The organism is Shewanella sp. S23-S33 (assembly GCF_043359565.1).
Taxonomy (GTDB): Bacteria; Pseudomonadota; Gammaproteobacteria; order Enterobacterales; family Shewanellaceae; genus Shewanella; species Shewanella oncorhynchi.
The window spans coordinates 57,672-114,258 of sequence record NZ_JBHFFD010000076.1 but is presented as its reverse complement, the minus strand read 5'-3'; the positions used below and the strand labels follow the sequence as shown (position 1 = coordinate 114,258).

Genomic DNA, 56,587 nt, shown 5'->3' with positions numbered 1-56,587 from the left:
CTGATGAAGCAATTACCGGAGTCGGAACTCTTTTTATTGAAAAATGAGCGAATAGTTGGTCTCTCTAAAGTTGGTACCCGTGAAGGCGAATCTGCCCAACTGTCAGATTTTGCCCCTGAGAATACCCTGCCCAGTTAACGTTTTTTCTCGCGCCTGTTACTGGCGCTAATTACGACCATTATCTGGATACAGGCTAACAGACCTTTAGCGGCGAGGTCGTCAAGGGTGAGAAGACATTAAGTACGAGCTGTGTGGGTAGGTTAACGATGACCGTGCAGTCCGTGGGCACAGCAAAGGAATAGCTATATGAATAAGAGAGCAGCGCCGCAGCAGTTGGCGTCGACAGAGCAAGAGACACAACTGTTGGACGACAGTCGGTATGAAGACCTGCCGCGCAGTGAGTTCCTGCAATTACCCCAAGAGGAGCAAAGCCGGCTCAATAAGCTACGTCAGCAGCGGGTGCGTGAGGCACCGACCCTCTATGAGTGGGATATTCGGGTGGCGACTGTCTATGGTCTATTTTGGTTAACCTTCCTGATCCCGTGTGGTTGCTTAGCACTTATAGGGTGCTATTTGCTATCTGGCGATACTAGCTTGGGTATAGGGTTAATCATCATGGCTTTAATTATGTGCTTATCTGCTCGTTACCTCTGGTTTGCAGACAAACAGTACCATTATCGGCTCACCACCGAGGGGTTAGTTACCACCTATCATGATGCTATTCCGGATGCTGCCTACGCGGTAGTACGGGGGCTGGCTTGGTTTGGGGTGGTGGTTTGTATTGTCGGGGTGGCCTTTTTAGGCCCAGCCGTCTTAGTCGGCGCGGGTGGTTTTGCCGTGATGGCATTTTTCTTCACAGGTTTTAAAAATGTAGAGACAACTTATGAGAGCCCTATAAAAAATGGGCATCGTCATTTGATTAAGGTAACGCGGAATCGTCCATTTATTGCCTGCCAATCGGATGTACGAACAATGGGCTTACGCGCAAGCATTCGTCTTCATTGCCCATTGGATAAGATGCACACTATCTTGTCATTACAGATGACGCAGTTACCTGATTCTGAAATCCGTGTATTTAAAAATGAGCGCGTGTTAGATGGCGTACCATTTGCGTCATTTGAGTCAGGCGAACCTGCCCAACTGGCAGATTTTGCCCCTGAGAATACCCATGCCGTCTAACGCTTTCTTTCGCGCCTGTTATTGGCGCGAGATTCGGTGTCATCAGTGGCAGCTTTGCCACTAAGATGCTGGCAGGCCTTATAGCGGCAAGATCGTCAAGGGCGAGAAGACATTAAGTACGAGCTGTGTGGGTAGGTTAACGATGACCGTGCAGTCCGTGGGCACAGCAAAGGAATAGCTATATGAATAAGAGAGCAGCGCCGCAGTTGGCGTCGACAGAGCAAGAGACACAACTGTTGGACGACAGTCGGTATGAAGACCTGCCGCGCAGTGAGTACCTGCAATTACCCCAAGAGGAGCAAGACCGGCTCTACAAGCTGCGTCAGCAGCGGGTGCGTGAGGCGCCCACCCTCTATGAGTGGGATATTCGGGTGGCGACTGTGTATGGCATTGGGTGGATCATGGTCCTTATTCCGTGCGGGATTACGGCTCTAGTTGGGTTGGTGACATACTGGTATGGATTTGAGCAATGGTATTATTTTCTCATCATAGTGATGATTTTTGGGCCATTTATGCGCTACCTCTGGTTGGCCGACAAACAGTACCATTATCGGCTCACCACCGAGGGGTTAGTTACCACCTATCATGATGCTATTCCGGATGCCGCCTACGCGGTAGTGCGGGGGCTGGCTTGGTTTGGGGTGGTGGTTTGTATTGTCGGGGTGGCGGTGTTAGGCCCAGCCGCCTTGGTCGGCGCGGGTGGTTTTGCTGTGATGGCATTTTTCTTCACAGGTTTTAAAAATGTAGAGACAACTTACGAGAGCCCTATAAAAAATGGGCATCGTCATTTGATTAAGGTAACGCGGAATCGTCCATTTATTGCCTGCCAATCGGATGTACGAACAATGGGCTTACGTGCAAGTATTCGTCTTCATTGCCCATTGGATAAGATGCACACTATCTTGTCATTACTGATGACGCAGTTACCTGATTCTGAAATCCGTGTATTTAAAAATGAGCGCGTGTTAGATGGTGTACCATTTGCGTCATTTGAGTCAGGCGAACCAGTCCAATTGTCAGATTTTACCCCTGACAATACCCAGCCTAGTTGAATAAAGCGTGGACACTTAACAATAATGGCGCGGTAGTTAACTTCCGACTATATAGGTGGTTTTATGCCGCACCCTTGTTTAATTTAGATCGGTTTTTAACCATCTATCTCTATTGTTGCTGTTGTCGCGGTGTCTGGCGTGCCTTCTCTGAATGATAAAAGAGTGGTTGGCGATGATGCCTATTTAGAGAACAACGCGACGATTGAATCTGAATAAAAGTTGTATATACCTTCAAAATACAAAAAGCCCCGATAGCGTTGCTATCGAGGCTTTTATATTTTCTGTATCAATTACATAAAGCGAGCCGGTTGTATAGCGATAGCCATTACAGGCTGTAGTACATTTCAAACTCAAGTGGGTGAGTTGTACGTGCTACGCGCTCAGCTTCTGCTGTTTTCAGTACGATATAAGATTGGATGAAATCTTCACTGAACACGCCGCCTTTAGTCAGGAACTCATGGTCAGCTTGCAGATTTTCAAGGGCGTTTTCTAATGACGTTGCCACTTGTGGGATTTCAGCCGCTTCTTCTGGAGGCAGATCGTACAGATCTTTGTCCATCGCTTCACCTGGGTGGATCTTGTTTTGGATACCGTCAAGACCCGCCATCAGCAGCGCTGCGAAACCTAAGTATGGGTTTGCATGTGGATCAGGGAAACGTGCTTCGATACGACGGCCTTTAGGGCTTGGTACCACTGGAATACGGATTGATGCAGAGCGGTTACGGGCAGAGTAGGCCAACATAACAGGTGCTTCAAAGTGTGGCACTAAACGCTTGTAAGAGTTAGTGCTTGGGTTAGTGAAAGCGTTCAGCGCGCGAGCGTGCTTGATGATACCACCAATGTAGTACAGCGCCGTTTCACTTAAACCTGCGTATTTGTCGCCAGCGAACAAGTTAACACCGTCTTTCGCCAGAGATTGGTGAACGTGCATGCCGCTACCGTTGTCACCAACGATGGGTTTAGGCATGAAAGTCGCCGTCTTGCCGTAAGCGTGTGCCATGTTGTGCACTACGTACTTCAGAATTTGGATTTCATCCGCTTTCTTAGTCAAGGTGTTGAAGCGAGTGGCGATTTCGTTTTGACCTGCAGTCGCCACTTCGTGGTGATGCGCTTCAACCACTTGGCCCATTTCTTCGAGCACTAAACACATAGCGCTACGTAGGTCTTGTGATGAGTCAACCGGTGCAACTGGGAAGTAACCGCCTTTAACAAATGGACGGTGACCTGTGTTGCCGCCTTCGTAGCTAGTGCCTGAGTTCCAAGCCGCTTCTTTAGCGTCGATCTTAACGAAACAACCTGACATGTCAGTACCGAAACGGACATCGTCAAATAGGAAGAATTCTGGTTCTGGTCCAATCAATACAGTATCAGCGATACCAGTAGAGATCAGGTAAGCTTCTGCTTTTTTAGCAATTGAGCGTGGGTCACGGTCGTAACCTGTCATAGTACCGGGTTCAAGAATGTCACAACGGATCAGCGCTGTAGTTTCTTCGGTGAAAGGATCCAGTACAAATGTCGTTGGATCTGGCATCAGTACCATGTCTGATTCGTTAATGCCCTTCCAACCAGCGATAGAAGAACCGTCAAACATTTTGCCGTCTTCGAAGAAATCAGCATCTACCTGATGAGAAGGAATAGATACGTGCTGCTCTTTACCTTTAGTGTCGGTAAAACGTAAATCAACGAACTTAACTTCTAATTCTTCAAGTTGCTTTAAAACTGATTCAACTGACATTCTCAAGCCTCCGGTAGGGTAAAGGGATGCCCCTTCTATAATCTTTTAACTCAAGTGATTTATCTTGAGCCAAACTTACGAGCTATAAAGCGATATCCATGCCAATAATTTAACTTACTGATTAACATGATTTAAAATCTTTGTTGCACTTAATTGGATTCGCGCGTGCACCATAATGGTGCTTTTGTCTGTGGCATTTTGGTGCATTACTCCATTTTGGTGCGCACTGAATTGATTCATGCAAACCTTAAGCTGGGATGCACAGCGATAACATGCACCGCTTATATGGCACTGAGATGGCAATGACGCTTTGGCTTTCACTATCTCAGTAAGTACCGCCTCTGTGAAGCTCGCACATACTTGCAGCACTGCACGGGACTATTTATCACCGCATAACCGCCGCATAATTGTCATAAAACCACGCTAGTCTGTCCAACTATGCCACGCATTATCAATCCAATAGTGGTTTATTATCATATTATTAGGAAAGAGTTCGTTCTCATGTGCGAAATGTCTTTGCTGTTCACAGGCCAAGTGAAATCAGTGATGCGTAAAAAGGTATCCCGTGACAATGGAGTGAGTCTTCATGCCATCGGGTGTAAACGCCAACATGAACGTTAGATTAAGTGTGCCGCAGAATTTATTGCAGTGTGTTCACGTGGTAATTTCTCTGTGTCTAAGTCGATTTTGCTGATGCTTAAATCGACATTAGCAGTGCTAACATTGAATACGAAAAATAGCAAATTCAGCTGCTTAACTCAGATTTTTCCTATGAATATGGCAATTAAACAGAGCGTTAACTCTGGCTACAGAGGATTTCATTCAGTGGATGATTGGCGGAAATTACCCAAGGATTGGCGGATTGTTTTATAAGTGTTCAAAAATAATCCTGTGCGCCAAGGCCGCTCTGGAGTAGAATGGCACGCTTTTTATTGTGGTAGATCGAGCTCGATCACCATAACGAATTACTGAAATATCCCTATTTTTGTTTGATGGTAAGAGGTTTATCCGTGCTAGAGAATTTACGTAACATCGCCATTATTGCACACGTTGACCATGGCAAAACGACCCTGGTAGACAAGTTGCTGTCACAGTCAGGCACCCTTGCAACCCGAGGAGAAGCCACTGAGCGGGTGATGGACTCCAACGATCTTGAAAAGGAACGTGGGATCACGATTCTGGCAAAGAATACTGCCATCAAGTGGAACGACTACCGTATTAATATCGTTGATACCCCAGGCCACGCCGATTTCGGTGGTGAGGTTGAGCGTGTTCTGTCTATGGTTGACTCAGTATTATTGCTAGTTGATGCCGTTGACGGTCCAATGCCACAAACTCGCTTCGTAACGAAGAAAGCGTTTGCTCAAGGCCTAAAGCCAATCGTTGTTATCAACAAAATTGACCGTCCAGGTGCACGCCCAGATTGGGTTATTGACCAAGTATTCGACCTGTTCGATAACTTAGGTGCAACTGACGAGCAGTTAGATTTCCCAATCGTCTACGCTTCTGCGTTAAACGGTTTTGCAACTTTAGATCCGGATGTAGCGAGCGATGATATGACGCCGCTGTTCCAAACTATCGTTGAAAAAGTATCTTTCCCAGATGCTGACGCCGAAGGCGCGTTCCAGATGCAAATTTCGCAAATCGACTACAACTCATACGTGGGTGTTATCGGTATCGGCCGCATCAAGCGTGGTAGCGTGAAAACGAACCAACAAGTGACTATTATTGGCGCTGATGGCAAAACTCGTAACGGTAAAATGGGCCAAGTATTAGGTTACATGGGTCTAGACCGTACTGAAGTTGAAATTGCTAACGCTGGCGACATCGTTGCTATCACTGGTTTAGGCGAGCTGAAAATTTCTGACACTATCTGTGCCGTTGGTGCAGTAGAAGCTATGCCACCTTTGACTGTTGATGAACCTACTCTGACCATGACTTTCCAAGTTAATACTTCACCTTTTGCAGGTAAAGAAGGTAAGTATGTGACTTCACGTAACATTCTGGAGCGTCTGCAAACAGAATTAGTCCACAACGTGGCACTGCGTGTTGAAGAAACAGAAAGTCCAGATCGCTTCCGTGTATCTGGCCGTGGTGAATTGCATTTATCAATCTTGATTGAAAACATGCGTCGTGAAGGTTACGAGTTAGCCGTATCACGTCCAGAAGTTATTCTGAAAACTATCGACGGTGAACTGTGTGAGCCATTTGAAACCTTGACTGTTGACGTTGAAGAAGAAGATCAAGGCACAGTAATCGAGAAATTAGGTACCCGTAAAGCTGAAATGAAAGACATGCAGCTTGATGGTAAAGGTCGTGTACGTATCGACTTCATCATCCCAAGCCGTGGTTTAATCGGTTTCCAAACTGAGTTTATGACAGCGACTTCTGGTACTGGTCTAATTTATCACTCATTCGACCATTATGGTCCGCACAAAGGTGGCGATATCGGTCAACGCGCTAACGGCGTATTGATCTCTAACGCAACGGGTAAGGCTCTGACCTTCGCACTGTTCGGTCTGCAAGATCGCGGTCGTCTCTTTATCGGCCACGCCGCTGAAGTATACGAAGGCCAAGTGGTTGGTATTCACGCTCGCTCAAACGATCTGACAGTTAACTGTTTGAAAGGTAAGCAGCTGACCAACATGCGTGCTTCTGGTACTGACGAAGCCCAAGTGTTGACTACGCCAATCACAATGACACTTGAGCAAGCGCTTGAGTTCATCGATGATGATGAATTAGTTGAAGTAACGCCTAAGAACATTCGTGTTCGTAAGAGACACTTGACTGAAAACGATCGTAAGCGCTTTAACCGCGGTTAATGCCAGCCTGTTAATTTAGGTGACACGCCCTTAAGGTGAGTCAATCGGTTTAAAAAGCCCTGCATAGGAAACTGTGCGGGGCTTTTTGTTGGGATAAATTGAGTAATATGTATTATTAGTCCTCATCCATCACCCGTATGCAATTGCGACCAGCGGATTTTGCGCGGTAGAGGGCGGCGTCCGCTTGGCGAACGAGTTCTAAAGCATTTTGTTTGTTAGAGGGTTGCAGATAGGCGACGCCTGCGCTCACTGTCACAATCCCAAGGTCGGTATTTGCATGCGGAATGGCAATGGCTTGGATCAGCTGATGTATATGCTGCGCTGTCTCAAGTACGGTTTGATTATCGACATTTGGTAATAGAATGACAAATTCTTCGCCCCCGTAGCGAGCGACTAATTCGCCCGCTCTGCGACCGGACTGGGACAGTGTACTCGCTAATTGTTTAAGGCAATCGTCTCCGGCGAGGTGGCCATAGTGATCGTTAAATTGTTTAAAGTGGTCAATATCGAGCATGATGAGGGCCAGTGAGGAATTACTCCTTTGTCCTCGACTCCACTCTGTTTGTAACATCATGTCAAATAGGCGGCGATTGCCTATATTGGTTAAACCGTCGGTATTGCTGAGTATTTCAAGTTGCCTATTGGCTTCTGCCAGTTCACTGGTTCGAGCTGTGATCATGGATTCAAGTTCGACGTTACGTTCCTCTAATCGCGCGATCGGGTAAATTTCCCCTTTGTGGGCTAAGCCGTAGGGGATGGATATGCCACTGTGGACAATCATCCAGTCGTTGTTTTCTCGGTGAAATATCAACACTAGCCGTGCTGTCTCGCGGGAAAGCATAGGATTAGGGATAGGTAAGTGGATATGGAAAAAGGCAGTCACAACCACGAGGTTGTCGGCAAGATCTTGTAAAGAAAGATCTAACATTTCGATGTGGATTCGCTCAGGCACTTGTGCAAAGTCCTGACGAGTGATTCGCACCCATTCTTCCCTGCTGGTGACAAGCTGGTCACTGCTCCCTGCATAGCCGCTAAAGTTATCACTAAAGCGACGAGTTAGCCTGTCATCACGGGAGGCATACATCTCAATATATTCGTCAAATAACGAATGGATCAATTGCTGTCGGTCGGGTCGCATAGGTTAGCTCCGTTGGGGAACATAAAACCATTTTCCTAATATCCGTATAGGAATATTATCTGCGATAAAGTCTAGCTGTTGCCTGATTGTAATCAATTTTATGACGTATATATTAAAAATACTGCAGAGAGTGATGTAAGCCATTATCTGCAGTATGGTCTGTGAGACAAAATTGTTTTGCATTCACTTAATGTATCATTTAGCCCAAGTATTATTTAACACAGCCTGTTGGGATAGTTGGAATTCAAGTTTTAGTTGTTCTGCATACTTAGGAGCATCATTTTGAGTAAAATCTGCACTATCACTCTCTGATATGATTTTATCTCCCGCAATTAAAAACGAACCTGAGTTAGTAAATGCGCCTAGTAAGTCCCCTTTTACGACTATGCTGTAGGGTTTTCGGTCTCTATAAAGTGATCGTCCAACAGATGCGAACTCGTTATTAAAACCGAGTAAATCAAAAGCTGTAGGTAAAATATCTAGTTGGCTTGCAAGTATTTTATGCCGTTTAGGGGCTATGTTTTGCCCTGGACGGTAAATCCATAACGGAATATGGAATGCACTTTTTAAGCCCGGCGTTTTCGTATTGAACAAGGTATGATCTGCTAAAATCATGAAAGTCGTATTTTCGTACCAGTCCTGCTTTGAAGCTTCTGTAAAAAATGCTTTAAGAGCTTCATCTGTATATCTAACAGTGTTCAAAAAATCTGTAAATGTATCTTGGCCATACGGATAAACCTGTAAGTGCTTCGGTGTTTCTACGTATGGCATGTGGGTGGTGCCTGTAAATGAAAAACTGATAAAAGGTTTGTCACTTTTATTGGCCAGTTCGAGTGTTTTCATTAGCATTTCATAGTCCCAACCAAATTGAGCACCATCGGGATCGGGATAATCTGTGCGGGTAATGGGGATATCACTGCGACCTAAATATTGCTGAAAACCCGTATAGTTAGCGATGGAATCTAGGCGAATGGAATCGCGTTTTGAGCTTTGCAGCATTTGGGTTTGGTAGCCGTGTGACTGGGCGATATTACCGATTTTTGTGAGGCGTGATAATTCGAGACCACCACCAATATAGCCCACACTTTCTAGGGGCGGTAGGCCGAATAAGCTGGCTTGAACCCCTAAATTACTGCGCTGACCGACGGCGTAAAAATTGTCATATACTTCGGCTTTTTTAGATAATTCATCTAAAAATGGTGTGACTCTATAATCTGATCCGGATAGGCCATCGACATAGGCGTAGCTCAATGCTTCAACTAAAATAATGACTAAGTTACGGCCATTGGGGCTATTTTCAGGGAATTGACTGAGAAATGGATATTGATATGCTTCATCTTCAGTTTTGTTCAGACGGGCTGCAAGCTGTTCTGCGTTGAAATATTTGTAATCTGTGCGTTGGTAGCTCTGTGCTGTTCCTTTGGCCCCCGTGTAAATGCCATTTAATATCAAATTAGCTTGCTGCTCATTCTGGCTATCATAGGCATCGATAATCCCTAATGGCTTACCGTGTAAGTCTAATCCGCGCATGCACAGGATCAATAAGGGTAATGCGAGTAAAAATGTACCACATTGAGCTAGAAATGATTTATGCGGTTTGGTGACATAGAAAAGGGTACGCCATTTTTTTAGCCAAAAAAGGATGGCTGAAATAACTAACACTAAGCTAAATATGGTCAGAGCAAGATGATCTTTGACTAGAAACGGAATAATAAATGATGTCTCTGTCATGAGTAGAGGCAGATCATTAAATGTGTGTCTGTTTACTACCCCAAAATAGATGAAATCACCCATCAGTGCGATGGTCGATAGCATCAGCATAACTAGACCTAGTTGCAGTCCAGTTCCTTTTATCATTGAGGCAATTCGTCCCTTTGCTGGGGTTAATATGAGTAAGGTCGGCAATAGCAGCACATAGCTTGCTGTCATTAGATCAAATCTAACTGAAGTGAACAGTATCGTCATGACATCGATACTTCCCGCAAAATAATCGTGATACGCAATGTAATTGGCTAAGCGGAAACAGGCGAGAATGAATAACATTGAGACATAAAGAAACAACACACTGCGAAATTGACTTAACTTCATACGATTAATTTGATCATCAGACATTGAGAAATGGCGCATAATAGCACAGCAGTCGTCACGAGTTCAAAATCAGGCAAAGCTCGTTGGTATTGCTTAGCGGGGGTTGCTGATGAGAGGTTACTGGATTGCGTTAGCTGAGTGTGTCACTAGGCGGCACGTGAGGTCTTTTCTGGATAGCATTACTTGGCAGTGGCTTTATTGCTGACGCTTATCATCGTTGTGGTGCGGCCGAGGACGTCGGGATACTCGATAGGACTTAGAGCCCTATCGAGTGAGCGTCAAGCTTATGACTTAGCTTTATCTGCCAATTTTACCGCATTGACACTTTCACCTTTGAAGCTGATAGTCACATTTTTCTGAGCGACTTCATTATCTTTCAGCAAAGTCTTAGTGGTTTCTGCCAGCATTGGAGAAGCTGCATTTAACGCACTAAGATCATAGGCCCAAACTTCTAGATCCGCTTCATTATAAGTGCTAGCAGGCGCACCTAATTTTTCAGTGATTGTTTGCTTGGTTGAGCCTTCTTTAATGCCGAATGTATTTTTAATCGCTTCATTCGTTGCGCTGTCTAACGCATTGGTTGCCGTATCATTCACTGTGTCAGTGACAGATTGAGTTGCTGATTTAACGATTGAATCGAATGGGCCAGCATAAGCAAATAATGGTAGAGCAGTAAGAGCGATCAATAATGATTTTTTCACACAATAATTCCTTTGGTTAATACATTCCTTTATTAAATGCGCGCGAATTAGACCAGTAATTAGATTTTGTGTCAATTAAGCATCTGTTCTATATGATTTTATTTTAATCCTTTCAGATTATTCCTACTAAGTTGGTCAACCTTTAGTTGTACCTAAAGGTTTCCATTTTGAGGTTTGCTAGTCTTATCTGCTGCTGTTTTCCAATTTCGTTAGTGTTTTATTCCATCGCAATTGGATCCCATTATATGTGTCATTTTAGGTGTTCTAGTGATGTCGCGCGTTCTAGTGCCCAATTCTATTAATCACTTGGATCAATTCCATGCGGATGTTGTCTGGTGTTTGGCTATGCCAGAACCCCGCTAAGTAAGCGCCCAGCGGTAGGATGAATAATGCGATGAGCACTAATGCGAGCAATCCCTTATGACCGAGTCTGTGGCCAGATTTTAGTCCAAGGCCGAGGGCGGCGGATTTAGGGCAAGCCGCGACACAGCGCATGCAGGCTTGGCACTCGTCACTGCGAACCGTTGTTTTAGTGTGCACTATGATGTTTGCTGGGCAAGCGCGGGTGCACTTGTCGCATTTCATCCCTTTTGCTTCGATAAGGCAGTGCTGGGTATTGCGGCGAATTTTTAATGGGCTCGCAAAGCTTAAGATCCCAAGCATAGCACCATAGGGACACAAGTAACGGCAGAATCCCTGACGACGCCATGCCGCTAAAGCGAGGATCAGCGTAAATACCAGTAGCGTGATTAGGCTGGGTGTTAGGAAGAACAATGCCATCTTCAAGTCGGCAATCTTATGATAATTACCTTCAAGATAATGGGGGATGGATTGTGCTGGCATACCAATGACTATGTAGCAAAGTGCTAGGAGTAATAGATATTTCAACATTCGCAGTGGCCAATCTAGCCAAGCGGGTGGTGTAAGCTCTGATTTAATAAAGCGTTTTCTAAAGGAATACAGATATTCCCCTGCCAGACCTAATGGGCAAGCCCAACCGCAAAATGCCCGCTTGCAGAGTAAACCTGTGAGTAATACCGCCGCTAGCATGACTGCTGCCGCAGGATGGGTTTGATCCCACAAATTGAGGCTGATAATGGCTTTAAGCTCAATGCCACCCGCAATCGGTAAAAAGGCATCGACTACGTCTGGGCGCATTAGCCAAGGTGTGATTCCTTGCTTAAGCAGTACGGTATTGATTGTGTATTGTATGGCAACCAGCAAGAGCGATAGCGCTAAAACATGTTGAGTCCCTTCACGAAGGGTATTGATTTTAATTTCACCCTTGAGTGCATCAGGCGCAAATTTATGCCCAAGTAGCATCAGTGGTAGTGCAATAAGAAGCCCGAGAGCCAGTGGCCAATAAAGACTCATTGCCACCGCACCGATACTGAGCAACAGAGTGGCGACAGCGCCCCATTTCTGGCCGCTCCAATAGCTGAGGGAGGCGAGATACATGAGTGCCAACATCAGCGTGAGTGATTCGATAAAAGTCATAGTGATGAATACAGCTAATAAGTTACAAGTACAGGCTCTGAGTGGTGAACTGAGGATAAGTTTTTGAGTAATAAGTGAAATTGTGCGTCAGATCTAAGATTCGCGCTATCAATCAATTAAAGCGCGCCATAGCTCACAAAGCTAAGTGTTTTAGTCTTGCACAAATAAAGTATGGCTTGCAGGGACAGCGTGCGAGGTCACACAAAGAATAAAAAGCCCCAGCAATTTATTTTGCTAAGGCTTAGGCGTTCAGTGGGGCATTTGGATTAATTTTTTGATTTTTCGAGTGCTTCGATAAATTTGCTCGATTCGTTAATCGAGGTGTTCATCTCTTTAATCAGGCCAGAAATATCGGTCTGCAGACTCGCAAATTCGCTTTTAATCGCACCAATGGCTTGGGCGTTCAAGTTATGCTTGAGATACAGCATATTATCTTTCATGGCGGTGAGTATCGGCGGCATTTTTGACTCGGCACGGCGCATACTTTTAATCAATTGTTCATAGGCGCGGCGCGTTTCTTTGAGTTTAGTTTCACTGTTGCGGCGTAGGTTGGCTTTACTGATCTCGCTAATTTCATTTTGCCACTCATCGAACAGTGCTTCGGCTACATCTTCGACTTTATTGATGCGGTTGCTGACGTTGTCGGCGGCACTTTGAGCCGATTCGTATTCATCTTTGGCTCTGCTATAGGCTTTTTCTAAGTTGCCATCACTGTAATTGAGCAGCGCTTGCATTTCTTCTAGGGCTGAGCTGAACTCTTTTTGAGCATCCTGTTGGGATTTTTTCGCATCTTTAACTCTGTCGACCATAATATCGCGTTTATGGTAACCGACCTTTTCCATTGCGCCGTAGTAGGCACTCTGGCAACCACTAAGCAGGAGACTTGTGGCAATCAGCCCTGAAGCTATCAGTCTTTTCATTGGGTGTTCCGTCGCTGAATGAAATTAATTAATCGGCTTTAAATCGAGCCGCATCGATAATGCTCCACAGATGAAAGATAGCACCTATTACCGCGGGCACAATCAGCCACCAGAGGGCATAACCCACCACTGTGATAATGAAAAATAACAGTGCGGCCATTATTCTGCCTTGCAATAATTGGCCTAGCCCAGGAAAAAATAGGCTAGCAATAGCAGAAATAACGTTACCTGCAGATCCTTGTTGAGACATCAATTCACTCCTTAGACTTGTAAATTAAGTGTTTATTGTACGAAGATAACGAGTCTATACCAACAGAATCAAGAGAAACCCGTGACTAAGAAGATAGAACTGGCACAAATTCGCGCCTTATTCCTCGGGATCTGGCACTTCCTGCTGCATTTGAGACGGCGTTTAGTTGAAGATCAAATCAATATTCGCGCCGGACATTTAGCCTATGTCACACTGTTGTCACTCGTGCCTATGGTGGCGGTGACTATGTCTATGCTGTCAGCTTTTCCGGTATTTAAGGGGATACGTGGACAGATAGAAGGTTTCGTTTATCAGAATTTTTTACCTGCCGCTGGCGATACTGTGCAAGTGTATATCAATGAGTTTGTGGCCAATGCCTCTAAGGGGACTGCGGTCGGGATTGCGGCCTTAGTCGTGGTTGCCATTTTGCTAATTTCCGCCATTGATAAATCGCTCAATAACATTTGGCGTACTAAAGAGAAGCGTTCAGTGGTGGTGGCTTTTTCTATGTATTGGATGGTCATCACTTTGGGCCCGGTATTGGTGGGGGCCAGTTTGGTCGCCACTTCCTACGTGGTGTCATTGAAGGTCTTTGACGGTCAGTTGTCGGGTGTGGTGCCCGTGTTTCTTGAGCGTTTACCTATGCTTTTCTCTGTGGCGGCATTTTTGTTGTTGTATATGGTGGTGCCTAATCAAAAAGTGAAGTTTCTACATGCACTATTAGGGGCGATTGTTGCCGCAATCTTGTTTGAGTTAGGTAAAAAAGCCTTTGCTTTGTATGTCACTCAGTTTCCGAGTTATGAAGCGATTTATGGTGCTTTAGCCGTGATCCCCATTATCTTTGTCTGGGTGTATTTATCGTGGATGATAGTATTACTCGGCGCGGAAATTACCGCCGCTATGCCTGAGTATTTAGATTATGAGTCGAGCTCAGATGATGACGAAACCGTTCTGAATGCTAAGCCCCTAGAAAATGCCTCCCAAGAAAATTCCGCTGCGGTGTTAACTTCGGCTGAGGTGACGGCACTCAAGGCGGTGGCTAAATCTGAATGACGCCATTAGAGGATTATTAATGGCGATGACACTGAATGCCTGAATCCTTCCCATCTTTTATCCGTCGCGACTGGTTTAACGTTGGCAATGGTCAGCAATTGCATCTGGCGCAATACGGTAATCCACAAGGTATCCCACTGCTGTATTTGCACGGCGGTCCAGGAGCGGGTTGTGATATCGGTGATTTAGCTTTATTTAATGGCGATCAATATTGGATTTTGCTTTTAGATCAACGCGGTTCTGGACAATCTTTACCCTTTGGCGATTTAGCCAACAACCATCTCACTGGTTTGATTAGCGATATTGAGGCGATTCGCCTCGCATTGGGTATTGAGCGTTGGTGTTTAGCAGGTGGCTCTTTTGGGGCCACATTAGGCTTAATTTACAGCGGATTATTCCCTGAGCGGGTGATTGCACAGGTACTGTGGGCGTTATTTATTCCATCCAAAGAAGGTCTCGACTGGCTCTATGGCGTTGACGGCGCGGCAAAATTGCAACCTGCGGCTTATCGACTCTTCAATGACATTTTTCCGGTTCAGTTATCGCTGACTGAATTACTGGATTCATATCATCTAGGTTTGGCATCAGCCGATGAAAATGTGCGATACCATTTTGCGCGGCGTTGGGTGCAGTGGGAGTTGCAGCTTGCGGGGGCGAGGTTAGTGCTACCAAGGCTGTTACCCGAATCCGTATTAGCATTAGCCAATATCGAGTTACACTTTGCTCGACATAATTACTTCAATGCCATGAATGTGTTACAGCGCGTGACGCCTAGAGTGAAGGCGCGTAGTGTGTTATTGCAAGGAATGCAGGATGCGATTTGCCCAGCGACGCTATTACGCGATTTTTTGGCTGGGTTGGAGCATGCTATTACAATTCAATCTGTTGTCGATGGCGGACATATGCTCAATAGTGAGTCTTTGTTTTTGGCGGTTACAGCAGAAATCCATGCCATGTGGTCGTGGATACATCAAAGGGAAATACAATGAAAACATTGCTCATCAGTGCCAGTTTATTCGGATTAACCGCGTGTGCTACCACGGCTCCTTCTCAAACAAGCGCTATTGATCCAGTGGCGACTCAGGAGGTCGTGAGTGCCCCTGTCGCGCCCAAAGTTGTTGAACTCGGTGGGGTGACCAATGAAACTGCCGCTGATCGCTTGTATCAAGCGTTGATTGACGCAAATTATCTCGCCACCCAAGTTGCGCCGACTAAAGTGGCTGTGCAGTTTGGTAATAACCAATTCTTGCTTGAGCCGAGTATCAATTCGGCGGGCATTGACCGTATTTTAATGAATCGCTTCTATGCTGTGCACCCGCAATTGCAGGCTAGCCAAGAGTTGCCTGCCGTGATTGGCACCTTGAATCAGAAGCTTAATTTTGCCAAGTTTGTGTTGCTGGACCAAGGCGCGGTGATCCAAGTGCAAGGTACAGTGACCTTTGCCGACCGTATTGAAATAGAAGAGTTACGTCGTTTTATGCTGTGGACGAATGGCGGCTTGGCGCAAGTCGTACAATCTTTGCCTGATGGCGTAGAGCAATATATCCGCCCGCTACCGCTAATGCCGCAAATGGTTCCCGTTAAGCCTTAATCTAAAAGGAAAAGTTGTGATTGCGTTAATTCAAAGAGTGAGTCGCGCCAGTGTGGCGGTCGATAACCAAACCTTAGGTGAAATCAATAAAGGCTTGTTGGTTCTGCTCGGTGTCGAGCAAGAAGATACCCGCGAGAAGATGGAAAAGTTGGCGACTAAAGTCATGAGTTATCGCGTTTTTTCCGATGAAAATGGCAAGATGAATCTCAATCTAGAACAAGTCGGTGGGTCTTTGTTAGTCGTGTCACAATTTACCTTGGCTGCCGATACGGGTCGTGGCTTGAGGCCGAGTTTTTCAGGGGCGGGTACGCCGGAACAAGCTTTAGGCTTGTATGAAGAGTTTGTCGCATTCTGCCGCGCTAAGGGCGTTCACACAGAAACTGGACAGTTCGGCGCCGATATGCAAGTGTCCTTAGTCAATGATGGCCCAGTGACCTTTAATCTGCAGGTGTAGCTTCTATCGTGATGTTTATCTAGGGGTCTAGGTGATGGGGTACTCGGCATAATCAATGTCGCTTGTACCAAGGGAGTATTAAGGGAATGCACATGGATCAATTACTCATTAAATTACGCCAGACTTGGCACAGTACGATCCCTGTTAGCGAGTTTATGCAGATAGTGCCACTCGATTACAGCGAGGGAGAATTTCGAGTCACAGCGCCGATGATGCCCAATATTAATCTGCATCAGACCATGTTTGCGGGCAGCATTTATACCTTGATGACCTTAACAGGCTGGGGTGCCGTGTGGCTAAATCAGCAGTTAGTGGGCGTGGCGGGTGATATTGTGCTCGCCGATGCCCATATTCGTTATCTTGCTCCTGTGACTTGTGAGCCTGTGGTAAAAGTACAATGGCCAGATGTGGATCTCAGCCCGTTACAAAGGGGGCGCAGAGTTAAGGTGAAGCTGGAAGTGCAATTGTATTGTATGGATTCATTGTGTGCGGTTTTTGAAGGCCTGTATGTTAGTACGTCGAAAGTATGAATGCGTCGAAAGCAATTTAGTGTATCTGTACGTCGAAGGTGATGTATAACCTTTCTAAAAAATCGAAGCTAATCTCAGATTTTATCCGCTTTATTTCTTTTTTATGGGCTAATACACTAGCGTCATAGAGTTGAGATATTCCATCTGACTCTGAGTCATTTACCTATTTTCGGAGCAGATTATGTCTAAAGTCTTAATTTTAAAATCAAGCATTCTTGGCGGTTATTCACAATCTGCCGTGTTAATTGACCACTTAGCGAGTCACTGGGAAACCCAAGGCGCCGTTATTACAGTGCGTGATTTAGGCGGTAAAGACGTACTGCCTATGGTAGACGGTGAAATCGCTTCTGGGTTACGCGGTGGTGCAGAATTATCGGCACGTCAGCAAGAAATGCTCGCCTTATCAGATACCTTAGTCGCTGAATTAAAAGCGAACGATACGATTGTTATCGCTGCACCTATGTACAACTTTACGATTCCGGTTCAACTTAAAAACTGGATCGATTTTGTCGCCCGTGCTGGTGTGACTTTTACTTATACTGAAACGGGTCCAAAAGGATTAGTGGAAGGTAAACGCGCTGTGTTAGTGACGACCCGTGGCGGCGCTCACAAAGATGGCCCAACGGATCACGTTGTACCTTACTTGAAAACGGTTTTAGGCTTTATGGGTATCACCAATGTTGAAGTGGTTTACGCCGAAGCACTGAATATGGGTCCTGAAGCACACGATAAAGGCATGGGCGAAGCGAAACACAGCATAGATCTGCTGAAAGCTTAATTGTTCCGTTGATTAGCTGAGTTATTTGATTTAGCTGAATAAAAAATGCCAGCCCTTAATAGGCTGGCATTTTTGTATGTCCATTTAAGCTAAGCACGCTTTGCTTAAGTGGCTAGGTTTGAGCAACTAGACTCGAGCGGCTAGGTTTAAGTGGCACGCTAAGCTGTTTATTCGCAAAGGCTGCAGCCTTTGGCTAGGGTGCTTGTCTCAACATAACGCACCTTAGTGCTGGCTTGGTCGCGATTACGACTGATGCTAAAGCGTGCATGGCGCTCAGTTTCAAGCGGCTTTTCAGCAGTGTTACCCTGTGTGGCTTCAAACTGTAACGCTTTGGCATGATTTGTTTTATGCATACACCACCTCGCAGATATTTAAGTCATCACAATGTACAGACTGGCCTGATTAGCGCCGCACAACCAAGGCTTAAATTAGCTCGGCTGGCAGCAGACTAAATCTTTAAGCGAGCCACCATTTACCACGCAGCTAAAGCCATTGGCCTTGAGAATGTCGCAGCCTTTTTGCGCTCGAATACCCGCGCCACAATAGAGCACGAAGGGATGTTGCTTATTGTCGACTTGGTGTAACCATTGGTCGAGTGTTGGCAGCGGCACATTAATGGCTTGGGGCAAATGACCTGAGGCAAATTCCTCCGGCGAACGCACATCAATCACCCGTGCGCCTTGTTCAATCAATTGCCAACATTTTTCGCCCGAGTGGCTGCCGGATAACTTAGCCAGTAAAGATTGAAACATAGCATTGTCCCTACCATTAGAAAATTTTCAATAAGTTTATTCTAATGAATTGACGAGTGCAAGCGCTGCAAATTATCGGTAGTAATGGTTTGGTCTTTGGCGTTGTTGGTACTCGAACTCTGCATTACTGGCGTTAGATAAGCTGCTACAAGCTAGATTCACTGCCTCGTTGATAGTGAATGATGTCGTGGAAAACCACGGCTTGGTCGTTGAGATTGCGATAGCCATGGGGTTTGTCGGCCGCAAATCGTACCGCTTCACCTTGTTTGAGCGTTTGCCACTGTCCATCGACTAACACTTCCATAGTGCCACTTAAAACAATGACATGTTCAGTGACGCCAGCTTCATGAGGCTCAGAAAGCCGCTCATAGTTTGGCAGCAGGGTGAGTTCAAACATCTCAAAACCGAAGCGCTCTTCAAAGGGGAAGAGTGAGGCGACTAACATGCCGTCGGTGGCGGGTTGTTGGCGTAACTCGTCGGGCTTACGGAATACAGCGCCTTGGCTCTGGGGCGTGGGTTCGAGAAAGGTCGACAGCGAGATATTGAATCCACTGGCAATTTTCCACAGCGTTGCAATGGTTGGGCTTGATTCACCGCGCTCGATTTGTCCTATCATAGCCTTACTAACGCCCGTCTCTTGGGCGGCTTTATCTAAACTCCATCCCTTTTGGTTGCGAAGTGCTTTAAGCGTGGTGGCGAGATAGCTGTTTATCGTCTGCACAATGGCCCCATCATTTTTATGAAAATTTAGTTTGTACGTTATAACGCACAGGTGTTATCTTGTCCATCTCGTACGTTATAGCGCACAAAAAGCTATCTTGTTCATTTTATAAGTTATAGCGCACAAAGTAATGGCGACACTAATTGCAGAGAAAGGGAGTGGATATGTGGCGAGATGCAGGGAGTTTATCAAAAATATCAGCGGGTTTTATTGCGGTATTAGTGGGTTATAGCAGCTCGGCTGTGATCATCTTTCAAGCGGCTGAGGCTGTGGGGGCGACACCAGCACAGATCAGTTCATGGCTGTGGGCTTTAGGTGTGGGCATGGGTGTGACCAGTATAGGGTTATCGCTTTACTACAAGAATCCTATTCTAACGGCTTGGTCTACACCGGGCGCGGCGCTGATGGTGACAAGCCTAGCGGGATTGAGCGTCAACCAAGCCATAGGCGCTTTTCTGGTGAGTTCTCTGTTAATCACCCTTTGCGGGGTGGCGGGCTGGATGGATAAGCTTATCCGTATTATGCCGCAGTCGGTGGCTTCAGCCATGTTGGCGGGGATACTGTTGCAATTTGGCCTAGGGCTATTTCAGGCAATGCAAACCCAGCTGAGTCTAATTTTGATCATGTTGTTGGTGTTTGTCATCGTTAAGCCTTTTGCGCCGCGTTACATCATCTTGCTGACCTTGTTGGTGGGCATAGGTATGAGTTTTCAATTAGATTTGCTCAAGCTAGATGCGGTTCAGTTGCAACTGGCGATGCCGGTGTGGACTACACCTGAGTTTTCGTTGGCGAGTGTGATTGGCGTAGCATTACCGCTGTTTGTGGTGACTATGGCCTCGCAAAATATGCCGGGCGTTGCTGCGCTGCACGGTAATGGCTACAGGCCACCCATTTCACCTTTGATCACGACTACAGGATTCATCGGGGTTATCCTCGCGCCCTTTGGCGGTTTTGCTTTTAACTTATCCGCCATCACAGCGGCGATTTGTATGGGTAAAGAAGCTGACCCGAATCCCGCGACCCGTTACTGGGCGGCGGTGTGGGGCGGCGTATTTTACTTTATCACTGGGTTACTCGGTGCCACTGTGGTTGGTCTGTTTTCCGCTTTCCCGAAGGAATTAGTACTGGCCATCGCCGGATTAGCCCTGCTCGGCACTATCGCCAATAGCCTGACCGCCGCATTAGCTAAAACCGAAGATCGCGAAGTGGCAGTGATCACTTTTTTGGTCACGGCATCAGGTTTTAGTGTGCTGGGCATCGGCAGCGCATTTTGGGGGCTGTTGCTTGGGTTTATTATCCATTGGTGGAACGGGCACAGAACTGCATCAGTAGTTAAGCGAGCGAATACTTAACTGCAGCAAAGCGCCTTAGAGATGAATTTAAAAGACTAAGGCGCATGTGTTTTAGATTTTCTTCGTCATAAACACGCTATTGGGATCGAGTCGATAATCGGCAAAGGGGCCACAGATTTCAAAACCAAATTTGCAGTACAGCAGGCGAGCTGGGTTGAAGAAGTCCATTGAACCTGTCTCTAGACTGAGGCGTTTGATGCCAACACTTTTGGCATCGTTAATCAAGTGCTGCAATATTTTAGACGCTATACCTTGCTGCTTATAGGGCGCGGCGGTGCGCATGGATTTGATCTCCGCATGCTCGGCATCTAACCATTTTAGTGCACCGCAGCCCGCTAAATTGTTGCCATCCCACAGGGTCCAAAAGCGAATATTGGGCTGACGCAGGCCGTCAAGATCTAATGCGTGAACGCTTTCAGGCGGAGAGGTTGCCCGCATATCGTCGAGGTGTTCCTGCAGTAAAGCCGCAATCTCAGGCCCTTTAAGGTCATCTAAGGTTATTTTCATGGCTCTTATGGTGGATTTCATAGCAGATCGGGTGCTCCCTATTATTTTGGCTTATCCATAATGGCGTCATCGCGCTTTGTCGTCTGTTTGCCAATGCGCATGGTGGATAAGCAAATGCTAGGCCAAGAGTTTTTAGCTTTAGCTAAAGATAAACGCAGAATCAAAGTCGTGGGTTTTCACCCCACACCCGACCAAAAGGGGAAAAGCGCCTGTTCCCCTTTTGGCTTATTTATAAAACATGGCCCGGCGTCCCCAACGGAGTTGAAAGCCTCTTGGGCATTAAGCGTCCTTATGCTATCGCGTCAGACGCTCGTCCCTGATTCGACTGACGCTATCTCGGCATCCATGCCTCGATCACGCAACGAACGCTAATGCCCTGCGGCAACTCCGAGGGGATGGTGTATTCCTTAGGCTCAGGTGTTATTGGTCAATTGTTAAGGAGTAAAGTTATATCCCATTTTTTTAAATGAAAGTTTTATTTTCTATAGCCAAAATTTACCGTGCCAAAAATTGACGCGGTAAATATCTTCTCGCTTTCTTTGTATCGCAAATGGTTGAATGTGATGCGATAACGGTGATAACTTGCTGTCATGTTTAAATAATTTTGCCCTAGAAGTCCAAACCCTAGTGTATTTTTGTTTAACAAAAAGTCTGGGTAATATCTTTTAGCCAGGGGGATGTGTGATGTGCACAAGGAAATTTAATTATGGCAAAGTTCAACCCTAATGAACTAAAACGAAAAATCCAAGAGGCGCAACGTAAAGCCGAGCAACAGATTAAGCACGAGGTTGACCGAGTAAATCGTGCCAATAAGAAAATCATCGACGACCATAATCGTAAGGTCGACGCACATAATCGGAAAGTAATCGCCGACCAAAATAGAGCTGTGCAGCAACATAATCAAAAAGCGGATTCTCATAATAGGAGAGTTATAGCTGACCTCAATAGACAGCTACGGACTGCTTCAAGCTCTGTTAGATATACTGAACCTGAACGTCAACTTGCAGATAAAGTACACCAGGCAGTTGCGTCACTTGACCCTCGAGAATACGATTCTTTCCTAAGCTACGCTCGAATTGATGGAAGTGAGGTTGCCTCCCTGCTTCGAAATGAACTTGAGAGCTTGGGTGTGGCCGTGTGGTTTGATGAGGTTGCAATTATTCCTGGGCGTAGCCAGTCACTGCAAATGGATGCGGGGCTTAGGAGAGCTCGTTCTGGTATTGCAGTTCTTACGCCAGCCTATTTGACTGGTAGATTTTGGACTGAGCGGGAGCTTGGAGCATTGTTAAATAAGAGTACGCTAATTCCCGTTTTGCACAATGTGACCTTCGATGATGTCAAGCAGTACAGCGGTATACTCCCAGACTTGGCTGGTTTCACTACCGAACATGATACAGTTGAAGACATTGCCAAAAAAATCGCTGCAGCAGTACTTGTTGAAGATATTGGCTGAGATGTGTTAAAGGCAAATGGCTAATAAATAAGAGTAGTCAATAAGTACATCATGCTGGGTATTTTACTCGCTGAAAGCGCTCGTAAAATCCCATATGTTAAGCGTTAGGCTGCATACCAATATTGTACCGAGCAAAGGAACTAAACTTGAGCATCGAATTTTTAGAAAGTGACTTCGATAAGGTCAGTTATCTTGTAAACCTTTTGACCTCAAGGGCTACAGGATTAGCTGCTGATTCACGAGAATTTGAACGTCTACGTCATGAATTGTTAAGCAATCCCAATGTCTCCCCTTTACTTCCTCAATGGTTAAAGCAACACAGAAGCCTTGATACTTTCTGGGGATTTATAAAACAAAAATTTGGAACATATGCCGAGCGAAGAACATATCTATCTGAGGAGTTTACCCCTGTTCTTGATATGCTTGAGTTTGGCCTGCCAACCCAACCTACTTCACCAGTTGGAGTGTTTCAAAATACATCACCGAACAAATCCAAGGTTGTGACAAGAAATAAACGAAAAGTATTTATTGTTCATGGGCGAGACAACGAAGCCAAGCAAGAAGTTAGCCGGTTTATTGAAAAGTTGGGTCTAGAAGCAATTATTTTGCATGAACAAGCAAGTGTTGGCATGACTATTATCGAAAAGATTGAACACTATTCCAATGATGCCGATTTTGCTCTTGTGCTTTATACCGCTTGTGACCACGGGCGTGGTGCTCATGAAACGAATATTCGTCCTAAAAATAGAGCGAGACAAAATGTAGTATTTGAGCATGGCTATCTCATGGCTAAGCTAGGTAGAGAAAACGTATGCTCACTTGTGAAAGGTGAAATCGAGACTCCAAATGATATAAGTGGTGTCGTATATGTCACCTTAGACCCAAACGGAGCATGGAAAAATGAAGTGGCAAAAGAATTAAAGGCATGTGGTTATGCTATCAATAGCTTCATTTAATAACCTTCAAAAGTCTAACCATCTTATGTTGTCGCCCCTTCGGGACTGTGATGACCTTTCCACCGCTACAAGCCCGCCCTAAAGCCTAGCATTAGGCGAAGATGCGTGTTGCCAAAGTGAGCCCTAAAGGAAAAAATTTAACAAGCCACCCATAATTTAACAAGCCACCCATTGTTAAATTTCCTAAATGTTCAGTTGTAAATAGCAATTTTTCAAAGTGTTAATGTGACTCTAGCTTTTTAAGCTTACAGATGTTGCTTGTGCTCAAAAGGCAAACCTTGGTTATTGGTGAGACGACCGTCCGCCCCATGGACGGTGCGGTCGAGCATCCAAGGATGGACTTGAACAACATCCGTGTTTAACTGCCAGTTCGCCATCCATGGCTCTCGTTCATAAGCTTAGAAACCATAGGTTTCTATTCACCGTGTCGTCGAGCCTGTACTATGGTTGGCCTCACTCTGAACAATATCTATGTTTAACTGCCTCTTCGCCTTCGGTAACTCTCGTTTATCAACTTAGAGCCTCTAGGTTCTTTCACAGTGTAGTGAGTGATTACCATGGCAAGCCTGTATAGGCGAATATACAAATGGCCGAGGATAAGCTCGGCCATGATTTACTCGACTAAGCGTAAAGCGGGCAGGTTTAGTAGTACTTCTTTAAATAACTCTCGGCGTAGTTTTTGAGCTTTTTGTTTGAGCTCGTGGTTGCCATATTTTCAATCACATCGCGGTAAGCGGTATTCCCTGAACTAGCTAGCGCTTTTGCCATGTTGGCATAGGTATCGATGGCGAGTTTATCATCGGCCATTAAGCGTGGTGTTTTCAATTCGTTACTGAGTACGGCTAGGATAAAATCATCGTACTGGCGGTCATCTATGATGCGTTTAGCCGCGAGACGCATTAATTCTAAATCATTGCTGCGTAGGGCATTGGCAAAGGCATTATTTTGCTGACTTTGATCGGCAGTATATTGGCTTTTATCCGCAAGAATCGCATTCCATTTTTTATATATCGTTATGTTTTCTAAAGCTTGACCTGCGTATTTTTTGAGTTTTTTAGGATAATCACCATTAACAATCTTGTTGATGGTTTCGCTGTACTTATCATTGCCTGAATAAGCTAAGCCTTTGACTAACCAAGCACTGTAGTCAATGGCATTTTTTTCAGTGGCTTGGGGCAAAGATGCGAGTAGCTTTGCTTCGAGCGCATCAAAAATGGCAGGATCGGTTAAACCAGCGATGGTGAGTGATTCAATGGCTTCTTTTTGCTTGAATTGGTTATCACCCTTGAAAATTTCTTGATAGGTTTCAACAGTGTAATCTTGGGCAAATGTGGGTGAACTGAAAAAAACGATGCTAAGCAAAATACCTGCAAATAGTGGTTTCATGGGTATGTCCTTATAGGGTTTGTATCTGTTGTTAATCTTTCCAGCGTTTAAAAATCAGCGAGGTATTAATGCCGCCAAAGGCGAAATTATTACTCATGACATAATCTGTATCGATTGGGCGCAGTTCGTTACGGATATAGTCCAAATCAGCGCATTGTGGGTCGATACTTTCAAGATTGAGTGTCGGCGCAAACCAGCCCGCATTCATCATCTCAATACTCACCCAAGCTTCTAACGCGCCGCATGCGCCTAAGGTGTGGCCCGTGTAGCTTTTAAGGGATGAAATCGGCATACCAGCACCAAATACTGCGTGGGTCGCGTGGCTTTCGGCGATGTCACCGCGATCCGTTGCCGTACCATGGGCGTTCACATAACCTATGGCGCTAGGCTCAAGCTGGGCGTCTTTGAGCGCCAACCTGATGGCGATTTCCATGGTCTGCGCGTTTGGTTGGGTGACGTGTTGGCCGTCGGAGTTAGTGCCAAAACCGACTAACTCAGCATAAATTTTTGCACCACGCGCCTTGGCGTGTTCGAGCTCTTCGAGCACCAGCGTACAAGCACCTTCGCCAATCACTAGACCATCACGGCTCGCATCGAAGGGGCGTGGCGTGAGTTCGGGAGTGCTGTTTTTAGTGCTGGTGGCAAATAAGGTATCGAACACGACAGCCTCTGTGGGGCAGAGTTCTTCACCGCCGCCCGCCAACATTAAGGTTTGATGACCGTATTTGATGGCTTCATAGGCGTAACCTATGCCTTGGCTCCCCGAGGTACAGGCGCTGCTAGTGGTGTGAATTCGGCCTTTTAAGCCGAAAAATACCCCCACATTCACCGCTGTGGTGTGTGCCATCATGCGGATATAACTCGTGGCGGTGACGCCCGACATATCACCGGTTTTCAACATATCGCCAAAGGCGATGATGGCATCGGTACTGCCAGTGGACGAGCCATAGGCGATACCCATTTCACCCGAGGACACGATAGGATCGTCTAACAATCCCGCATCGATTAATGCAAGTTCACTGGCGCGGGTCGCCATGATGGAAACCCGACCCATAGAACGAATTTTCTTGCGCGAATAATGGCTTGGCACTTCAAAGTCGGTAATGGGCGCGGCTAAGCGGGTATTGAGACCATCGTATTTATCCCATTCGCCCATAGTGACGACGCAGTTTTTCTGCGCCTTAAGGCTCGCTGCTATCGCCTCCCAATCATGGCCCATGGCGGTAATGCCGCCAATGCCAGTGACGACCACTCGTTTCCCTAAGCGGGTTTGATTTGTCGGTTCGCTCATTTAGATCATGCCCCCATTGACCGATATCACTTGGCGAGTGATATAGGCGGCATCGTCAGACATTAAAAATGCGGCTAAGGCGGCGATTTCACTCGGTTTACCCATGCGGCGCATCGGCACTAATTGCTCGACCATATCCTTAGGAATATCGGCCACCATGTCGGTTTCAATCAAGCCGGGGGCGATACAGTTGACGGTGATTTTGCGTTTTGCCAGCTCTAATGACAATGCCTTAGTCGCGCCGATAATACCCGCTTTTGAGGCGCTGTAATTGACTTGGCCACGGTTGCCCGCAATCCCAGAAACAGAGGCTAAGGTAATGATACGCCCGCCCTTGCGGCCTTGTACCATAGGCATCACACAGGGATGGATGACATTATAAAAGCCGTCCAAGTTGGTATGGATGACGCTGTCCCACTCGCTTTCTGTCATAGCAGGAAAGGCGGTATCGCGGTTGATACCAGCATTGAGGATCACGCCATAATAGGCACCATTGGCCTCGATATCGGCTTCAATGGTGGCTCTGACGGTTGCGCGGTCGGCGACATCAAATTTCAGCAGGCTCACATTCACCCCAAGCGCGCGGATTTGCGCGGCAGTGTCATCGGCAGCTGCTTGGTTACTGTGGTAATGCAGGGCGATATCGAAACCCGCAGCGGCGAGTTTTAGGGCGATGGCTTTACCAATACCGCGGCTCGAACCGGTAACTAATACTCTGTTATTCATCTGTTTTCTCCACCCCATTTTATCGTTATGTGTCGGTATGGGGTTTCATGTATTTATGGTAAAAAGGTCGCTTGTTAAGGCGCTTTAAGGCTTTTTTATCTACATCATTGCTTTAGTGCCCAAGACTTCTATTTGCTGCGTCTTGATTGCCTGCAAGGTAGGCTTGTGTGTCCTGAGGTTGGAACACATTCACATTGGCTTGGGCCACTAAGCTCTTTTCTAGCTCAGTGCCGGCTTCGGGCAGCAGATAAATTTGGCAATCGAATACCGCTAATCCCGATTCCTCTTGATAGAGGCGGCTGACTTGGGTGCGATAGGTGCGCCCGAGCTCATATTGCTTGGCATACAAGGTTAATTTGCGCGATCCCAATAGAAAGCCCACGCGGATTTTATCATTGCGAAGCTTTGCCTCAACCCCAGCAAGGGCGGCAATACTTTGAGCCATATATTCGATACCCACATAATTGGGTACGGCTTGATATTTATCATCGAAATAAGGGCTCTTGGCCGTGATAGTGACTTCGGTCTCTAGGTTATCGCGCCGATAGCCAATGATTTTATCGAGCAAAATCATCGGTGCCCTATGGGGAATAAAATCGGCAATATCCTGTTCAGCAAAGGGTTTATTGATCTTAAGTAACTGCATGGTACTAGGCCTCGTTACGGCAGAAAATCAGGCTGGCATTGCTGCCGCCAAAGGCGAAGGAATTGCTCATCACATAATTAAGCGCGCCATTAGCGGCGACTTGATGGCGCTCGACCAAGGCAATGGGCGGATCCTGTGGATCGACTTGTCCGTCCCATTGATGGGGCGGCAGGGCTTGGTCGTGATTATGTGCTGAAAGTAATAAATAACAGAAGGCGGCTTCAATGGCGCCAGCGGCACCTAAGGTATGGCCGACTAAGGGCTTGGTCGAGCTACAAGGGGGCGTGTTCACGCCAAACACTTCAACCACGGCGCGGCTTTCCATCGCATCATTTTTAGGCGTGGCTGTACCGTGTAAGTTTATGTAACCAATGTCTTTTGTTGCAATGTGTGCATCTTGCAACGCCGCGTGCATGGCAGCGATGGCGCCTTCGCCTTCGGGGTGTGGCGCCGACATATGGTGGGCATCGCTCGACTCGCCAATACCCGCTAGCATGACCTCTGACTCGCCCAAAGTGAGGGTGAATAACGCCGCGCCTTCGCCGATATTGATGCCATCACGGTTGATACTAAAAGGATTGCAGTGGCCTTTCGAGACAGATTCTAAGGCGTGAAAACCATTGACTGTGAGTTGGCATAAACTGTCGACACCGCCGACAATCACCATATCGCAGAGGTTAGCCTGTAATAGGCGTTTAGCGCTGGTAAACACTTTGGCGCTGGATGAGCAGGCGGTTGAAATCGTGTAGCAAGGGCCGTCTAGCTCAAAATATTGGCGTAAAAAGTCGCTGGTGCTGCCGAGTTCTTGCTGGAAATAGTGGTAATCCGCCGGAAAGTATCCGTGTTGATTGCGGTAGCTCAGCGCGGCTTCACCTTTTGAAATCCCTGACGTGCTCGTGCCTAGCACTACACCAATACGGGCATGACCAAAATCCCGTTTCGCTTGTTCAACTGTGGTCGCAATTTGCAGTGCGGCGCACAGCAGTAATTGGTTGTTACGGCAATCGAACTGAATGAGTTTTTCGGGAATGGTTGGTAGTGCTGCCGTCACGGGGGCAACTAAGGTTGGGTGCTCGAACAGGAGAGTGTCACTGCGCAGCATCGCACTGGTATCACCGGCGATCAGGCGGTCTAAAACCTGCTGGGGATCTTGCCCTAGCGGGGTACACAATCCAATCTGTGTAATAGCTACTCTGTTCATCATTGTGTGTCTTTTTACCATGGCACAGTTAAGTGCGGATGCTAACAGATTAAATAGGTTCGATTTCTAGCTCAAACTTAGCTTGTGGCATAGTTAAGCTGATGTGGGCTTGCCAAAGAGCATCGCCGATATTTTGTTGATAACGGATTTGCACCACATGGGTTTGCTGGCCGCTTTTACTGATCAAGGTGTCTTGACGATAGATCTGGCGACAGAGGATTGTATTCTCTCGGGTGCCTATAAGCGTATCGCCCTGATTTCCCCCAACCGTATCGCAAAGGCCTGTGACTAAATGACCACCTTCTAAATGGGCGCGAATACTCTGCTCAGGCCAATAGATCAGTTGCATCATCGCCATTAAATACTCAGCTTTAAAACTGTCCCCTAGCAGCATGCTTTGTTCACTGCTGAGTGTATTACCATCATAAACTAAGGTAAACAAAGCCTGTCCGAGTGGCGCTAAGCCAACGAGCGTCATGCGCTCATTCTCTAACTCTAATTGAGTGAGCAGCTCGTGGGATTTATCACCCACTTTAATGCTGACCTTTTGGCTAAAGGACTGGGGTGAGGATACGCCCGTTTTGCTCTCGGTTTGCGGGCTGCTAATGTCGGCAGGTTTGGCCGTCGGCTTAGTCAGAGGCTTATCGGCTGCGGGGGCAAAATCATGGGGCAGTGGCGCCAAGCAATAACGCATGTCTTTAGCGAGGCCGACACAGGTTTGCCTGAACAGCAGTTCGCTACATCCCGTCAGCCCTAGACTGATGATCAGTAGCGCGGGGAACACTCGCCATTTCGCGTCAAAGTTAAGCGACATGCGGTTACGCCTCTGCAAATTCAGGAATGGCAACTTGGTTTTGGCACAATTCGACCACCATGTTCAGGCGGCGCTCCGAGTCTTTAACGAAGGGATTATTGAGGTCCCAAGCGTAGCCCGCCAGAATCGAGCAAATCATTTGCTTGATGCGTGGATTCGGTTCTTCATAGAAGATCACATCCTGAAAGCGGCCATCATACCAAGCTTGCACATAGGTGCGGAAGGTATTCACCCCCTGCATTAAAGGCGCTGAGTAATCGGCTTGCCAGTCAACCGTTTCACCATTGAGTTGTTTAGTCACACATTTTGCTGCCATCGATGCCGATTGCATGGCGATAGTGACGCCGGAGGAAAATACCGGATCAAGGAACTCGCCGGCATTACCCAGTAGGGCGAACTTGTCGGTCGCAAGCCGTGACACATTGGCTGAATAACCCTTGAGTGTGGCGCATTCTTGCACCACCTTAGCGTTTGCCAGTAGGGCTTTTAGTCCTGGTTCTTCATTGACTATGTTCATCAATTGTTGCTCAAGCGAACCTTGTAAACGCGCAAGTAATTGCGGTTCGGCAACCACGCCGAGTGAGCAACGGCCATTGCTAAAGGGAATGAGCCAATACCAAATGTCTTTATGCTCTGGGTGGACGCTGATTAAAATTTTATTTCGATCAAAGTTAGGATCGCTGATGTTGTCTTCCACATGGGTAAAGATGGCGCTACGCGGTGGTAGGCAAGACGGACTTTCTAAGTCGAGCAAGCGGGGTAACACACGGCCAAAACCACTGGCATCAAGCACATATTGGGCGCTGATTTGATAAAGCTCGCCCTGTTCATTGCGCACCATTAAGCATGGATTCTCGGTTAAATCTATCGCCTCGACTGTTTCGCCGTAGCGGATTTCGACCCCTTGGCTTTGGGCGGTATCGGCTAACAGTTTATCAAAACTGGCGCGCTGCACTTGGAATGTGGTGCCCGGCCCTGGGGTAAATTTATCGGTAAAATCGAAGGTAGTGTAAGTGCCATTGCGACGAAAGGCGGCGCCATTTTTATGTTGGAATCCGGCGGCATTGAGCGCCTCTAACATGCCGGCTTCTTCGATAAACTGCATGCAGCAGGGCAGTAAACTTTCACCGATGGAGAAACGGGGGAAATGTTGTTTTTCTAACACCAGCACGCGCTTGCCTTGTTGGTGTAGCAAGCTGGCGGCAATGGCGCCTGAAGGTCCTGCGCCGATAATAGCCACATCGACGGCAAGTGAATTTGGCATAGCCGATAAATCGTGAGCGGGTGTAGGCATGTAAAGTACGTTCCTTGTCGTTATCAGGACTTTTTAGTCGTTAAAATCAGTGGCGAAAGTAAAAAGGTTAAACCTATACCTAGTGACAGGGTTAAACCAAAATAATGAATCGCTTGGGTCTGGCTAAAGGCGAGTAAACCAAAGGCTAATAGGGTCGAGCAGGCGGACATAAATACCGCCATCATCACTGCCTTGCCGTGGTTTTGAGCAGAGGCAAAGAACAAGCTGTAGTCTATCCCAATCCCGAAAACTAAAATGAGCGCGAGTGCATGGAACAGACTCAGTGGCGAGCCCGTTAAGCCTAAGGTTGCAAGCGTTAGCAAGGCCGCAAGGGCTGGAACGGCAACGACAACCGCGGCTTTTTTAATGCCAAAATTCAGGCTAAACAACAAGAGTGCGATACCGAGTGCGAGCGCTAACAGCTTTAGGGTTAACAGTCGGTAATGGCCCATGACGGCGGAGATATCCGCGACTTTATCGATAAGTTGTACGCTTTCATCATGGGCAAAGCGCGCCTTGATCGCGTCGATCTGTTTAATGCCGCCAAGCAAGACAATGGCACCATGCTCAGCGCTCGCGCCGCCATCATTTAGAACGTCATAGTCGGTGGCCTTGCCATTTGGTGCTAGCCACAGCGGTGCGAGTTGCTTGCCTGCCTCTTGCGTAAAGAAATCTGCTGGACTGATATATTGCTCTTTAGCTGCTAAGTAGCTTGCTTGCAGCTCTGGCTTTAAGTTCTCATCCAACCCAAGGCTTGTGAGCACAGTATCTATCTGAGTTTGATAGATTTCACCCTGTAAGCGATAAGCCGTGTCTTGCCTTTGGTGGCAGGGCAGATAACGGCTGAGGCTGACGTAGTTGCCTAACTCTTGATTGGCGATAGCGGCATCCAGCAGTGGTGACACTCGCTCAAGCTGTTGCAGCAGTGCTTCTTCACTCGCGGCGCGTACCAGTAAGAATTGATTATCTGTGCCGCCGCTGAGTAGCTGCCTGAGCTTATTTTCAGGTTCAGTCACGCTCGCGGGGCTTTGCTGCAAATGGCGAATATCGTCATCGACGGTTAACTTGGTTACGCCAACCAGACACCACACCACTATCACTAAAGCAAACATGCCCATGCCTAAAGGTGTGGTCAATCGGTTGGATAACTGAGTGAGGTTGGCAAGGTACTTCCCCGCTAACGCTAATGGGCGGGAGCCCGATGGCAAACGACTTCCTGCTAACTGTGGGTAGGCGAGAATGAGGGTGAGATAGGCACCGAGCAGCCCCGCGGCGCAGAAAATCGCCACTTGCTGCATCCCAGGAAACGGCGCTAAACCTATGCCCACATAAGCTAAGGCACTGGTGATAAAGGCAAGTGTCACTGTGGGGAAGATATACGCGACCGTCGCCTTTGCGTTGCGTTCGGTATCGCTTAAGCGTTCGCAGTAAAAATGAAAGCTGTAGTCGATGGCAATGCCAATCAAGCTAGTACCAAACACTAAGGTGAGTAAATGCAGCTCGCCAAACACGCTTAAGGTAAAAGTTACGGCCAGCAACAGCCCGCTGGAGATAGTGACAATCGCCAGCAGTAGCGGCATTACAGAGCGAAACGCCAGCCAGACTAAAGCTATGACCCCAAGTAAAGATGCAAGACCAAGGATCGAGATTTCACTCTTAGCCGTTTGTGTCGCCGCAATCGCGTGAAACAGGGCGCCAGCTTTGAGCACGGTAATATCTGGGTAGTTTTTTTCAACCGCATCCAACCCTAGGGTTAATGCCGTCATCTGCGCTAATTGCGCATTGGGATTAAAAGCGCTTTCTTGGCCCTTTGCCATAACAACCGCGGCAACATTATCGCCTTGATTAGCCAGCAGAATACCTTGGCTGGCTCTGACTTTTGAACTCGGCGCGAGGGCGAGTAAATTGGCGGGGAATAACAGCAGCGGATCTTGGGCAAGCAAGTTGCTATTGGCGTAACTAAAGGCGTTGTAAAGCTGCGCTGTGGCCGCTTCAATCAGATTTCCAATGTCTTTCGTTGCTAACGCCTCAGCTTGTGGCGCTGTCAGTAATTTAAATCTGTGGGGGAAATAGTATTGCCCCAAGGCTTCACCGAGCTGCATATCGGCGCTGCGAATCTCTGTGAGTGCAGCATTTTTGCCAGTAGCAACAAGGTCTGTTTCAAGCTTTTGCATCAACAGCTTAGCCGCAGCGATTGCCGTGGTTTCATCCTTGGCGACGAGCGCAATATAGACTTGATCGGCGAGCGTCGCTTCAACTTGGTTAAGGGCGCGCTCTGTGAGTTTGTCCTGCTGTAAATGCGGTAGCATGGCGAGAATATCGCTCTGCACCCTTGCGCCGTTTTGCCAGAGTTGCAAAGTCCACAGACTGGCAGACAGCATCAATAGCAACCAAATGGCGAGGCGCCATTTAGGGGACGATTGCATTAGCGCTTGATTGGCGCGCGCGGCGAAATTGGCGGCCATGGTTAAGGTTTCTTCGCCTCTATCGCCACAGCATACTGCGCCAATTCGGTTTCGCTGAGTTTGCCTTGGGAAAGCGCACTAAAGTCGATGCGGGTCATATCCTGTGGGCTCACACTCGGCGCTGCGCTCAGCAGCACTAAGGATTGCAACACATCGCTCCCCTCTAACACCATATTGGCGATGGCTTTTTTCATTAAGGGATCTTTGGGCGTTAGCCCTAATTGCCATTGGCCGTCTGTGCTCAAGCCTTCTATTTTTAACCTGTCTGTGATGAGAAAGTGCAGCTCGAAGTTTTCGCTTAAACCGGAAATATCACCGCTGAGCATAGCGCGCACTAGGCTGGGCAATAAATCGCCCATAGCGGCGGCGCTCGCCGAGGCATCGGCCTTGCTGACTTGGACTCGACCTTGGCTATCGCGCTGAATAAGCTGCTTATCTTTTAAAATCAGCAGGGATTCGAAGGGCTTTATCTGCTGCCAAATCAGTCCTTGGGTCTGATCGAAGATAAACTGACCTTGGCTGATTAACGGCTTTTTGAGCACCTTTAGTTGCCGAGATTGCACAAACTGGCCTCGCACCGTTTCGCCCAAGTTAAGCTTTTGGCTTAAGGCGACAAGCTGCGCAGTATCTGCACTTTGGCTAAAAAGTGTTTGATAAGCGCCGGGCGCTGCTAAAGTCTCAGCCTTGAGTGGCAAGCTTATCAAAGCAAAAGCTAAGCAGAGAAATAATGCACACTTCGCCAGCACAGGATTCTTTGTCAGCGCAGAGCTCTTGGCTAGTACTGAGTTCATTAGTCTTCAACCTTAGCGAGCAGGGTGGCGATTTTGTCACGGAACACCTCTGGGGTGACAAAACACAATTCTTGGGTGCACATATCGACCGCCGCTTGAATGGTATAACCCTTAGTGATGCGCGCACCCGTTTCAACGTCGCGGATTTGATAATTGATTTTTAAGCGGTTTTCCCACTCGACTAACTCGGCGCGGACTGTGATTTTTTGCTCGAAGGTGCTGGCTTTGACGTATTTAATCTGCAAATCGATAATTGGCCACGCATAGTTAGATGCTTGCATTTGGCGGTAGTTGTAGCCCAACTCATCGAGCAGTTTGCAGCGAGCAATCTCGAAATAACGCAGGTAATTGCCATGCCAAGTGATCCCCATGGAATCCACATCGTGGAAGGGGATTTGCATTTCCATATCGATAGTGATCAATGATTTCATCGGCACACTTCCCATTCACCCGCTTGGATTTTAGCTATGGTTTGGCGCAGCACGGCTTCAAGCGGCCTATCTTCAATTAAGGTCTCAAAATCACCGCGCACTTGGGCGAGTGTTTTCGCCAATGAAGGGGTGAGCGAGGCTTCGTCCAGTTCATTTTGGGCGATACGTAAACCAATACCTTGGGTCATGGCGAGCAATGCTGCCGCCGCGACTTGTTCGGTCAATTGCAGCACGCGCATACAGTCGCGGGCGGCGATAGTGCCCATGCTCACCTTGTCTTGATTGTGGCATTCGGTCGAGCGCGAGAATACGCTGGCGGGCATAGTGTGCTTGAGCGCTTCTGCTGTCCACGCCGATACCCCAATTTGCACCGCTTTAAAGCCATGATTAATCGCGCGGCGCGGGCCGGTTGAGCCGGATAAGTTAGCGGGTAAGCCATTGTTAAACTTAGGGTCCATCACTAGCGCCATTTGGCGATCGATAAGATCGGCTAAGTTAGCCACAGTATTTTTCAGCGAATCCATCGCAAAGGCGATATGGCCGCCGTAAAAATGGCCACCGTGGAGAATATGCTCGCCTTCGCCGTCGACAATCGGGTTGTCGTTGGCGCTGTTGACTTCGGTTTCGATAAACTGACGCATAAACGGCAGCGCATCCTGCAATACGCCGATAATGTGCGGTGCGCAGCGGATGGAATATCTGTCCTGCAGCCTGTCCGAATTGCGCGGATGTTCGTGGTGATTTAAATCTTCCCGGATCCAAGTGGCGATTTGGTTTTGTCCCGGATGCGGTTTGGCGGCAAATAAGATTTCATCAAAATGGTTCGAGTTGCCTTTTAACGTTAACGAAGCCATAGCGGTAATGCGGCTACTTAATCGGGCAAGATATTGGGCGCGATCGAAGGCTAAACAGGCCAAGGCCGTCATTACAGCCGTGCCATTCATCAGGGCTAAGCCTTCTTTTGGGCGCAGTACGTGCGGGGTGATGTTGAGCTTAGCGTAGACAGCTTGAGTCGTTTGGCGCTCACCTTGGTAGATTACTTCGCGCTCACCGACTAACACGGCGGCTAAATACGACAGCGGCGTTAAGTCACCGCTGGCGCCGACTGAACCTTCTTCTGGGATTACAGGGACTATGTTGAGATTGAGCAAAGTTTCGATGCGCTTTAATAGCTCATAGGTCACGCCAGATTTGCCAATGGCTAAGGAGTTTAAACGGCAAGCCATCACAGCGCGGGCCTGCATTATGTTTAAGGTCTCGCCTAAACCGCAGCCGTGGAAGCGGGTTAAATGCAGTGGCAATTCGTGGACCAGATCTAAGCTCACATTGACTGTGCAAGAGTCGCCATAACCAGTTGTTACACCATAAACCACGCCTTCTTCGTGCAGCAGGCTATCGATAAAGCGCGCACCTTTTTGGATATATTCTTGATAATCCGCATCGTCACAGAGCTTGACTGGTGCGCCCTTGGCGACGGCAACCACTTGTTCTAAGGTAAGAAATTGACGGCCGAACTCAACAGTCTTTAAGTCTGATTGATTCTTTGAGTCGGCGGCTTGGGTGTGGCTCATGAATGACTAGTCCTGTCTGTCTTATGATCCTGCTCTGGGATCTGCGGTGATGCTGATTCTGTTGTTACAGCATCGGCTTGTACTGAATTGGCTGATGCGCGTTCTAACTCGCTGTCTTTACACCAGAAATCGAAGAAGTTAAACCATTGCAAAGGCTCGCGTCTGGCAAAGTATTCTAAACGTTCGCTGTAGCGATTTACCGCCTGCTGTAATCTGTCCATTCTGCCCGCCCTTGGGCCTCTAAGTGTTTCGGCGAAGCGCTCTAAATGCACCCGATAACGGCCCTGTTCCCGCAGGCAAAACATTAAAAATACAGGGCAATCGAGTAAACCTGCCAAAATAAACGGCCCTTGGGGAAACGCTGCGTCTTGCCCCATAAAGGGCGCGTACATGACGCGACCTTGGGTATTCGGCGAGGTTCTATCGCCCGCGATCACCACCAGTTCACCGGCTTCTATCTTTTGCTGCAACAGCATAGACGTCGCGGGGTTAAGCTCGGTCACTTGAATAAGATTAAGCGTGCTATCAGGGTTTAACTGCTTGAGTACCTTATTGAAATTTTCAGCATGGCTCGTTAACACCATGACGTTTACTTTGACCTTGCGCTGGTGGATGGAAATGGCGCGGCAGAGCTCTAAATTACCGAGGTGCGACACTAATAACACGGCGCCTTTACCGCTTTCGAGTTGGTCGGCCAGCACTTGGCGATCGGGGAAATCCACTTGGCTCAATTGGATGCGATCGCACCATGCATCGATTCTATCGAGTGCGGCATTTCCAAAGGCTAAAAAGTGATTCAGGCTATCGCGCCAGCCTATGGGCTGATTGAGCTTAGGATGTTGCGGCTCAAGTACTTGTACGCGGCGCAGGAAGTCTAACGAGGCTTCGCGGGTGACTTTGCCTGTGAGAAAGAAATAGCAAATCACCGGATACATAATGGCGCGGCACAACCAATGGCCGCCAATACGATAGCTCTCGGCTAACAGTTTGATGCCCCAGTAACTGCCGCGCTCCTTCATGCCCGACCAATGGGTGGCTGAAGTTGATGATGTTGCTGAAGTCGATAGTGTTGCTGACGAGCAATGGGAGTTTTGCGCGGCTTGTTCCTGCGATTTACGCTGTGATTTACGCTTCAATAGCCAAGGCAAGCGTTTGAGCATGCCGAAAAATAACTTGGAATGCAGTTTAGTGATGCGCACATTGTCGGCCACACCTTGAAAGTGACTGACGCCGCCTTCGGGATAAATCACCTTAGTCGGCTGGAATAAAATTTCCACCCCTTGCCAGTAGAGTTTGACGAGGATTTCAATATCAAAATCCATTCGCTCCGTTAATGCTTGCTGGCACAGTAATCGCTCAGTGGCGGCGAGGGGATAAACGCGAAAGCCACACATAGAATCTTTAATATCAAAGCTTAAGGTTTCGACCCACACCCAAAAATGGGTGATATAACGGCCATAGAGCCTGCCCTTAGGCACGGATTCATCGTACTCGGGTTTGCCTGAAATCAGCGCATCGGGTTTAGCCTGCGCCCTTGCTACCATAGCTGGAATATCGGCTAGATTGTGTTGACCATCGGCATCGACCTGCAGTGCATGACTAAAGCCATCGCGGTAGGCTCGGCGTAGGCCCGTCATCACAGCAGCGCCTTTACCACGGTTGTAAGGATGCAGCAGCAAAGTCACCCAAGGATAGGTTTGGGCTAAGGATTGCAGTAGATAACGGGTTTCATCATTGCTGCCATCATCAATCAAATAACAGGGTAGATTAAATTGGGCGAGTTCGGCCAAGGTCTGGGCAATTGCGGCACTGTGATTGTAATTGGGGATCACTAAGGCGAGCTTGATGGGCGACGACTCAACTAAGTCGCTGGTAGGTGTTAGCACTGGCTCGCCCCATCGCTGCTGTTAACTGGCGAGATATCGAAGGCGATACGACCTGACGCGTAGCGGTTTTCACCATCGCTATAGGCGAAGGTGAGTTTCCCCTTAGCCGCATTGTTGCTAATGCTTAAGGTGACTTCTTGCCCCGGCAGTATGAGTTGCTGAAACTTAAGCACTTCTAAGTTGGCTACGGCTTCGTAATAGCCGAAATATTGGCAGCCTAAACGCACCGCCCAATCTAATTGCGTCACGCCTGGCAGTACGGCTTGCTCGGGAAAATGTCCCTTAAAAGATTCAAGGTCGGCCGCCACTAACAGACGTAATTCAATATTATCCATGCCGATATCGGAATGCAGGATCGGCGGTAGACTCGATTTAATCATGGTCAAATAACTCGACTAACTGGGCAGTGACACGCTTCCCCTGAGTGTTAAGCGGTAAAATATCGGGATAACGCCAGCGGCGTGGCAGGGTGACGCGCTCAAATTGCGTCAGCAAATGTGCTTTTAACGCATTGTTGATACTGAGTTTTCCCTGCTCTTGATGCACGCTGCGGCCCAGTGCGGAGAGGGTTACCACTGCGCCCAGTTGGGATTTAAACTGCGGCAATACCACAAGTGCGGCCTGCTCAACATAGGCGTGGCTGCAGAGTAGCGTTTCCATTTGCGCCAGCGATAGACGCTTCTCCTCAATCTTAACGATGCGATCGAGTCGGCCCTTGAGTCTAAACTGGCCATTTTCGGTTTGTTCGATTTTATCTTCGCAGCGCAACCATTCATCGTCGGCCAAATAGGGTGATTTAAGCAGCAAGGCTCCGTCGCTAGGATCTTGATCTATCGATATTCTGTCAAACACTTGCCAAGGTTCATCGGCCTCATGCTGACGGCGATAGGCGATGCCGCCCGTTTCTGTGCTACCAAAAATTTCGATGGGCAAGTGACCATAGCATTGGCTGATCCCTTGAGCCGCCGCAAAACTTAAGGGCCCGCCAGAGCTAAACACTAAGCTAGGTGAGCGCAGCTGCCGCTCGTGCTCTAAGGCCTTAGGTAAACGCGATAACTGGGCAGGGCTACTGATCAAACACAGGTTTGGCAGTAAGGCAGTGTAATAGCTTAAGGTTTCTGGGTATTCAATCTGTTCGCTTAAAAACGGCCGACTGGCGGCGAGTGGCCACAAAATCTTGAATAACAGGCCATAGATATGCTGGTGGGAAACCGTTGAAACCACACTGCAATGGGGTAAATGTTCGGCAAAGGTATGTTCGAGCACTGAGACTTCAACGTCTAATTGCTGAAGTGTTTTACGGATCGCCTTAGGTTCGCCACTGCTGCCGGAGGTAAATAGCACAAGTTCGCCGATAGCCTCGCTCGCCGGCCAAGGTTTACTCGGCAGGCTTAGCTCTTTTCTCAGTAGAATAAAGGCCTGACTTTCACACAATGGCTTGTCCGACAATATGCCTTCAAACTGGTGGGTTAACTCGCTCAGCGTGCCCGTTTGGGTGTTGGCTGGTAAGATAATTTCCTTGCCGGCTAACAGCGCCGCACATAAACCCACAGCAAACAGATCGCTGGTATCACTCGCGAGCAGCCATTTTTTCTCTGGCGCGGCCAGCAGTTGCTCGTAAAAATACGCCACCTGATTGGTAAATAATGCACCCGTGACTATGTCGTGGTGATTAAAGCTGATCAGTTGTTGGGCAAAGGGCCCTTGGGTTAACCAGTTTTTGAGTAGCTGTGTCATGTTTTCTTCAACCAAAAGCTGCGATATAACCATTCCCCACCGAGGAGCAGTCCCATGAGTACGTATGCAATCAAACCGTTATACAAGGTCCAGGTTGCTAAGCTAGTAAAGCCAGCGGTGTAAGCCGCCATAGTGCCATTGAAGATAAATAAGCCGCACCAAAGTAACGTGACTTTTTTAAGATACCCAGTGGCTTCATCCGGTAAATCGGGTTCTTTCAAACGGGCTAAACGCTCGATCATGCTAGGGCCAGTGTGCAGTGAATAACTGAACAGCGCCAGCATAGTGAGATTTATCACTACTGGGTAATACAGCAGCCAGTCACTGCGCTTGGTAAGATAACTGCCTGCCGTGAGCACAATCCCCACCAATAGTGGTAAAACTAATGTCTTAACCTTTTGCTTTTGTAGCATTAGCCGCACTATCAGCAATAAACACAGCACGAGCGCTATGGTGCCAGCAGGCAAGTAACTGAGCCCTAAATACACGGCAACGGGGTAGGCCAGCAAAGTTAGGGCGGTTAAGACCTGTAGCAAGGCTTGCATTAGGTTTTAACTAAACCTTCGATAGCATTAATCACATCGTTGATTGTGCGAACTGATTTAAATTCATCGGGTTGGATCTTTTTACCTGTCAGTTGCTGCAGTTTTATCACTAAGTCGACTGCATCAATGCTGTCGAGATCGAGTTCTTCATACAGGTTGGCCTCAGGCGTAATCGCCTCGGCATCAATTTCGAATTCGTCCACTAAAATAGTGGTCAGCATAGCGAGGATTTGTTCACGATTTTGCATATTCCTCTCCTATGGACGCTGTGATTCGATAAAGCGAGCTAAGCTGGCAACACTGTGGAAATGGGCCTTAGTGGCATCCGAATTGGCTTCGATTTTGACATCAAATTTTTTCTTGATGGCTAAGCCGAGCTCGAGGGCGTCGATAGAATCTAAGCCTAAACCTTCGCCAAATAGCGGCGCATCGGTTTCAATATCATCAATGCTGACGTCTTCTAGATCGAGACAGTCGATGATTAACTGCTTTATTTCATTGTTTAAGTTCATAATTATTTTCGAGTTGTTGTTTATAGTAATGTTCAAGATCCCGCGTCAGCTGCCGGGCCATTTTTGCATGCTCACCTAAAGCTGCTTGGTACTTCTGGTAAGAAACGATTGTGCCGATTTCAACGGCCATTCCCATGGTTTGCCTTGGGATTTCATACCAAGGTTGCTCCTTTGTCAAACCACGCACATTGGTACGTAGCACCACAGGTAAAATATCCGCTTCGGCCCTTAAGGCTATATTGGCAGCGCCGCGGGCAAAGTGGTTAATGGTCGCACCGACCACCGTACGCGTGCCCTCGGGGAAGATAATTAAATTGGTGCCTCTTGCTAGCACTTCGCGGCAATCCTCTAGCATGAGTTCGGCGCCGCGATTGGGAATATAACCCGCGCAGGACACCACACCACGCAAAAATGGATTACGCCACAAAGCTTGTTTGACTATGCAGCCCGCATTGGGCATGAGACTTATCAATACCACCACATCGACTAAACTGGGGTGGTTGGCAATGACGATAACGCCTTTGGCATCATGTAATTTTTGGGCATCGTGGCTGCTGACCTTAATCACACCTGCCCAAGTGAGCATGGCGACAAAGCCTTTGAACATTAAATGCACGGCCTTTTGTACCCGAATAATCCGCGCCTCTGGTGTGCCTGGCCAAAAACGCAGCAGCGGCAGAATGGTCAAGGAGCTTAATAAGCCGCCTAAGCCAAAGGCGATATAACAACTCACGCCACCTAGCCAACGTGGCACATAATTCAGCCCTTCGCGGCGAGTTTCCGGCAAGGTATAAGCGGCATTGAGTATTGAATCTTGATGATCCTTGGCGGCGTCATGGCTGTGGGCTGCATCAAACATGCTCAAGTCTCCAATGCCATTGGGATAAGCAGCCTGAAATATTTTGCGCCGTCGCTAGGGCGTGGATAAATGCACCATAGGTCAGCGGATTTAAAGCTGTTGCTTTAGAAATGCGGCTCACCGTGAGCTTGGCCGAAGCGGGTGTATCGAAGGGCGCGAGCTGTAGGCCTAGGGCCAAAGGTAATTCAAATTCTTGGGTAAACTCATCGTACACAGGAGGCACTGGATCATCACCGAACACCAATAACAATGGTTCTGGCGATTGATGTAATTGGGCGAAGGCTTCGACCATAGCTTGGGACAGGGTTTCTGTGCCCGCCGCAACTGAGGTTGAAGGCGCGGTATTGGCCGCCACTATGCCAAAAATACCGCTGGCGGTGTTGTGCACCGACTGACTAAAACCTAAGGGCGATAAGGGCTGTTTGGCGATAATGTCTTCGAGCAGGCCAATGGTGCGCTGCAACTCTCCATGGCGCGAGGCAAAAATAGAGCGACAATTTGCAGGCATTTCGCACTGAAAACTCACCTCTAACATCATCTTAGTCAAGCGACTAAAACGGCGGCGCTGCATGGCGGGAATTTGTTTGAGTGCGGGAGCGGTGGTATCCGACTGTGGTGGCGTATCGAGATTGAGCTCAGCCGAACTCTCGCACCAAGTTTGCCAACTTTGATGGTGCTGATATTGGGGGGCCCAAGCGCCCCAAGAGAGAATGCTGAATGTTAGTTGCACTACTTTGCCTCGACACTAAATTTAAGCTGTCTTAGTTATCCCTAACTAAGTTAGAACATTAATGGATTGCCATACCATAGTGAGGAGTATACGCGTTAGAAGAATGACGCTCGAAATGCCCTCTACAGCGTGGTCATTCTACACTATACCCTTTCTTTTTATGAAGCCATTTGCATTGTGCGGGTTAACGGAATGGGATCAAGTGCTGTGATTTGCAGCGCTTATTCGACATTGAGTAACAAATATCGCAGTGGCTATCTGATTTCGCAGACGCTTTAACTTACAGGTTAAAATGAAAAAAGGCGCACTGAGCGCCTTTTGGCATGAGCTTGATAACCTATTGCGACAATTGATTCTCGATTTTACGCAGCGCTACTTTCAACTTGCGAGTATTTTCTGGACCCATACGGATCAACAGTTTTTGTGCACTGGGTAGTGCCTCTAAGTTAGGGTCAACGAATTGATAGTTAACGCTAATTGAATTCAGCTCAATCGGATCTTCAATAATAGGTGCTGCGAGTAACATTTTAATCGCTTGCAGCATTCTGTCGTTAAATTTGGCGTTGCTGTAGCCGAGTTCGGTAAAGGCTTCCTCTAGGAGCGGCGTCAGTTGCTTGTAAGTTGTGATTAAGCTCTGTTCGTCCATTTTGGCAATCGAGTCAACATAGGCGTCGTATCTGTGGAACCCCTCAGGATTTAAATACACTTTGTTGGTGATTTCTGAGACTGAGAACAGCTTCTCTGGTCCTTTAAGTGGGCTAACTTTACGGGTTAATTCACCCTGAGCTAGGTTATCCACGAATACCACAAATTGGCGGACGAGATCTTGCTGCACTAACGAAGAACTCAACACATTGTTATTAATCATGGCGAGGGCTTTTTGTTGCACAAATGCATCACTTTCTGCCAGCACAGGCACAGGTTCTACGACAACTTCAGGCTCTGCCACTGCAGTGGTTTCAGTGCTATTGGTGTTCATTTCTGTAACGGCAGGCGTCGTCTCTGTGGTTTCTGGCTCTGGCGCACTTTCGAGCGTCATAGGTTCAGATGGCGGTGTTTCAGGCAATACAATAGGGGCGTTAGGGATGAGTTTAGATGAGTCAGAATCACCGCTGTAGTAATAATATCCTCCGGCAGAAAGTAGCACGACGAGCACTATCGCAAAAAGCGCAAAGCGATTGCTGCTAGAAGACGTCTCTTGAGGTGTTATTCTATCATCTTGATTAACTTGCATTTTACATCCTTCGCTTGAGTGTCAAGGTAACTTGGTGAATACATGCAGCTAACATTAAAGTGCAAGAGCGGGCTATTTGAAGGCCGCAGGTTCATTTTGCAAGTTTCCATGCGCTTGTCTATAGCGCTTAGCTGAACATAAACAATTTATTTCGAGTAAAGGCTGATGTTACGCCTCGTTCTTTACCCTTTAATATTTGCGGCCTAAGCCTGCACATAGTGCTGTCTGTGCCCGAGCCAACGTAAAATAATTGCATCGACTTTTTCGGGAGCTTGCGCCATTACATGGCTCGCTAATTTCTGAATGTGTGGGATCAAAGCTTGATCGCGCACCAGATCGGCAATTTTGAGCTCAGCCAGTCCTGTTTGCTTAGTGCCAAGCACTTCACCCGGGCCACGAATTTCTAAATCTTTCTGCGCTATGATGAAACCATCATTGCTTTGTCTGAGTACGCTCAGTCTTTGGGTGGCGGTATGGCTCAACGGCGCCTTGTAGAGTAACACACAATGGCTTGCGATGGCGCCTCGACCGACTCGTCCGCGCAGTTGATGTAGTTGTGCTAGACCTAAACGTTCAGGGTTTTCAATGATCATCAGGCTGGCATTAGGCACGTCGACGCCCACTTCAATCACGGTTGTCGCTACCAGTAGATGAATAATGCCTGCCTTAAAGTCGGCCATGATTTGCTGTTTCTCGGCGCTCTTTAATCTGCCATGCACTAGGCCAATATTGAGCTCGGGCAGGGCGAGGCGCAGTTCTTCGGCCGTGTCTTCGGCGGCTTGGCATTCGAGCACTTCGGATTCTTCAATCAGAGTACACACCCAATAGGCCTGACGTTTATCTGTGATGACGGCGTTACGCACCCGTTCAAGCACTTCGTTGCGGCGTGAATCGGCAATCGCCACTGTGGTTACTGGAGTTCGTCCCGGCGGCAATTCATCGATAATGGACGTGTCGAGATCCGCATAGGCTGTCATCGCTAGCGTGCGCGGGATCGGCGTTGCCGTCATGATCAATTGATGCGGATGGAAACCTTGGCTCACGCCCTTTTCCCGCAGACCTAAGCGTTGGTGTACGCCGAATCTGTGCTGCTCATCTATGATAATTAACGCGAGTTTATTAAAGACCACATGCTGCTGGAAGATGGCATGGGTGCCAATCACCATTTGGGCTGCGCCGGATTCAATATCCGCAAGGGATTGGGTTCTGGCCTTGCCTTTGAGTTTACCCGCTAGCCAACCGACTTTAAGCCCGAGTGGTTCAAACCAAGCGGCAAAGTTAGTTGCATGCTGTTCGGCCAATAGCTCGGTCGGCGCCATCATGGCGACTTGATAACCGTTTTCAATCGCTTGCAGCGCAGCCATCGCCGCGACTAAGGTTTTACCCGAGCCCACATCCCCTTGCACTAAGCGCATCATAGGGTGCGGCTTTTCTAAATCTTTGCCTATATCGGCCACCACTCTTTGCTGGGCGCCTGTGGGCTTAAAGGGCAAAGCGGCAAGGAAGGGATTGAGCAACTGCCCCGTGGCCTGCATGGTCACTGCTGCATCTAAATTACTGCGCTGCCTTAGGCGTAGCATGCTGAGATTATGGGCGAGCAACTCTTCCTGCACCAGTCGCTGCTGGGCTGGGTGTTGGCCTAACTCTAAATCGAACTGAGAGATCCCCGCAGGAGGTCGATGTAGCGTCTGCAGCGCTTGTTTAAGGCTGATGTTATTCGGTTGCAACTGAGGTGGTAGCAGCTCAGTTAAACCGCCATCTTCCAGTAATGCCAAAGCTTGCTCGGTCAGCTTTAGCCAACTCGCCTGTTTTAAGCCCTCAGTTGTGGGATAAATCGGCGTTAGGGTATCGCTCAGGTGAACATCTTCACCGGGATAGACGACTTTGTATTCTGGATGCACTATCTCGGCTTGGTGACCACCACGGCGCACTTCACCGTAGGCGCGGATCATTAAACCATTTTGCATGGCATTACGCTGGGCGACAGAAAAGTTAAAGAAGCGCAGGCTTAAGCTGCCCGTATCGTCGCGCACATTGCAGACCAGCATGCGCTTGCGGCCTTGGATGATTTGTGTCGATTGGATTTCAGCTTCTATAGTGCCATAACCGCCTAGGCTGAGGGCGGCAATGGGATAGATTTGAGTTCTATCTTCGTAGCGCAGGGGTAAGTGAAACAGCAGATCTTGTACTGTTGTGATGCCGAGCTTTGCGAGTTTCTCAGCGACCTTTTTGGCGACGCCTTTGAGGTCGGTGATCGGAACAAGATCCAATTGCTGCAAGTCGTTAGCACTCAATCACTGTGAATTTATACATATATTAACAGAGAATAAGCGTAAGGCAATCTCAAGGGGAATTAGGGTGTTATCAAATTTTGTTTGGAAGCATAGCTAATATCCTTCTGTGGCCTTAAGACCACAAAATTGTTGGTAAGATATCGTTAGGCTGAAAGCGTGGTTAACTGTGAGTGTTATTACAACCAGCCTTTTTGCTTGGCAATGCGGGCTGCATCGATTCGATTACTGGCATTGAGCTTGGCTATGGCTTCTGAGAGGTAGTTGCGAACAGTCCCTTCGGCGATAAAAAGAGTTTCGGCGATGTCGGAGGTGGATTTGCCTTCGCTAGCGAGGCGAAGAGCGCGGCGTTCTTTGTCGTTGAGCGGGTCGACATCGCCAATCGCCATCATGGCAAGTTCAGGATCGATCACTCGTTTTCCCGCCATCACTTGTTGAATCGCGTTGACTAAGGTTTCCGAGGGCGCATCTTTAAGCAGAAAGCCGCCCACACCCGCTTCGATGGCACGTTTAATATAGCCCGCACGGCCGAAGGTGGTAATGACCACTATCTTGGTTTGGCTATGTTGCTCCTTTAACCATGTGGCCAGCTCTAAGCCTGTGCGGCCGGGCATCTCGATATCCGTTAGCAAGAGATCAAAGCTTTGCTGTTTGAGTAAGCTTAGAGCTTCGTCGCCGTCACTCGCTTGGGTGATACTAAAACCCCCAGCAAGCGTGAGGAGTGCGGCGAGTGCTCCTCGCACCATAGCTTGATCTTCCGCCAATAAAATCTTCATTAATGTGTTGCTCCCTGCAAAGGCAAACTGACTGTAAATGTATATCCCTGTTCGAGATTATAGCTCAAGCTGCCGCCTAAACTGTCGAGGCGCTCGCGTATACCAGTGAGGCCATTACCCTCTATAAAAGGTTTGGCCGCGGCATTGTCTTTGACTTCGAGCAGCAGGCGGTCTGATTGCTTAGAAAAGTGGATAGAGCATTCACTTGCACCGCTATGGCGAAGAATATTATTAATGAGTTCGGTGAGGATCAAACTCAGTTGGCTTTCTGTGCTTGCACCTAGCTTGGGTAGCTCACCACTGAGCTCGACACTTAAGCCTTTATCCCTTAAGGATTTACAAAGCTGCGTCACGCAACTCTCTAGGCCCTTGTGTTTGTAGTCTGACACTGTGTGGCGGATCTGGCTTAAACTTTCCCTCGCAATTTGTCCTAGCTCAATCAGTTGGGTTGATGCGAGTTCATATTCTTGTTTTGCGATAAGTTTTTCGGCTAGCTCAGCCTTAAGGGCGATGGAAGATAGGCTATGCCCCATAATGTCGTGTAGATCCCGCGCGATACGTTCACGCTCAAGCATAGTGGCCAAGGTGGCAATTTCTTGGGCACTTTGCTGTTCTTTCAATTTATGCCGATAACGTCTGCGTTCGGCGACACCAAACATGCCCACGCCGAGCACTAATCCCGAGCCGTAAAGTGGAAAGTAGTAACTGTTAAAGTGGTAAATCTCATTGAGGGCAAACAACAGGCCGATGAGGGCTGCAATAGCCAACAGACAGGTCCGGAGAGGATAAAAAAAGCCAATGAAGAAGGCGGCAAAGGTAAATAGCGAGATAGAGCCTGGGTTGATTGGTGTGATCGCTATTGCTATGGCCACCATAATGAGAATGGGCAGATAGGCGCTACGGCTATTGCACTTATAGGTCCAAAAATAACTGGCAATAAAAGGAATTAACACGGCAAAACTGAGGGCGATTTTCCAGCTTGGATAGGGATTTATGGCAAGTGGGATCAGATAAAACACTAAGTTTATCAAATACACCCAAGCAAGTTTTCGTTCGAGCTGAAGGGGAGTGCTTATCATGATGCCTCTGTGTCACTGAGTTGGTTGTTGAATGCCCACCGATGGCATCTGTTTTAATTTATTCTTTTTAGGGATTGGCGCTATCGTCAGCGCCATAGATCCCCGTTAACAACTTTGTCTATTTTGCACTTAATTGCTGATTTTGTTGAAGCAAAAATTTTGCCCAACCATAATCTGCTTGTACTTTTATCGCTTGTTGCCAATCTTCAATCGCGCCTTGGCTATCGCCTAACTCCTGTTTAGCGAGCCCGCGCCACGTGTAGGCTTCGGCTTCACCCCAGCAAATGTTGTCGCAAGGCTGGGCGAATCTTTCTATGGCTGTAGTGGCTAAGGTCTTAGCATTTTGCATGCTGCCGCCAAATATGGCTGGCGTGTTATAGGCGGCGATGGCTTTAACAAGCGCTACCCGTGGATTTTGTGGGTCTAATTGTTCGGCACTGGCAATCGCCTTGGCGGATTTCATGCCGAGCGTTGCACCTTTACTATTGTCTAAGGCGATTTGCATGCCATAAACCGACGATAACAGGGCAAGGGATTCTGCATTCGCTTGGCTGGTTTCGAGTGCTTCTAATGTGGTTTGCGCTGTAGTCAGTGCGCTGCTAGCGAGTGTTTTCTGCCCCATTACATTGGCACTGATGGCTAAGCGATAGTTCGCATAGGCTTTATCATAATCTTGAGTGCTACCGCTCAGTTGTTGTAATTGCGTTAGATTCATCGCATTCGAGGCCGCGTCTACATTGGTGATGTTAGTGTTTGATGGCGTTACTGCAAACGAGTGAGTACTGATAAGCAAAAAGCTGGAGGCGAGGAGTAATGTTTTCATGGTATTTCCTTATTGAGTGAGTTTCCCAATGTTTGGGTACGGGCTCATTATCAGAAATTCGATAGAAGAAGTGCAGACACAAAGGTCATGGCTTTGGCATGACAAATGTCATCAGTTGAGTTGTGTGCTTATATTTTTTATGAGGTGTGCTTTAAAGAAAGTGCGTGATTAATAAAGTGGACAATACCTAGAGAGCAAAACACCGGAGAGGCTCCGGTGTTTTTTTATCGCAAATGATCAGCTAAGTGTTATACCACAGCTTGAGTGCTCGCTTGGTTTATTAGGTAGCCCAAGTAACCTAAGTAGCACAGTAGTAATACTGAACCTTCGCGGCGGCCAATACGAAATCCTGTCCAAGCGAAAGGTAAAATCATGATGGCAAATGCCAACATCACTATGAAATCAAAGGGTTGGAAGCCAAGTGATGATACTGGCTGTACTATTGCAGTAATACCTAAAATACCCAAAATATTGAATATGTTAGAACCAACAACGTTACCTATGGCTATGTCACTCTGCCCTTTCAGTGCCGCGAGAACAGAAGTTACTAACTCTGGCATACTGGTACCAATCGCCACGATCGTTAAGCCGATAATGACTTCACTGATACCGAAGGTCTTGGCTAAATCTACTGCGCCGTTGACAAATAAAATACCGCCACCGACTAACATACCAATACCGACTAAGATAAATAGGGCTGAAAGTAGCGGATTATTTGGACCTGCTTCAATCTCTTCCTCTTCATTACCATTTTTCGAGCTGATGTAACTAAAGGCTAAATAACCGAACAGTAGTGACAGTAATATCACACCGTCAATTAGGCTGAGCTCGCCATCTAACAAGAGTGCCCAGAACAACATGGAAGCCAATATCATCAAAGGGATATCACGCTTTACGACTTGAGATTGCACTTGAATAGGGCGGATAAGTGCCGTGATGGCTAAAATCAAACCTATGTTAGCAATGTTAGAGCCAATAACGTTACCTAAGGCGATACCGCTGTTTCCTGCTAGAGCAGACTTTATACTCACAGCCAGTTCTGGTGCACTAGTACCAAAGGCTACAATAGTTAAGCCTATGATAAGTGGCGTAATACCTAAACGTAGAGCGATTGAACTCGCGCCACGAACTAGGGCTTCTGCGCCTAAGGTTAAAATAATAAAACCGCCAATAATCGATAGTGTAATTAGCATCGTTAGACTCTGTTAAACCTAATATTGAATGGAAAAGTACAAGGGAATTGCCCCTTGGCCGACTGGCGCACATGATACGTGGTTTTATCGGATTTTGACAGAATATGTCATAAAAAAGCACACCCTAGGTGTGCTTAGTTTTAGCTGATGACCATACTCGCCAACTGATTGTTTGGTCTAGTTATTTTTGAGTCAATTCATCTTCCCAGCGGACTTGGGCGCCACGAATGCCGTCAACTCGTTCGCTAAAGGCTTTTTCAAGCACATGGCGTTTGATTTTGAGGGTAGGCGTGAGCGCATCATTCTCAATCGTCCAAGGATCACTGACCACGACAATCGCATCGACATGTTCGTGTGACTCTAAGTGCGGATTAACGCTATCGAGTGTCGCTTTGAGTGAGGTGCGGACTTCTTCGCGGGCTTGTAGATTTGCCCCTTCGGATAACTGCACTAGTGCGATGGGATGTGGCAGACCAGAACCAATCACGCAGATCAGTTCAACATGGGGATCCTGTGCCAGTTTACGTTCGATAGGCACGGGCGCTACATATTTGCCCTTGGCGGTTTTAAAGTTGTCTTTCACTCGGCCAGTAATAGTGACACAACCATCGGCATCAATTGAGCACAGATCGCCTGTGTGGAAAAAACCATCAGCATCGAATGCCGCTGCAGTAGCTTCAGGTTGAAGATAATAAGCTGTCATTAATCCCGGACTCTTGAGCAGTAGCTCACCATCCTCGCCTTGGCGGATCTGGCAATCCTCAACTGGGCGGCCAACAGTACCAATTTTACGCGCATCAAAAGGATAGTTGATGATCGAATAGGCACAGTTTTCTGTCATACCCCAAGCTTCGCAGATATTAAGACCAATACTGTGATACCAGTGGATCAGTGATGGCGGAATAGGCGCCGAGCCAGAGCCGAGTAGACGACAATGGTTCAAGCCTAAACCCTTATGGATTTTGTATTTCACAAAGCTGCTAAGCAGTGGGATTTTCAGCAATAGATTAAGTTTACTGGCCCCAATTTTGTCGATAATGTTTTTCTGAAACAGGCTCCATAACCGTGGTACCGAGAAGAATACCGTTGGTTTTGCCCGTTGAACATCGACAACGAAGGAGTCGAGGCTTTCAACGAAAGCCACCACACTACCTGAGTAGAAGGATGAGCCTTCAATCGCAACGCGCTCTGTGATGTGGGCTAAGGGTAAATAGGATAAAAGTCTATCGTCGCCATCGGTGCGCAGGTCACGCACTACCGCTTGGCAAGTCCAGCCATAGCTGGCGAAGGTTTGAATCGCGCCCTTAGGTTGGCCAGTCGAGCCAGAGGTATAGATGAGTGTCATCACTTGATCTGGAGTAGGCAGCGGGGCGTTAACTAAGGGGTATCCTAGCTTAAGCAACTGTTCCCATTGATATTGGGCTGGCATCGTATCATAGGGCATGGCAAGGCGTAGTAGCTCGCCGCCGACACCAGCCTCTTGGTCTGCCCAATGGTCAAGCTTGCCGAGAAAAATGGCTTTTGCACCACTGTGTTGCAGCACATAGCGAATCGTGTCTGTGTTGGCGGTAGGGTAAATAGGTACGCTGACATAGCCGCCGTGCATCAACGCGAGGTCGGTGATAAACCATTCGGCACAGTTTTTAGAGAGAACGGCAATTTTATCACCACGCTCTAAGCCTAAGTGATGTAAGGCACCGGCAAGTTGTTGAACTTTTTCTTGAACTTCAGCCCAAGTAAAATCAAGGAATTGACCCTTGATCGGTTGGCGTAAATAGACTTGGTCCCCCTGAGTATTAGCCCAGTGCGCCAGCATTTCAATTGGCGTCTTAATCGCTGTATCCATTGGCAATTCCCTGTTATTTATTGTTCTTTTGGCTGTACCCAGTATGGCGAGTTTTGTGAGCTCGCGCAAATAGTTTACAAGATTGTAAAATATGAGAATGGAGCGCAAAGCCTACAAGTTGAGTGTGAAAGCAAGATGAAGAGAGTGGCAAGCGGGGGGGGGGAGTGTGTTGGCAACAAAAAAAGCGCCGTAGCGCCTTTTTGTTTATAGAAGGTGAAATGCTAGCGCTTACAGCTCCATCACGCCGTCCATTTCAACTTGAGAATCCTTCGGCAATTGCTTCACGCCGATAGCAGCACGGGCTGGATATGGCTGGCTGAAGTAACGGCTCATGATTTCATTCACTTTAGCGAAGTGGCTTAAATCAATCAGGAAGATGTTGAGCTTAACGATATCGTTGATTGAACCACCCGCAGCAGCACAAACCGCCGTTAGGTTTTCAAATACTTGCACGACTTGTGCTTCAAAATCATCGCTGACAATTTGCATTGTGCTTGGCACGAGCGGGATCTGGCCAGATAAATACACTGTGCTGCCGACTTTAACCGCTTGTGAATAAGTGCCTATGGCCGCTGGGGCGTTTTCGGTCGCTATGATGATTTTTTCTGCCATGACGCTCTCTTTAGTGTTGAGTTAATTAACGATTACGGGACGTGCGCAGTACTTCGGGCAGTACCCTAATTCGGCGCATCACGTTGGCTAAATGGATCCTGTCTTTCACCGAAATCCGCAGGTTGATCAAATACACGCGACCATCACGTTCTTCAGTGCTGAGGTTGTGAATGTTTGAACCTTCGGCGGCAATGATCGAGGTGATCTTCGCCAGTGCACCTTGGTGGTTAACAATTTCCACCCGCAGATTGGCTTGGTAATCAACGCCTTCAACATTATCCCATTGTACGGGAATATACTTGTCTGGCTCGCCTTGATAACCACGAATATTGGCACAGTTTTCCATGTGCACCACTAAGCCCTTACCTTGGCTCACGTGGGCTATCACGGCATCACCTGGGATGGGGCGGCAACAGTTAGCGAAGGTAACGAGCATGCCTTCGGCGCCACGAATTGGCATCATGTGGCCGTCGCGACTCTCTTGATTCTCAAGATTATCGCCAATCAAACGCTGGGCGATAACAATACTCATGGCATTGCCAAGGCCGATGTCGGCGAGCAGCGAATCGAGCGTTGTATGTTTAGTATCGCGGATCACTTTTTCAATCTGCTCAGGCGCAATGCTGTCGAGTTTAGTTTTGCCTAGCGCATGGTTGAGTAGGCGGCGACCGAGTGCAATCGCATCATCACCTTTAAGGCTTTTCAGCACTTGGCGGATTTTAGCGCGAGCTTTACCGGTTACCACAAAGTTTAACCAAGCGGCATTCGGACGCGCGCCTTTGGCGGTAATGATTTCAACGGTTTGGCCTGAAATTAACGGCTGACTGAGCGGATACGCTTGGCGGTTAACACGGGCGCCGACGCAGGTATTACCTACATCCGTATGCACTTCGTAGGCAAAGTCTACCGCGGTGGCATTGACGGGTAATTCCAGAATGCGACCTTCAGGGGTGAACACATAAATCTCTTCTGGGAAGAGTTCAGTCTTGACGTTTTCAACGAATTCGAATGAGGTACTGGCGCTTTGTTGCAATTCCAACAAGCTTTGCATCCACTTACGGGCACGCACTTGAGTCGTCGTGCCTTGGCCTGTTTGTGCACCGCCTTTGTAGGCCCAGTGTGCTGCTACCCCTTTGTCGGCCATCTGGTCCATATCTTCGGTACGAATTTGGATCTCAACGGGCACGCCATGTGGACCAAATAAAGAGGTATGGAGTGACTGATAACCGTTGGCTTTAGGGATAGCGATATAATCTTTGAAACGACCGGGACGAGGCTTGTACAGTCCATGCATGGCGCCGAGTACGCGATAACAAGTGTCGATGGAATCGACTATCACCCTAAAGGCGTAGATATCCATCACTTCTTGGAATTGCAGCTCTTTACTCTGCATCTTGTTATAGATGGAGTAGAGGTTTTTCTCGCGACCTTTGACTTTTCCTGGAATACCCGCATCGTTTAAGCGCGTATACACAGCGGCTTCAATGCCTTGGATCAATTCTTTGCGATTGCCACGGGCGGCTTTAACGACTTCTTTAAGCACCCGATATCGCATTGGATAATAAGCTTGGAAACCTAAGTCTTCTAACTCTGTCTTGATGTTATGGATACCGAGACGGTTAGCGATGGGCGCGTAGATTTCTAAGGTTTCGCGGGCGATACGGCGACGTTTGTCGGGACGCAGTGCGCCTAAGGTACGCATGTTGTGGGTTCTATCGGCAAGCTTGATGAGGATAACGCGGATATCCTGCGTCATCGCCATCATCATTTTACGGAAGTTTTCAGCCTGGGCTTCTTTCTTGTCGCGAAATTTAAGCTTATCGAGTTTTGACACGCCTTCGACGAGTTCGGCCACCGCGACACCGAATAATTCGGCTAAATCGTCTTTGGTGACATGGGTATCTTCGATGGTGTCATGGAGCAGTGCTGCCATCAGCGTCTCATGATCAAGACGCATGTCAGCAAGGATGCGGGCAACCGCAACCGGATGAGTAATATAAGGTTCGCCACTCGTGCGCATTTGACCTTCGTGGGCATCGCGCGCAATCTGGTACGCCTGCTTGAGCAATTCTACCTGTTCAGGTTCTAAGTAACCGGAAGCAGACTCCTTTAGACCTTCAAACAGATACAAGTGGCAGCTCTCCTTTTACCTAAATAGGTTTTTACTCAAAAACTATAATGAACGACCTTCAGCAATGGCTGCAACCGCTGCAATTTCAGCGGCTTCACGTTCACGTACCGTTTGACGCTCATCGGCATCTAAGGTGTGAGCATTAACTAAACCTAGTTCGATTTCACGCAGGGCGATAACCGTGGGTTTGTCGTTCATCTCTTCAACCATAGGGTCTTTACCCTGCACGGCGATTTGGCGAGCACGACGCGCCGCAACCAAGATCATATCAAAACGGTTGCCGATTTGTTCTACGGCGTCTTCTACAGTTACGCGAGCCATGTGTTGAAACTCCAGTTTATCTAGGGAAAAAATGACGCAAAATTGTACACTATGACAGCTATCCTGCCAACAGATCGTGAAGCATATCATTTTGCGCGTGGATCTGACTAGCACCTGTTAAGCGCTGACTGCGAATGATGGCACGCAAATCGGCTAAGGCAGTGTCAAAATCGTCGTTGACGATAATAAAATCATATTCTTTATAGTGGGACATTTCCGATACGGCTTGTGCCATACGGCTGGCGATAACATCGCTACTGTCTTGTCCGCGACCTGTGAGGCGGCGCTCTAGCTCGGCTTTAGAGGGTGGTAGAATAAACACACCAACGGCCTCTGGCATCAAGGCTTTAACTTGTTCGGCACCTTGCCAGTCGATATCGAGGAAAACATCGATACCTTGGGTGAGCGTATGCTCGATCACATGGCGCGAGGTACCATAGTAATTGCCAAACACTTCTGCCCATTCAAAAAAGGCATTTTCAGCAATTAAGGCTTTGAATTGCTCAACATTAACGAAGTGATAGTGTTGACCATCAATTTCACCTGGGCGTGGTGCGCGGGTGGTATGAGATACCGAAACCTGCATGTCGGCTGGCTTGTCTTTAAGCAAAGCTGAAATCAACGAGGATTTACCTGCGCCACTTGGCGCCGACACAATAAATAAATTTCCGCGTGCGGTCATGAGCTAAATATCCAATGGGTTAACGCAAGAAGGGCCCAGAAAGCCGAGTATTATACCGATTTTGACCATAGAAATACTAGGGCTTGTTGGCTGGCAATTTAAGCCTATTTTAGATTTACTTCGATATTATGTGCATTTTTATCCGACTTGGGTCGTAGGCACTGACAATTGCGGGTAAATTGGTTACGCTCGTGCGAATAAGGCAATGAGTGTCTTTTTGTATCTCGTTTTTACAACAATAAAGGAAGGGTCGTGCTGTTAAAATCTCTTTTCTGCCTTCACGGGCGTGATTCTCGTCCCCGTTTTGTCGCAATCAGTGTTGGCGTTTACGTCTGTATTGCATTTGCAGCCGCTGCTTTTGGGGCTAATTTTCTGATGTATTTGCTGGCATTGTTGGGTCTACCTTTATTAGGGCTCACCAGTTTGCGTCGTTTGGCCGATGCCGATAAGTCAAAAGGCTTGATTGGCGTATTTCTATTGCCGTTAATAATTTTCATCGGCCTGTTAGCGGCCGGTGTGCATATTGCCTTAATTGGATTGAGTTTAGTGTTAGCCGCGGGACTGACATTTTGGGGCTGGCGCTTTCCTGCACCAACGATAGTGGATTATCGCTACGGTTATTTCGGTCCTGAGCTGGATGCACCAACATCACAGGCAATGCCTAGGCGCCGTGTGGAACCGACTATCGTTCCTAAAACCATCGCACCTAAAACCATAGATCCTAAAATCGTAGATCCTAACACTATAGACCCTAAAGTCATGGCATCTAAAACTGCCATAGATCCTAACATCATTGACCCTAAACCTATTGTTGCTCAAGACGTTGCCGTAAGACAATCGGCAAAATTTACCTCTCATATTCAAGCACAACCTCAAGCTGAAAGGCATGAGCCGTATGTTGAGCAGCCTCATGCCCAAACCATTAGCGCTGAGACTGTGTCTGAGCCAGAGGTCGATTTATCGACCCATGTTGAATCTGTTTTAACATCGCCGAGGGTTGAGCCGAGTGTTAGCGCGGCGGAGGCAGAGCGAGAGGCGTTGCGTCAAGATGAGCTGCGCTTTGATGCGTTAACTCGAATGACGCAGAATCCTGCCGATTTTGTGATACCAGACAGCCATGCGGATTTCCGTCCTGCTAATACTAGCCGCGTTGAACAGACCCACATTGAGTTGGTCGATGTCGAT

Annotated in this window: 55 protein-coding genes (1 of these 55 running past the window's edge); 14 read left to right on the top strand and 41 right to left on the bottom strand. The window is 47.7% G+C overall.

The window, feature by feature from the left end:
* Window positions 1–306 precede the first annotated feature (306 nt).
* On the top strand, window positions 307–1,179 hold the full coding sequence (locus ACHA99_RS22100; RefSeq protein WP_393944999.1) for a hypothetical protein: 873 nt from the start codon (window positions 307–309) through the stop codon (window positions 1,177–1,179).
* Between the two features lie 182 nt (window positions 1,180–1,361).
* A complete protein-coding gene (locus ACHA99_RS22095; RefSeq protein ID WP_393944997.1) occupies window positions 1,362–2,231 on the top strand; it encodes a hypothetical protein in 870 nt (289 codons plus the stop codon).
* Window positions 2,232–2,556: 325 nt separating this feature from the next.
* Here the strand turns inward: ACHA99_RS22095 and glnA are convergent, their stop codons facing one another.
* Window positions 2,557–3,966, bottom strand: coding sequence for a glutamate--ammonia ligase (glnA, locus tag ACHA99_RS22090; protein WP_113941334.1), 1,410 nt, complete (start codon window positions 3,964–3,966; stop codon window positions 2,557–2,559).
* Window positions 3,967–4,976: 1,010 nt separating this feature from the next.
* On the opposite strand from glnA, the gene typA reads away from it, so the two are divergent.
* Complete coding sequence (gene typA, locus ACHA99_RS22085) at window positions 4,977–6,788, top strand: translational GTPase TypA (RefSeq protein ID WP_105251119.1); 1,812 nt, start codon at window positions 4,977–4,979, stop codon at window positions 6,786–6,788.
* Window positions 6,789–6,903: 115 nt separating this feature from the next.
* On the opposite strand, the gene ACHA99_RS22080 is transcribed toward typA, so the two are convergent.
* The 6 genes from ACHA99_RS22080 to ACHA99_RS22055 all read right to left on the bottom strand — a co-directional run bounded on the left by ACHA99_RS22080 (window position 6,904) and on the right by ACHA99_RS22055 (window position 13,382).
* Window positions 6,904–7,926: a GGDEF domain-containing protein gene (locus ACHA99_RS22080; protein WP_393944994.1), complete on the bottom strand. Its 1,023-nt coding sequence runs from the start codon at window positions 7,924–7,926 to the stop codon at window positions 6,904–6,906.
* A 195-nt stretch (window positions 7,927–8,121) separates the two neighbouring features.
* Window positions 8,122–10,038 (bottom strand): LTA synthase family protein, encoded by a 1,917-nt coding sequence (locus ACHA99_RS22075; RefSeq protein WP_393944992.1) that lies wholly within the window; start codon window positions 10,036–10,038, stop codon window positions 8,122–8,124.
* Between the two features lie 260 nt (window positions 10,039–10,298).
* Window positions 10,299–10,715 carry a hypothetical protein gene (locus ACHA99_RS22070; RefSeq protein ID WP_105251122.1) on the bottom strand — a complete coding sequence of 139 codons (417 nt, stop codon included), beginning with the start codon at window positions 10,713–10,715 and terminating at the stop codon, window positions 10,299–10,301.
* A 282-nt stretch (window positions 10,716–10,997) separates the two neighbouring features.
* Window positions 10,998–12,212 carry a 4Fe-4S binding protein gene (locus tag ACHA99_RS22065; protein WP_393944990.1) on the bottom strand — a complete coding sequence of 405 codons (1,215 nt, stop codon included), beginning with the start codon at window positions 12,210–12,212 and terminating at the stop codon, window positions 10,998–11,000.
* A gap of 266 nt (window positions 12,213–12,478) precedes the next feature.
* Entirely contained in the window at window positions 12,479–13,132 is a 654-nt protein-coding gene (locus ACHA99_RS22060; protein ID WP_168826470.1) for a DUF2959 domain-containing protein, read from the bottom strand.
* Between the two features lie 28 nt (window positions 13,133–13,160).
* Complete coding sequence (locus tag ACHA99_RS22055) at window positions 13,161–13,382, bottom strand: hypothetical protein (RefSeq protein WP_006079786.1); 222 nt, start codon at window positions 13,380–13,382, stop codon at window positions 13,161–13,163.
* An 81-nt stretch (window positions 13,383–13,463) separates the two neighbouring features.
* On the opposite strand from ACHA99_RS22055, the gene ACHA99_RS22050 reads away from it, so the two are divergent.
* The 6 genes from ACHA99_RS22050 to azoR all read left to right on the top strand — a co-directional run bounded on the left by ACHA99_RS22050 (window position 13,464) and on the right by azoR (window position 17,788).
* On the top strand, window positions 13,464–14,435 hold the full coding sequence (locus ACHA99_RS22050) for a virulence factor BrkB family protein (protein ID WP_393944988.1): 972 nt from the start codon (window positions 13,464–13,466) through the stop codon (window positions 14,433–14,435).
* A 35-nt stretch (window positions 14,436–14,470) separates the two neighbouring features.
* Window positions 14,471–15,424, top strand: a complete 954-nt coding sequence (locus tag ACHA99_RS22045; RefSeq protein ID WP_393944986.1) for an alpha/beta fold hydrolase — start codon at window positions 14,471–14,473, stop codon at window positions 15,422–15,424.
* Window positions 15,421–16,026: a hypothetical protein gene (locus ACHA99_RS22040; RefSeq protein WP_393944984.1), complete on the top strand. Its 606-nt coding sequence runs from the start codon at window positions 15,421–15,423 to the stop codon at window positions 16,024–16,026. Before ACHA99_RS22045 ends, ACHA99_RS22040 begins: the two co-directional genes overlap by 4 nt.
* Window positions 16,027–16,042: 16 nt before the next feature.
* Complete coding sequence (gene dtd / locus ACHA99_RS22035) at window positions 16,043–16,480, top strand: D-aminoacyl-tRNA deacylase (RefSeq protein ID WP_338259626.1); 438 nt, start codon at window positions 16,043–16,045, stop codon at window positions 16,478–16,480.
* A gap of 92 nt (window positions 16,481–16,572) precedes the next feature.
* Window positions 16,573–17,010 carry a thioesterase domain-containing protein gene (locus ACHA99_RS22030; RefSeq protein WP_263182129.1) on the top strand — a complete coding sequence of 146 codons (438 nt, stop codon included), beginning with the start codon at window positions 16,573–16,575 and terminating at the stop codon, window positions 17,008–17,010.
* Between the two features lie 181 nt (window positions 17,011–17,191).
* Window positions 17,192–17,788, top strand: coding sequence for an FMN-dependent NADH-azoreductase (azoR, locus tag ACHA99_RS22025; RefSeq protein WP_263238308.1), 597 nt, complete (start codon window positions 17,192–17,194; stop codon window positions 17,786–17,788).
* Between the two features lie 167 nt (window positions 17,789–17,955).
* Here the strand turns inward: azoR and ACHA99_RS22020 are convergent, their stop codons facing one another.
* From ACHA99_RS22020 to ACHA99_RS22010, 3 genes are all read right to left on the bottom strand, one after another.
* Window positions 17,956–18,141 carry a hypothetical protein gene (locus ACHA99_RS22020; RefSeq protein ID WP_168826480.1) on the bottom strand — a complete coding sequence of 62 codons (186 nt, stop codon included), beginning with the start codon at window positions 18,139–18,141 and terminating at the stop codon, window positions 17,956–17,958.
* Between the two features lie 75 nt (window positions 18,142–18,216).
* Complete coding sequence (locus ACHA99_RS22015) at window positions 18,217–18,540, bottom strand: rhodanese-like domain-containing protein (protein WP_105251132.1); 324 nt, start codon at window positions 18,538–18,540, stop codon at window positions 18,217–18,219.
* 145 nt (window positions 18,541–18,685) lie between these two features.
* The gene (locus ACHA99_RS22010; protein WP_393944980.1) at window positions 18,686–19,261 is read right to left on the bottom strand and encodes a helix-turn-helix domain-containing protein; all 576 of its coding nucleotides are present in this window, start codon (window positions 19,259–19,261) and stop codon (window positions 18,686–18,688) included.
* Window positions 19,262–19,425: 164 nt separating this feature from the next.
* Between ACHA99_RS22010 and ACHA99_RS22005 the strand changes: the two genes are divergently transcribed.
* A complete protein-coding gene (locus ACHA99_RS22005) occupies window positions 19,426–20,613 on the top strand; it encodes a benzoate/H(+) symporter BenE family transporter (protein ID WP_393944978.1) in 1,188 nt (395 codons plus the stop codon).
* 51 nt (window positions 20,614–20,664) lie between these two features.
* Here ACHA99_RS22005 and ACHA99_RS22000 read toward each other — a convergent pair whose 3' ends face one another.
* A complete protein-coding gene (locus ACHA99_RS22000; protein ID WP_393944976.1) occupies window positions 20,665–21,141 on the bottom strand; it encodes a GNAT family N-acetyltransferase in 477 nt (158 codons plus the stop codon).
* Window positions 21,142–21,180: 39 nt separating this feature from the next.
* Here ACHA99_RS22000 and ACHA99_RS21995 point away from each other — a divergent pair, with 39 nt between their 5' ends.
* From ACHA99_RS21995 to ACHA99_RS21985, 3 genes are all read left to right on the top strand, one after another.
* Entirely contained in the window at window positions 21,181–21,492 is a 312-nt protein-coding gene (locus tag ACHA99_RS21995) for a hypothetical protein (protein ID WP_393944974.1), read from the top strand.
* Window positions 21,493–21,826: 334 nt separating this feature from the next.
* Window positions 21,827–22,573 (top strand): toll/interleukin-1 receptor domain-containing protein, encoded by a 747-nt coding sequence (locus tag ACHA99_RS21990; RefSeq protein ID WP_393944972.1) that lies wholly within the window; start codon window positions 21,827–21,829, stop codon window positions 22,571–22,573.
* Window positions 22,574–22,719: 146 nt separating this feature from the next.
* A complete protein-coding gene (locus tag ACHA99_RS21985) occupies window positions 22,720–23,529 on the top strand; it encodes a TIR domain-containing protein (RefSeq protein ID WP_393944970.1) in 810 nt (269 codons plus the stop codon).
* Between the two features lie 642 nt (window positions 23,530–24,171).
* Here ACHA99_RS21985 and ACHA99_RS21980 read toward each other — a convergent pair.
* From ACHA99_RS21980 to gmk, 30 genes are all read right to left on the bottom strand, one after another.
* The gene (locus tag ACHA99_RS21980; protein ID WP_393944968.1) at window positions 24,172–24,915 is read right to left on the bottom strand and encodes a hypothetical protein; all 744 of its coding nucleotides are present in this window, start codon (window positions 24,913–24,915) and stop codon (window positions 24,172–24,174) included.
* A gap of 31 nt (window positions 24,916–24,946) precedes the next feature.
* Window positions 24,947–26,206 carry a beta-ketoacyl-ACP synthase gene (locus ACHA99_RS21975; protein WP_393944966.1) on the bottom strand — a complete coding sequence of 420 codons (1,260 nt, stop codon included), beginning with the start codon at window positions 26,204–26,206 and terminating at the stop codon, window positions 24,947–24,949.
* Window positions 26,207–26,932, bottom strand: a complete 726-nt coding sequence (locus tag ACHA99_RS21970; protein ID WP_263174288.1) for a 3-ketoacyl-ACP reductase FabG2 — start codon at window positions 26,930–26,932, stop codon at window positions 26,207–26,209. It lies immediately after the preceding gene.
* A 112-nt stretch (window positions 26,933–27,044) separates the two neighbouring features.
* On the bottom strand, window positions 27,045–27,578 hold the full coding sequence (locus tag ACHA99_RS21965; protein WP_393944964.1) for a hotdog family protein: 534 nt from the start codon (window positions 27,576–27,578) through the stop codon (window positions 27,045–27,047).
* 4 nt (window positions 27,579–27,582) lie between these two features.
* A complete protein-coding gene (locus ACHA99_RS21960; protein WP_393944962.1) occupies window positions 27,583–28,782 on the bottom strand; it encodes a beta-ketoacyl-[acyl-carrier-protein] synthase family protein in 1,200 nt (399 codons plus the stop codon).
* A gap of 46 nt (window positions 28,783–28,828) precedes the next feature.
* Window positions 28,829–29,593 (bottom strand): DUF3261 domain-containing protein, encoded by a 765-nt coding sequence (locus tag ACHA99_RS21955; protein WP_393944960.1) that lies wholly within the window; start codon window positions 29,591–29,593, stop codon window positions 28,829–28,831.
* Between the two features lie 4 nt (window positions 29,594–29,597).
* Window positions 29,598–30,887 (bottom strand): NAD(P)/FAD-dependent oxidoreductase, encoded by a 1,290-nt coding sequence (locus ACHA99_RS21950; protein ID WP_393944958.1) that lies wholly within the window; start codon window positions 30,885–30,887, stop codon window positions 29,598–29,600.
* A 23-nt stretch (window positions 30,888–30,910) separates the two neighbouring features.
* On the bottom strand, window positions 30,911–33,352 hold the full coding sequence (locus ACHA99_RS21945; protein WP_393944956.1) for an MMPL family transporter: 2,442 nt from the start codon (window positions 33,350–33,352) through the stop codon (window positions 30,911–30,913).
* A 2-nt stretch (window positions 33,353–33,354) separates the two neighbouring features.
* Complete coding sequence (locus tag ACHA99_RS21940) at window positions 33,355–34,143, bottom strand: outer membrane lipoprotein carrier protein LolA (protein WP_393944954.1); 789 nt, start codon at window positions 34,141–34,143, stop codon at window positions 33,355–33,357.
* On the bottom strand, window positions 34,143–34,574 hold the full coding sequence (locus ACHA99_RS21935; RefSeq protein WP_263197175.1) for a thioesterase family protein: 432 nt from the start codon (window positions 34,572–34,574) through the stop codon (window positions 34,143–34,145). Before ACHA99_RS21935 ends, ACHA99_RS21940 begins: the two co-directional genes overlap by 1 nt.
* Entirely contained in the window at window positions 34,571–36,145 is a 1,575-nt protein-coding gene (gene hutH, locus ACHA99_RS21930) for a histidine ammonia-lyase (RefSeq protein ID WP_393944951.1), read from the bottom strand. The genes ACHA99_RS21935 and hutH overlap by 4 nt, the downstream gene beginning before the upstream one ends.
* The gene (locus ACHA99_RS21925; RefSeq protein ID WP_393944949.1) at window positions 36,142–38,031 is read right to left on the bottom strand and encodes a glycosyltransferase; all 1,890 of its coding nucleotides are present in this window, start codon (window positions 38,029–38,031) and stop codon (window positions 36,142–36,144) included. The genes hutH and ACHA99_RS21925 overlap by 4 nt, the downstream gene beginning before the upstream one ends.
* A complete protein-coding gene (locus tag ACHA99_RS21920) occupies window positions 38,025–38,411 on the bottom strand; it encodes a thioester dehydrase (RefSeq protein ID WP_393944948.1) in 387 nt (128 codons plus the stop codon). The genes ACHA99_RS21925 and ACHA99_RS21920 overlap by 7 nt, the downstream gene beginning before the upstream one ends.
* Window positions 38,404–39,768 carry an AMP-binding protein gene (locus ACHA99_RS21915; protein ID WP_393944946.1) on the bottom strand — a complete coding sequence of 455 codons (1,365 nt, stop codon included), beginning with the start codon at window positions 39,766–39,768 and terminating at the stop codon, window positions 38,404–38,406. Before ACHA99_RS21915 ends, ACHA99_RS21920 begins: the two co-directional genes overlap by 8 nt.
* Entirely contained in the window at window positions 39,765–40,313 is a 549-nt protein-coding gene (locus tag ACHA99_RS21910) for a hypothetical protein (protein WP_393944944.1), read from the bottom strand. The genes ACHA99_RS21915 and ACHA99_RS21910 overlap by 4 nt, the downstream gene beginning before the upstream one ends.
* Complete coding sequence (locus ACHA99_RS21905) at window positions 40,313–40,561, bottom strand: acyl carrier protein (RefSeq protein ID WP_011787696.1); 249 nt, start codon at window positions 40,559–40,561, stop codon at window positions 40,313–40,315. The genes ACHA99_RS21910 and ACHA99_RS21905 overlap by 1 nt, the downstream gene beginning before the upstream one ends.
* A gap of 9 nt (window positions 40,562–40,570) precedes the next feature.
* Window positions 40,571–40,825, bottom strand: coding sequence for a phosphopantetheine-binding protein (locus tag ACHA99_RS21900; protein ID WP_011787697.1), 255 nt, complete (start codon window positions 40,823–40,825; stop codon window positions 40,571–40,573).
* Window positions 40,809–41,684, bottom strand: a complete 876-nt coding sequence (locus tag ACHA99_RS21895) for a 1-acyl-sn-glycerol-3-phosphate acyltransferase (protein ID WP_263164394.1) — start codon at window positions 41,682–41,684, stop codon at window positions 40,809–40,811. The genes ACHA99_RS21900 and ACHA99_RS21895 overlap by 17 nt, the downstream gene beginning before the upstream one ends.
* Entirely contained in the window at window positions 41,677–42,414 is a 738-nt protein-coding gene (locus ACHA99_RS21890; protein WP_113941113.1) for a beta-ketoacyl synthase chain length factor, read from the bottom strand. The genes ACHA99_RS21895 and ACHA99_RS21890 overlap by 8 nt, the downstream gene beginning before the upstream one ends.
* Before the next feature lie 337 nt (window positions 42,415–42,751).
* The gene (locus ACHA99_RS21885) at window positions 42,752–43,648 is read right to left on the bottom strand and encodes a DUF3014 domain-containing protein (protein ID WP_393944941.1); all 897 of its coding nucleotides are present in this window, start codon (window positions 43,646–43,648) and stop codon (window positions 42,752–42,754) included.
* A 203-nt stretch (window positions 43,649–43,851) separates the two neighbouring features.
* The gene (gene recG, locus ACHA99_RS21880) at window positions 43,852–45,927 is read right to left on the bottom strand and encodes an ATP-dependent DNA helicase RecG (protein ID WP_393944939.1); all 2,076 of its coding nucleotides are present in this window, start codon (window positions 45,925–45,927) and stop codon (window positions 43,852–43,854) included.
* A gap of 191 nt (window positions 45,928–46,118) precedes the next feature.
* Entirely contained in the window at window positions 46,119–46,715 is a 597-nt protein-coding gene (locus tag ACHA99_RS21875) for a DNA-binding response regulator (RefSeq protein WP_113941110.1), read from the bottom strand.
* Complete coding sequence (locus ACHA99_RS21870) at window positions 46,715–47,794, bottom strand: sensor histidine kinase (protein ID WP_393944937.1); 1,080 nt, start codon at window positions 47,792–47,794, stop codon at window positions 46,715–46,717. Before ACHA99_RS21870 ends, ACHA99_RS21875 begins: the two co-directional genes overlap by 1 nt.
* Before the next feature lie 118 nt (window positions 47,795–47,912).
* Window positions 47,913–48,617, bottom strand: a complete 705-nt coding sequence (locus ACHA99_RS21865) for a hypothetical protein (RefSeq protein WP_393944935.1) — start codon at window positions 48,615–48,617, stop codon at window positions 47,913–47,915.
* Window positions 48,618–48,865: 248 nt separating this feature from the next.
* Window positions 48,866–49,810 carry a calcium/sodium antiporter gene (locus tag ACHA99_RS21860; protein ID WP_393944933.1) on the bottom strand — a complete coding sequence of 315 codons (945 nt, stop codon included), beginning with the start codon at window positions 49,808–49,810 and terminating at the stop codon, window positions 48,866–48,868.
* A 181-nt stretch (window positions 49,811–49,991) separates the two neighbouring features.
* Complete coding sequence (locus ACHA99_RS21855; RefSeq protein ID WP_393944931.1) at window positions 49,992–51,656, bottom strand: AMP-binding protein; 1,665 nt, start codon at window positions 51,654–51,656, stop codon at window positions 49,992–49,994.
* Window positions 51,657–51,884: 228 nt separating this feature from the next.
* Complete coding sequence (locus tag ACHA99_RS21850) at window positions 51,885–52,268, bottom strand: RidA family protein (protein WP_105251160.1); 384 nt, start codon at window positions 52,266–52,268, stop codon at window positions 51,885–51,887.
* A gap of 25 nt (window positions 52,269–52,293) precedes the next feature.
* Window positions 52,294–54,399 carry a bifunctional GTP diphosphokinase/guanosine-3',5'-bis pyrophosphate 3'-pyrophosphohydrolase gene (gene spoT / locus ACHA99_RS21845; protein WP_105251161.1) on the bottom strand — a complete coding sequence of 702 codons (2,106 nt, stop codon included), beginning with the start codon at window positions 54,397–54,399 and terminating at the stop codon, window positions 52,294–52,296.
* Window positions 54,400–54,441: 42 nt separating this feature from the next.
* Window positions 54,442–54,720 carry a DNA-directed RNA polymerase subunit omega gene (gene rpoZ / locus ACHA99_RS21840; RefSeq protein WP_007651394.1) on the bottom strand — a complete coding sequence of 93 codons (279 nt, stop codon included), beginning with the start codon at window positions 54,718–54,720 and terminating at the stop codon, window positions 54,442–54,444.
* 58 nt (window positions 54,721–54,778) lie between these two features.
* Complete coding sequence (gmk, locus tag ACHA99_RS21835; protein ID WP_393944928.1) at window positions 54,779–55,402, bottom strand: guanylate kinase; 624 nt, start codon at window positions 55,400–55,402, stop codon at window positions 54,779–54,781.
* Window positions 55,403–55,654: 252 nt separating this feature from the next.
* Here gmk and ACHA99_RS21830 point away from each other — a divergent pair, with 252 nt between their 5' ends.
* A protein-coding gene (locus ACHA99_RS21830; RefSeq protein ID WP_393944926.1) for a hypothetical protein crosses the window boundary here: on the top strand, window positions 55,655–56,587 show its 5' portion. Its footprint extends 780 nt past the window's final position; 933 of the gene's 1,713 nt are visible here — the first part of the coding sequence; its start codon is at window positions 55,655–55,657; the stop codon falls past the right edge of the window.

Excerpts from the sequence above, each read along its gene's own strand:
- ACHA99_RS22100 (WP_393944999.1), top strand. The coding sequence starts at position 307 with ATGAATAAGAGAGCAGCGCCGCAGCAGTTGGCGTCGACAGAGCAAGAG.
- ACHA99_RS22095 (WP_393944997.1), top strand. The coding sequence starts at position 1,362 with ATGAATAAGAGAGCAGCGCCGCAGTTGGCGTCGACAGAGCAAGAGACA.
- glnA (WP_113941334.1), bottom strand. The coding sequence starts at position 3,966 with ATGTCAGTTGAATCAGTTTTAAAGCAACTTGAAGAATTAGAAGTTAAG.
- ACHA99_RS22080 (WP_393944994.1), bottom strand. The coding sequence starts at position 7,926 with ATGCGACCCGACCGACAGCAATTGATCCATTCGTTATTTGACGAATAT.
- ACHA99_RS22075 (WP_393944992.1), bottom strand. The coding sequence starts at position 10,038 with ATGTCTGATGATCAAATTAATCGTATGAAGTTAAGTCAATTTCGCAGT.
- ACHA99_RS22065 (WP_393944990.1), bottom strand. The coding sequence starts at position 12,212 with ATGACTTTTATCGAATCACTCACGCTGATGTTGGCACTCATGTATCTC.
- ACHA99_RS22060 (WP_168826470.1), bottom strand. The coding sequence starts at position 13,132 with ATGAAAAGACTGATAGCTTCAGGGCTGATTGCCACAAGTCTCCTGCTT.
- ACHA99_RS22055 (WP_006079786.1), bottom strand. The coding sequence starts at position 13,382 with ATGTCTCAACAAGGATCTGCAGGTAACGTTATTTCTGCTATTGCTAGC.
- ACHA99_RS22045 (WP_393944986.1), top strand. The coding sequence starts at position 14,471 with ATGCCTGAATCCTTCCCATCTTTTATCCGTCGCGACTGGTTTAACGTT.
- ACHA99_RS22040 (WP_393944984.1), top strand. The coding sequence starts at position 15,421 with ATGAAAACATTGCTCATCAGTGCCAGTTTATTCGGATTAACCGCGTGT.
- ACHA99_RS22030 (WP_263182129.1), top strand. The coding sequence starts at position 16,573 with ATGGATCAATTACTCATTAAATTACGCCAGACTTGGCACAGTACGATC.
- azoR (WP_263238308.1), top strand. The coding sequence starts at position 17,192 with ATGTCTAAAGTCTTAATTTTAAAATCAAGCATTCTTGGCGGTTATTCA.
- ACHA99_RS22020 (WP_168826480.1), bottom strand. The coding sequence starts at position 18,141 with ATGCATAAAACAAATCATGCCAAAGCGTTACAGTTTGAAGCCACACAG.
- ACHA99_RS22015 (WP_105251132.1), bottom strand. The coding sequence starts at position 18,540 with ATGTTTCAATCTTTACTGGCTAAGTTATCCGGCAGCCACTCGGGCGAA.
- ACHA99_RS22005 (WP_393944978.1), top strand. The coding sequence starts at position 19,426 with ATGTGGCGAGATGCAGGGAGTTTATCAAAAATATCAGCGGGTTTTATT.
- ACHA99_RS22000 (WP_393944976.1), bottom strand. The coding sequence starts at position 21,141 with ATGAAATCCACCATAAGAGCCATGAAAATAACCTTAGATGACCTTAAA.
- ACHA99_RS21995 (WP_393944974.1), top strand. The coding sequence starts at position 21,181 with ATGGCGTCATCGCGCTTTGTCGTCTGTTTGCCAATGCGCATGGTGGAT.
- ACHA99_RS21990 (WP_393944972.1), top strand. The coding sequence starts at position 21,827 with ATGGCAAAGTTCAACCCTAATGAACTAAAACGAAAAATCCAAGAGGCG.
- ACHA99_RS21980 (WP_393944968.1), bottom strand. The coding sequence starts at position 24,915 with ATGAAACCACTATTTGCAGGTATTTTGCTTAGCATCGTTTTTTTCAGT.
- ACHA99_RS21975 (WP_393944966.1), bottom strand. The coding sequence starts at position 26,206 with ATGAGCGAACCGACAAATCAAACCCGCTTAGGGAAACGAGTGGTCGTC.
- ACHA99_RS21970 (WP_263174288.1), bottom strand. The coding sequence starts at position 26,932 with ATGAATAACAGAGTATTAGTTACCGGTTCGAGCCGCGGTATTGGTAAA.
- ACHA99_RS21965 (WP_393944964.1), bottom strand. The coding sequence starts at position 27,578 with ATGCAGTTACTTAAGATCAATAAACCCTTTGCTGAACAGGATATTGCC.
- ACHA99_RS21960 (WP_393944962.1), bottom strand. The coding sequence starts at position 28,782 with ATGATGAACAGAGTAGCTATTACACAGATTGGATTGTGTACCCCGCTA.
- ACHA99_RS21955 (WP_393944960.1), bottom strand. The coding sequence starts at position 29,593 with ATGTCGCTTAACTTTGACGCGAAATGGCGAGTGTTCCCCGCGCTACTG.
- ACHA99_RS21950 (WP_393944958.1), bottom strand. The coding sequence starts at position 30,887 with ATGCCTACACCCGCTCACGATTTATCGGCTATGCCAAATTCACTTGCC.
- ACHA99_RS21945 (WP_393944956.1), bottom strand. The coding sequence starts at position 33,352 with ATGGCCGCCAATTTCGCCGCGCGCGCCAATCAAGCGCTAATGCAATCG.
- ACHA99_RS21940 (WP_393944954.1), bottom strand. The coding sequence starts at position 34,143 with ATGAACTCAGTACTAGCCAAGAGCTCTGCGCTGACAAAGAATCCTGTG.
- ACHA99_RS21935 (WP_263197175.1), bottom strand. The coding sequence starts at position 34,574 with ATGAAATCATTGATCACTATCGATATGGAAATGCAAATCCCCTTCCAC.
- hutH (WP_393944951.1), bottom strand. The coding sequence starts at position 36,145 with ATGAGCCACACCCAAGCCGCCGACTCAAAGAATCAATCAGACTTAAAG.
- ACHA99_RS21920 (WP_393944948.1), bottom strand. The coding sequence starts at position 38,411 with ATGATTAAATCGAGTCTACCGCCGATCCTGCATTCCGATATCGGCATG.
- ACHA99_RS21915 (WP_393944946.1), bottom strand. The coding sequence starts at position 39,768 with ATGACACAGCTACTCAAAAACTGGTTAACCCAAGGGCCCTTTGCCCAA.
- ACHA99_RS21910 (WP_393944944.1), bottom strand. The coding sequence starts at position 40,313 with ATGCAAGCCTTGCTACAGGTCTTAACCGCCCTAACTTTGCTGGCCTAC.
- ACHA99_RS21905 (WP_011787696.1), bottom strand. The coding sequence starts at position 40,561 with ATGCAAAATCGTGAACAAATCCTCGCTATGCTGACCACTATTTTAGTG.
- ACHA99_RS21900 (WP_011787697.1), bottom strand. The coding sequence starts at position 40,825 with ATGAACTTAAACAATGAAATAAAGCAGTTAATCATCGACTGTCTCGAT.
- ACHA99_RS21895 (WP_263164394.1), bottom strand. The coding sequence starts at position 41,684 with ATGTTTGATGCAGCCCACAGCCATGACGCCGCCAAGGATCATCAAGAT.
- ACHA99_RS21885 (WP_393944941.1), bottom strand. The coding sequence starts at position 43,648 with ATGCAAGTTAATCAAGATGATAGAATAACACCTCAAGAGACGTCTTCT.
- ACHA99_RS21875 (WP_113941110.1), bottom strand. The coding sequence starts at position 46,715 with ATGAAGATTTTATTGGCGGAAGATCAAGCTATGGTGCGAGGAGCACTC.
- ACHA99_RS21870 (WP_393944937.1), bottom strand. The coding sequence starts at position 47,794 with ATGATAAGCACTCCCCTTCAGCTCGAACGAAAACTTGCTTGGGTGTAT.
- ACHA99_RS21865 (WP_393944935.1), bottom strand. The coding sequence starts at position 48,617 with ATGAAAACATTACTCCTCGCCTCCAGCTTTTTGCTTATCAGTACTCAC.
- ACHA99_RS21860 (WP_393944933.1), bottom strand. The coding sequence starts at position 49,810 with ATGCTAATTACACTATCGATTATTGGCGGTTTTATTATTTTAACCTTA.
- ACHA99_RS21855 (WP_393944931.1), bottom strand. The coding sequence starts at position 51,656 with ATGGATACAGCGATTAAGACGCCAATTGAAATGCTGGCGCACTGGGCT.
- ACHA99_RS21850 (WP_105251160.1), bottom strand. The coding sequence starts at position 52,268 with ATGGCAGAAAAAATCATCATAGCGACCGAAAACGCCCCAGCGGCCATA.
- rpoZ (WP_007651394.1), bottom strand. The coding sequence starts at position 54,720 with ATGGCTCGCGTAACTGTAGAAGACGCCGTAGAACAAATCGGCAACCGT.
- gmk (WP_393944928.1), bottom strand. The coding sequence starts at position 55,402 with ATGACCGCACGCGGAAATTTATTTATTGTGTCGGCGCCAAGTGGCGCA.